This is a genomic window from Anaerolineales bacterium, from assembly GCA_037382465.1.
Classification (GTDB): Bacteria; Chloroflexota; Anaerolineae; order Anaerolineales; family E44-bin32; genus WVZH01.
In genome coordinates this window covers 57,672-113,359 of the sequence record JARRPX010000009.1, presented here as the reverse complement: position 1 = coordinate 113,359, position 55,688 = coordinate 57,672, and the positions used below count along the sequence as shown (strand labels likewise).

Sequence of the window (55,688 nt, the reverse complement as noted above, 5' to 3'; positions counted from 1 at the left end):
GATGAAGAACCTGAAACGCTGGTGTACGAGGCGCAGCCCGGAGACAGCCTGCATTCTGTGTCGGTCCGTTTTGGGGTCGTCCCGGAAGACATCACTTCAACGGAGCCTTTGCCGGACACCCGGGGATTGATCAATCCCGGCCAATGGCTGTTCATTCCGGACCGAATCGGGACCACCGGTCCGAACGAACGCCTGCTCCCCGACAGTGAAATCATCTTCTCGCCGCACGCCGTCGAATTCGACGTTGCTTCGTTTGCCGGGCAGTATGGTGGCTATCTCACGAAATACCGCGAATCGCTGGGATCTCCTTTCCGTCCGGGACCGGAGGTGTTGGCGGTCGCTGCGCGGGACAATTCGGTCAATCCGCGTCTGTTGTTGGCCCTGCTCGAATTCGAATCCGGCTGGGTGACCGATCCATCTGCGCCGATAGGGGACGAGTTCACTTACCCCATGGGTCACGTTGCCGAACAATCCCCCGGGCTCTTCCGGCAGTTGGGTTGGACGGCGAACGAGCTCGGAAACGGTTATTACGGCTGGCGGGCGGGAGCGATTACCGAGTTGGATTTCTCGGATGGAACGAGTATTCGCCTGGCGCCGGATTTGAACGCCGGGACCGTTGCCATTCAATTCTTCCTCTCGATAAATCGAACTCAGGCGGAGTGGGTAGTTGCGCTGCAGGAGTTCATGGATGTGTATCAGGATTTCTTCGGCGACCCCTGGGCGTACGAACACCCACTGTATGAGTATGGCGTCGAACAACCGGATTTGATTCTGCCTTTCCTGCGAGGGCAGGTGTGGGCTTTCACGGGTGGGCCGCACGGCGCTTGGGAACGCGACAGCGCGTGGGCTGCGCTCGACTTTGCGCCGGCCTCGATCGAATCCGGGTGCGTTAAATCCGACAGCTGGGTTTTGGCTGCAGCGCCGGGATACATCGTGCGCAGTGAAGAAGGTGTGGTCGTATTGGATATGGATGGAGACGGCCGCGAGCAGACGGGATGGGTATTGTTGTATCTGCACATCGCCACGGAGAACCGCATTCGCGCAGGGACGTACGTCGAAAGCGGAGATCTCATCGGACATCCGTCGTGTGAAGGTGGAACTGCAACGGGCACGCACATCCACATCGCCCGTAAATACAACGGTGAATGGATCCTCGCCGATGGTCCGCTGCCTTTTGAGTTGAGCGGCTGGGTTGCGGTGGCGGGGGCAGAACCTTATCAGGGGGCACTCGTCAAAGGCGATCAGATCGTGCTCGCCTGCCCCTGTGCTTCCCATGAGACGTTGATCCAAAGATGAATTTGCGATCTACATGCATATTGATGGCTTGTGCAGCGATCTTCGTTGTCACAGGCGCTTGTTCATCCGTACCGTTTTCGACGCCGGACGTTCCGGCTTCAGCGAGTCCGACCGTGCAGAGCGGCCCGACGCCGCTGCCCGTTCGTACGCGGCATGCCCCGGGCGAGGTGTTCGACTACGTGGCCCAAAATGGGGACAACCTGCCGGCGTTGGCGGCGCACTTCAACACCAGCGTGGAAGAAATCCTGGCCGAAAATCCCGATCTGCCCTCCGGCGTGACGACGCTTCCGCCGGGCTACCCGATGAGAATCCCGGCCTATTATCAACCCTTGTTGGGTTCCCCGTTTCAAATATTACCGGACAGTGAGATCGTCAACGGCCCCACCGCGGTCGGGTTCGACGTTTCCGGGGAAATACGCCAGCGTCCCGGTTTCCTCGCCGGCTTGTCTGATTACGCCTACAGCAAGCAGCGGGAGGCGTGGGACGTGGTCGAGGTGGTGGCGCGCAATTACTCCGTGAACCCCAGATTGCTGCTGGCCTTGTTGGAATATCAAACGCAAGCGATGACCCAGCCTTTTCCGAGCGGCGATGATGCCCGATTTCCACTCGGATACCAAAACCCTCGATTTCCCGGGCTGTTCGGACAGTTGATCTGGGTGGCCGAGGAAATCAACGATGGCTATTATGGTTGGCGGGAGGGAAGTCTGCGGGAGTTGGAATTGACGGACGGTTTGCTCGTGCGGCCCGATCCCTGGCTCAACGCCGGTACGGTTGCCGTGCAGTACGTCTTCGCCAGCCTGTACGGGCAGGAGGATTTCGACCGGGCCGTCAGTCCGGACGGTTTCTATCAAACGTATGTCTCCCTCTGGGGGAATCCATTCGACCTGCAAGAAGACTTCATCCCTGCCAATCTGCAGCAGCCGGAACTGACGCTTCCCTTTGCAACGGACCGCGTCTGGGATTTCACGGCGGGCCCACACTACTCGTGGGGCAGAGCCCTTCCGCTGGGCGCCCTGGACTTCGGGCCTCCTTCCGAAGAAAGCGGCTGTATCTCTTCCGCGGAATGGATCGTGGCGCCGGCTGGCGGCATGATTTCACGCAGCGCTGAGGCCGCCGTGGTGCTCGACCTGGATGGGGATGGCGACGAACGGACCGGTTGGGTGCTGTTCTTCTTTCACGTGGCGACGGACGATCGCATTGCCGCGGGCGAAGGGGTACAAAAAGGCGATGTTCTCGGACATCCATCCTGTGAAGGCGGCGAGGCCACTGGAACGCACGTGCACCTTGCCCGCCGTTACAATGGCGAGTGGATCGCCGCCGCCGGGGTGATTCCGTTTGTGCTCGACGGCTGGCTGGCTGCGTACGGCGATGCCCCGTATCAGGGAACACTCACCAAGGGCTCGAAGGTCGTCGTCGCCAGTGAGTACTCCTCCGCGGATACTCGCATCTACTACGAAGTGCCGCAATAAAGGCGGTTGCTTCCATTCCCGATCGACGAGAGGCGCGAGGCGGCCAACTCGGGTCGATCTGCCAGCGTCGGTGTATTTCGCTGCGGTTTACTTCTTTTTCTTTGCAGCATTTGATTTCTTCGGTTCGGATTTGACCTCCATATCCGGTCTTGGAAGCACCATCGTCAATAGGACGAGCCGGTTTCCCTCTTTCAAGTCCAGGATGGGTTTCCCGCTCGCCGTGCGTGCTTTGCGGGGCGCATCGGAGAAGCGCAGCGAGCGGCTTGCCCCGCGGGCGCGGTGGACGACGAGACGATCGCCGGGCGTGCCGATGGCGGCGCCGATGAGCTGGATCGATTCTGCGGACTTCCAGGCAAGCACACCCTTTCCGTAACGTCCCTGGCTGGGGAATTGGCTCAATGCGCTTCGTTTGGCTTGTCCGTCCTCGCTGATCAGGAAGAGCTCCCTCTTGGGCCGCACGACACCGAACCCCACTACGCAATCTGTGTCCCCCATCCGTATGCCCATGACTCCGGCCGCAGCGAGCCCGGTCGGGCGCACTTCGGATTCGGAGAAACGTATCGCCATGCCTGCGCTGTTGACGATGCACACATCGTCTCCGCCGCACGTCAGGCACACCCAGCCGAGGCGATCGTTCTCGGCGACGCGAATGGCCTGGAACGCGCGCGAAGAGGGTCCGGGCAGGATTTCCAGATCTGCTTTTTTAACCATACCTTGCTGCGTGCAAAGGAGCAGGAAGCAGCCCCTGTTTTCCCGTCCCACCCATTCCGGAGATAACGCCAGACCTGCGACGACCTCGTCGTCGGGTGTGAAGGGAGAAATTCCGGCGACGGCCGAACCGTCTTCGGGCTTGTCACACTCGGGAACGGTATGAACGGGAAGGGCGACGGCCTGTCCCTCCTTGTTGAAGAGGTAGAGCGTGTCGCGCACGCTGGCGCCGAGCACCAGTCCGGGAGCCTTCCGGCTGGCCAGGCGGGGCAGCCGCGCCGTCGGGGAGCGTGAGATCAAACCGTCGCGGCGGATCACGACCCACGTTTCCTTGGCGGGCGCGAGATCGCCAGCCGTGAGAACCTTGCGTTTTCCCTTTCCGCTGCCGGTCTCGACGATCTGCGTGCGCCGGCGGTCGCCGTACGTCGTTCGAATTTGCGTGACCTCCTCGGCGATCAAGCTGCGCATCTTCTTGGGCGAGCGAAGCAGCCCTTCCAATTTATTGATCGTGGCGACCACTTTCTTGTATTCATTTTCGATCTTCTTGCGCTCCAAACTGGATAAGCGTCTCAACGGCATGTCGAGGATGGCCGTCGCCTGAATGTCGCTCAGCTTGAGATTCTTCATCAGCCGGTTCTTCGCCTGTGCGGCGTCTTTCGAGCTGCGGATCATCTGGATGACTTCATCCAGGTTCTGGATTGCGATGCGCAAGCCGGCCAGAATGTGCTCGCGTTCTCGCGCACGTGCGAGATCGTACTCGCTTCGTTTGCGGATGATTTCGATGCGGTGTTCGAGATACACGCGCAGCGCCTGTTTCAGGCCGAGCAGCCGGGGCTCATCGTCCACCAGGGCGAGCATGATCACGCTGAAGGTGTATTGCATCGGCGTGCGCTTGTAGAGTTCCTGCAGCAACTTCTGCGGATCGGCGTTTTTCGTCAGCTCGAGAACGATGCGCAATCCCTGGCGGTCGGATTCATCCCTAAGGTCGGCCAGGCCCTCGAGATGACTGGTCCTGGCCAAATCGGCAATGCGTTCGATCAGGTTGGCCTTGTTGGTCTGATAAGGCAATTCCGTGACGATGATGCGGGAGCGGCCGCGGCTCATTTCCTCGATGTGGGCCCTCGCCTGTAGTTTGATCTTGCCGCGACCGCTGGCGTACGCTGCCGCAAGATCCTGTCCCTTGCCGCCGTGCAGGATGATGCCGCCGGTGGGGAAATCCGGACCCTTGATGAACTTCATGATGTCGTCCAGGCTGATCGAGTCCATGGACGACCAATTCTCGAGCATGTAGATCAAGGCGTCGCAGACTTCGCTCATGTTGTGCGGTGGAATGGAGGTGGACATGCCGACGGCGATTCCGGTCGCACCGTTCACGAGCAGGTTCGGGAATCCGGCGGGAATAACGGTGGGTTCTTCCATCGAGCCGTCGAAGTTTTCTACGAACGAGACCGTTTCTTTCTCGATGTCGGACATCATTTCCATGGACAGCGGCGTCAGTCTCGCCTCGGTGTAGCGCATGGCGGCCGGTGGGTCTCCGTCCATGGAACCGAAATTTCCCTGGCCCGCTACGAGTGGGTAGCGCATCGAAAATACCTGCGCCATGCGTGCCATGGCATCGTATACAGCCATGTCTCCGTGCGGGTGGAATTTCCCCAGTACCTCACCGACGATGCGGGCGGATTTCTTGAAATCTGAATCCGGCCGGATACCCATGGCGTGCATTGCATAAAGAATGCGGCGGTGAACGGGTTTCAATCCATCGCGCGCATCGGGAAGTGCGCGCGAGACGATCACGCTCATGGCGTAATCCAGATAGGATTGCTGCATTTCATTGTCTATGTCGATTCTCTTTACCAATCCAACTTCCATGTTTCACCTCATCGGGGGTTGCGTTCACGCAGGTATGATAAAGGGAGGCGCGGCCAGCGTCAATTCAAACGTTCGTCGAAGGAAGAATCCGGTCGTTATAGATGTCTGTCGTGAAAGCCGTGACTTGTCGAGATCCTCGGGCAAACACCGCGCAGAAGAGTGCTGAGACCGCACGGCAATGAATAAATTCCAATTACTTGCAGTGTATATATCTCTATGCTACAATCTTAAACGCAGGGTTCCAAATCGAGAAGTTACGTGTAAAAGTGGGTGGAGCCCACTTTTTCTGCGTAATAGGGTACCTGGTGAGGAAAAGCGATCGATGAAAAGTGAATTTTCGCTTGCATTTAACGAAATAACCGAACGCTTCAGTCTACCGGCAGAGACGGTGATGGAGACACTGGAAGCGGCGATGGCCTCCGCATACCGCAGGTCGGTAAACGCCTCCAGCGCGCAGAACGTGGAAGTACGTATTGATCCGGGTTCGGGCGACATCGTTGTCTATGCCGAGAAAGAAGTCGTGGATGAAGTGGAAAATCCTGCCACCGAGGTTTTGATCGACGAGGCTCGAAAAATCGATCCTGAGGTGGAGTTGGGCGGCGTCATCATGGTCGAGTCGACGCCCGAGGATTTTGGTCGCGTGGCGGCCCAGACCGCGAAACAGGTGATGCTGCAGCGCTTGCGTGAAGCAGAGCGTGAAGCGCAGTACTCCGAGTTCATCGAGCGCGAGGGGGACATGGTGCACGGCACGGTGCATTCGATCACCCCGCAAGCCGTGATGGTCGGCTTGCTCGGGCGTGCGGAAGCGATACTGCCGCGCAATCAACAGATCCCTGGAGAACGCTTCCGGGTACGCGATCGAATCCGCGTGTACGTGCTCGAAGTGCGCAAGTCTTCTCGCGGACCGGTGATCGTGGTTTCTCGTACCCATCCTGCCATGCTGCGCCGGTTGCTCGAGATGGAGGTCCCGGAAATCAACCAGGGCCTGGTCGAGATCAAAGCCATCGCCCGAGAAGCAGGCAAGCGCGCCAAGGTGGCCGTCGCCGCCATGCGGGACGGCGTCGATCCGGTGGGCGCCTGTGTCGGTTTGCGCGGCGTTCGCATCCAGTCGGTCGTGCGTGATCTGAACGATGAAAAGATCGACGTGATCGAATGGAATCCGGATGCGGCCACGTTCATCGCAAAAGCATTGAGCCCCGCGCGCGTCTCCGGCGTCTATCTGGATGACAATCTGGAAAGCGGCAAAACGGCTATGGTCGTGGTTCCGGAGGATCAATTGAGTCTGGCTATCGGACGAGCGGGCGTAAACGCCCGTCTCGCGGCGCGGCTGACGGGCTGGCGCATCGATATTAAAAGCCTTCCCGAGGCCGTGGCGGATTCGGTTAACTTGCTGCAAACCGACAGCGAATATGCAGATTTAGCCAAACGGGAGAAAGAAGGAATCGAAGCGGTTGACGTCATTCTGGCCAAGAAGGCGGAAAATCGCCCGATCACCCCCGAAGAGTATCAGGAGATGCGGCAGTTCGTCGATCGTGTCCAATCCGAAGTCGTTTCCCGTCGTGCTGCCGTTCGTCAGGTCATGCAGGAGCGCCTCGATGAAGTGCGGTCGGCGATTCCGGAAACGGCGTATGACGTCGATCTTGAAGCACTCGATCTCTCGACTCGCGTTTACAATCTCCTCGACGAAGCGGGCTACAAAACAGCCGGCCAGTTGATGGAAAAGTTGAAACTCGATGAAGATGCGATCTTGAACATCCCCGGAATCGGACCGAAAGCCGTCGAGGAAATCCGCGAGAAACACGAAGCCTTCGAGTATCCAGAACCTGCCGCCGAGCCAGAAGTCGAGGAGGCAGTCGAAGCCGCTGCGCCTGAGGGCGTGGAAGCTGAAGCTGAAATCGAAACAGAAGCGGCCGAAGAGCCCGAACTCGTCGAAGCGGAAGCCGCCGCTGCGCCGGAGGGCGTGGAAGCTGAAGCCGTGGAACCTGCCGAGGCGGAAGAAGTCGCGCAGGAGCCCGAACAGGTGGCCGTGCCCGAAACCGAACCGGGCGAACCGATGACGGCTTTTGAAGCTGCGTTCAAAGCAGCCATCGATGAACTCAAGACGCCGGTTCAATTCGAAGCGCCGAAAGAGCTGGAAGAACTCGTGGAAGAAGAAGACGACGAAGATGATCTTGACGACGATAAGCAACGCAGGAAACGGAAAAAGCGTATCGTGGAGTATGACCCGGAAAGCGGAGAGATGATCGTTACTCGTCGTCGCAAGCGCCAGCAAGAGGATTGGGAAGATCGGTACTAGCGGAATCCCTTCCACCGGGATGCGGAGGGCGTGAAATTGACGTCAAAAAAACGACATCAGCGACACGTTCCGCAGCGGACGTGTGTGGGTTGTCGAGAGGTATTGCCAAAACGTTCGCTGATCCGCATCGTACGAGGTCCGGAGGGTGTGAAGATCGACATGAGTGGTAAAGCACCGGGTCGGGGCGCGTACGTGCACGATTCCGGCGCGTGTTGGCAAGCCGCACTGAATGGTGCGTTAGCGAAAGCCCTCAATACAGAAATCACACCGGAAACCCGGCAGGAGTTGACGGCTTTCATGGATGGTTTGGTGAAAGAGCAAAATGGCTGAGGCGAGCCAGCAGCCTGGTTACGCCAAGGCGCAAATTAAACGAAGTATATTATTCCCCTAGCCTTATCGGCCGCTCGCCTTTCGCAGCCGAAGAGGCTCGTGCGGGAGGTTTATGATGAGTGAGAATGGCCATAAGGTAGTAGAAATCCCCTCCAATATTACAATTCGCGATCTTGCGACGGAGATTGAAGTCAGTCCCATTGAGGTCATCAAGCAATTGATGGCCAATGGGGTAATGGCGAACATCAACCAGCAAATCGATTTCGATACTGCAGCGATTTTATTGGAAGAATTCGGCTTCGAAGCGCAGCAGATGATCAGCGCAGATCATGAAGAAGCCGCTGATGAATCACAGGTGCCGGATTGGCGGCGCATGATCGACGACGAGGATCCCGAAGCGTTGGTCGACCGGGCGCCCGTCGTGACCATGCTCGGCCACGTGGATCACGGGAAGACGACTTTGCTGGACGCCATCCGGGAGACGAACGTCGCCGAAGGCGAGGTGGGTGGAATCACACAGCACATCGCCGCGTACCAGGTCGAACATAACGGACGCCCGATTACTTTTCTGGACACACCGGGGCATCAGGCGTTCACCGCCATGCGTGCGCGCGGCGCCCAGGGAGCGGATATCGCTGTTCTGGTGGTTGCCGCCGATGACGGGATCATGCCCCAAACCAGGGAGGCGCTGGCGCATGCACGCGCAGCGAGGGTTCCGATTTTGGTGGCGCTGAACAAGATCGATCGTGATTCAGCCAACCTCGATCGTGTCAAACAGGAATTGGCGGACGTGGGTCTGCAGCCGGACGACTGGGAAGGCGACACGATGGTTGTTCCTGTATCGGCAAAACTGCGCTCGGGGATCGAGGATTTACTCGAGGCGATCCTGCTGGTCGCCGATGCCACCGAGATCAAAGCCAATCCCAACGGGAAGACGCTGGGAACTGTGATCGAAGGCGAGCTCGATAAAAGCAAGGGCGTCGTGGCGACCCTGCTGGTGCAAAATGGCACCCTGAGGGTCGGAGATTTCATCGCTGTGGGCACTTCCTGTGGGCGCATCCGGGCCATGTTCGATTACCAGGGCAATGCGGTGGAAGAAGCGCCACCGTCCACGCCGGTTTCGATACTCGGGCTATCCGACGTCCCGATGGCGGGCGAATTGTTTACGGTCTACGAATCGGAACGCGAAGCGCGCAACGCTACGTTGGATCGAAAGATGGCCGAGGAGGAACGCAAATCGAAACCCCCGGCGATGTCCCTGGAACAGATCTTCGATGCGTTCCAGGCCGGTGAGGCGCAGGAGCTGCGCCTGGTTATCAAGGCCGACGTTCAAGGTTCGCTCGAGCCGATCACGAATTCGCTGCGCGAGCTCAGTGCGGGTGACATTCAAGTGAACGTGCTTCACGCGGACACCGGCAACATCAGCGAAAGCGATATCATGCTCGCCACCGCTTCGGATGCGATCGTGATCGGGTTCAACGTCGCTCCCGATCAGGCCGCCAAACGAGCGGCTGAAGTCGAAGGCATCGATATCCGGCTGTACGACATCATCTACCGTTTGACGGAAGATATCGAGAAGGCTTTGAAAGGCATGCTCGAGCCGGAAAAACGGGTCGTCGTCATCGGGCGCGCCGATGTCCGCCAGGTTTTTCGTATCCCCAAGCTGGGTAACATCGCGGGATGCGTGGTCTCGAAGGGCGTCATCCGCCGCAACGCCAATATACGCGTTCGTCGAGGGGACGAAGTCTTGTATGAAGGACCCGTAACCTCACTTAAGCACGGCAAAGATGATGAGCGCGAGATACGCGAAGGCTTCGAATGCGGCATTGGGGTCAAAGGCTTCGATGATTTCAAAGAGGGCGACATACTCGAGTGTTTCACGGAAGAGACCGTCGCGGTTGAATAGAGACGTGCCATGGTGAGTCAGGCAAGAGCGCGCAGGATAGGCGATCGCATCCGCGAGGAGCTGGCGGTCTTGATGCAGCGCGAAATGTCAGACCCCCGGCTTTCGATGGTGACGGTGACGGCTGCAGATGTGGATCGTGAGTTGACTTATGCGACGATTTACGTCACGGCGATCGGTTCCGATGACCGCCGCGATGAAGTGCTGCACGCGCTCGAAGGAGCGTCTGGATATATCCGTAAACAGCTTTCTGGCCGCATCCGATTACGACAGTTTCCAAAACTTCGTTTTCGATGGGATGCATCCCAAACACGCGGCGCACGAATCGATGAGCTTCTCGATATGCTGGATCATGAAAAGGGGGATGATGGGGATATGAGTGAAGTCTGAAATTCTCAAAGCGGGCAGGCTAATCGAAGCGAAGGACGACTTCGTCATTGTAGGCCACATCCGTCCGGACGGAGATGCCGTGGGGAGTTTGCTTGCGCTCTCCCGGAGCCTTCGGCAGATGGGCAAGCGAGCGACGCCGATTCTCGTCGATGGTGTGCCGCAAACGCTGAATTTCATCGCCAATACGGATGAGATCCGTACGGAATTTCCGGCGGATTACGGCGCCCTGATCGCAGTGGACGTGTCGGATCTGGGCAGGCTGGGGATCGATGAGGCTGCGCTCAAAGGCCAGCCGGACCTCAACATCGATCACCATCCGACGAACACAGACTTTGCCGCAATCAACATCGTCCAGCCAACCGCTGCTGCAACGACGCAGGTCCTCTATGATTTTCTGCTCGAGTTGGATCTTCCGCTGGATGCGCAGATCGCGACGCATCTCATGCTGGGATTGGTGACGGATACGATCGGTTTTCGAACGTCGAACGTCACGGCGAAAACCCTGCGCGTCGCGGCAGCGCTGATCGAGTACGGAGCGGAGTTGACCGAGGTCTATCAGAACTCGTTGAATCGGAGGACTTTCGCCGCGGCGCGCTACTGGGGCCAAGGTCTCTCCCGGTTGGAGCGTCACGATGGCGTCATCATTACCAGCCTGAGCCTCGAAGACCGGCACATCGCCGGTTATCCGGGCATCGATGACGCCGATTTGATCAACGTCCTTTCGACCATCGAGGGCGCGAAGATCGCCGTCCTGCTGGTGGAACAGGAGGGTGGATCGGTTAAAATCAGTTGGCGCTCCAAGGATGATGTGAACGTCGCTGAACTTGCGACCTCTTTTGGAGGGGGAGGCCATCATCAGGCCGCAGGCGCTATAATTTCGGGGGAGCTCGGAACGGTCAAGCGGAACGTCCTCTCCGCCTCATTGGGAGCGTTGAACGGCGTAATGGAGTTGGATAAATGAGTGTGTTTGGTTTGTTAATTGTGGATAAGCCCGTAGGTCCGACGTCGCACAAGATCGTGTCCCTCGTCCGTCGAGGCATGGGGATACGCAAAGTCGGTCATGCGGGAACGCTCGATCCGCGGGCGTCGGGGGTTTTGGTGCTGTGTTTGGGAGCGGCAACCCGGTTGAGTGAGTATCTCTCAACATCTTCCAAACGTTACGAGGCGGTTGTTCGTTTTGGGTCGTCGACCGAGACCTATGATTCGGAAGGTCCGGTCGTGCGCGAAACCGGGAAGGTGCCCAAACGCGCCGAGATTGAAGCGGCGCTGGATGACTTCCGGGGCGAAATCGAACAAGTACCGCCGCCGTTCAGCGCCATTAAAATACGCGGAAAAAAGGCTTACGAACTGGCACGCAAGGGGAAAGAGGTGGACCTGGAGCCACGCCAGGTCACAATTCACCACATTGATATCGTCAGTTACAAACCCCCCGACGTCGTTCTCGATGTCGAATGCACGGCCGGGACGTACATCCGTTCCCTGGCGAACGACCTCGGCGAAAAGCTTTCTTGCGGCGCCCATCTGGCGAAATTGCAGCGCACGAAGGCAGGTCCATTTACGTTGGAAGATGCGATACCGCTGCCGAAATTGGAAGTTGGATTTCTGACAGGAAAGTGGGAGCAGTATGTACGTCCGGCAGCAGATGCCCTGCCCGATGTTCCCATCGTAAACGTCGAGGGGGAGGACCTGGAAAAGATCCTTTTCGGCCATCGGATTGAGGCAAAATCCGAAGCGACGGGCATCGCACGAGCGATTGGACCGGACGGGGATCTCGTGGCGATTCTTGAAGCTGTCGAAGACGGCAAGGAGTGGCATCCCCGCAAGGTATTCCCAAGGTAAAACAGGCATGCAGCACCTGCATGACATCCATTCACTCCATTTGCCAGGTTGTGGCTTGACGATCGGCGCCTTCGATGGCGTACACGTCGGGCATCAGGCGTTGATCCGGGCCATGGTTTCAGACGCTCACGATCGCGATCTTCCTGCCGTCGTGCTTACTTTCTATCCCCATCCCTCGGTCGTGCTCCGCAGCCGCAGTCCATCGTTCTACATCACTCTGCCGGATGAAAAAGCCGATCTTATCGGGGCGTTGGGCGTCGACTACGTCGTGACGCAGCGATTCGACCGCGCCCTGTCTCGCGTTTCTGCCAGGGATTTCCTGGATCTCCTCCATCGTCAGCTTTCATTCAAACGATTGTGGATCGGTGAAGATTTCACGCTGGGCCGGGACCGCACGGGAAACCGCGCCTATCTCGAGTCGGTGAGCAGCGAGTATGCGTTCGAAGTAAAAATCTTCCCCCCCTTCACGCTCAACGGCGAAACGGTGCGATCGTCGATCGTGCGCCAGGCATTACTTTCAGGGGAGGTTGCACGCGTGGCGCATTATCTGGGACGAATCTTCGTGCTGCCGGGTGATGTCGTGCAGGGCGTGGGCAGGGGACGGGAATTGGGGATCCCGACCGCGAATCTGCAAATCCAGGAGGAACGTGCGTACCCGGGATCGGGCGTCTATGCCTGCACCGTCGAGTACGACGGCAAACGCCGGCCGGCGGTGACGAACATCGGCGTGCGGCCGACCTTCGAAAGCGAACCCGTGCCTCCTACAGTCGAAACGCATATCCTGGATTTCAACGGCGATCTCTACGGCCAGCACCTGCGTGTGGGTTTCGTCGAGCGGCTGCGGGCTGAACGACGCTTTGCGTCTCCGGATGATCTGATCCAGCAAATCAAAGACGATATCCGCAGGGCGCGGTCGATTCTGGAGCCAACTCTGGAGGGAGAAAATGCCTGAGGACCTTCAACGTCGAATTTACCTTCTCTCCCCGAAGCGTCTCAGTCCGGAGACGATCGCGGTCGCCTTCGCCAAAACCTCCCGTTCTCCGTTATCGTTCCAGGAAATCGCCGAGGAACTGAGCGACGAGCAATCGGCGGAGTTCCACGAGAAATGGGTCGTGGGGTACGGCCACGGATCGGTAGCGGAACACGCGGTGCTGCACATCGCATTCGAGAACGTTTCCCGTCTGGCTATCGAGTGCATCGAATCGAACCGCCTGGCGTCCTACACGGAAAAGTCTACGCGTTACCAGCAGTGGCAGCCCGGCGGCTATCACTGGCCCGCAGCCTTTCACAGTGGTTCGAACGCAAGTAAATATCGAGAGACGTGCGACGCGCTGTTCGAAGCCTATCGGCAATCGCTCGAACCGGCGCGCCGGATCGTTCGCGAACAGCATCCACCCAGGGAAAACGAGTCGGACGAAGCTTGGGATCGGCGCATCCGCTCGAAGTACGTCGATTCGTGTCGTTTCCTGCTGCCGAGTGCAGCGTTTGCCAACCTGGGCATGACGGTAAACGCGCGGGTGTTGGAGCACGCGCTGCGTAAGATGTTGTCGCACCCCCTGACAGAAGTGCGCGAGATCGGCGAGGCGGTGAAAGCCGTGGCGCAAGAAGAAGTGCCCACGTTGGTCAAGTACGCGAGCGAGGTTCCCTACCGTGTGGAAACCGAGCGGGATCTGACGCAGCGGGCGGTGGAATTAGAGCATTCACCGGCAGAGGAATCCGTGGTGTTGACGACCTACGACTCCGAAGGGGAGCTGCGGGTCCTGGCGGCGGCGCTGTACGAACACTCCGGCAGTTCGTTCGAGGCGGCTGAAGCGGCCGTTCGAAGCATGTCTGCGAAAGAACGCCGGGGTTTGGCGGAAGCGATCCTGGGCCGCATGGATAAATTCGACGCACCCCTGCGCGCGTTGGAGCACGCCGTTTACACGTTCGACATCGTCCTGGATCAGGGCGCCTATTTCGAACTCAAACGCCACCGCATGATGACGCAAACTCCGCAGCGCCTGACCCCCGATCTGGGATACGCCGTTCCGCGCCTGATCGCCGATGCCGGTTTCGAAGATACCTATTGCGAGAGTATGGAAAAAGCTGCAAATGCGTATCGCAGCCTGGCGGATGAGAATCTCTACGCCGCCTCCTACATCGTCCCCAACGGCTTCAACCGCCGCGTGCTGTGTACGCTGAATTTGCGCGAGGTCTTTCACCTGTGTGAATTGCGGGCCAGGCCCAACGCACATTTCTCCATGCGCCGTATCGCGCTGCTCGTGGCCGAGAAGGTGCGCCAGGTGCATCCGCTGCTCGCCGGCTTTTTGCGTATGCCGCAGAACGTAGATGGGCGATCCATCGAATCCGAATATTTCTTAAAGTCGTAAGACGACGACTCCCTATAGGCGATGGTCAGATACAGGATCGTACCGTGCCGAAGCGTCCACGGCAGGCTGCGCCTGGTTTGAATTTATTCGAGTAAAGCGCCTCGTGCGTCTGCCAGGATCAGCCGAGCGCCCCGATCGAGATCAAGATCCCGGCGGCCAACCCGATTTGCGCCAGATGGTAGGTCACGATCTCGAACAAGCGGCCGCCCCAATGCGGACCGACGAAGCGGTTCCAGGCGATGGACGCATCGGAGACGAAAAACAGGACGCCGCCGGCGGCCGCCAGCGTTCCCGCCCGCAGGGACCAATCATTCCGGAAGAGCGTGGTCGAAGCGGACCACAAGGTGAGACTCAAGACGAGGGCATAGACGCTGACCGGCACGATCATCGCCTCGTTTCCGTGTTCCTTCAGGCTGGCGATCAGACGGCGCAAGATCAGCAGCGCTGCGATGACGATCGGAACGGCGAGGAGAATTGCAGGCAGCGTCAGGATCGGTCCGGTCGAGTTGAATGCTGCGATATAGAGCAGATGCGCCAGGAGAAAGGCGATCAAGCCCTTGAGAAAATGTACCCCGGGGAAGAGCAGGAAGATATCGCCCAAAAGGGAGAACACGAGTCCGAGTAAGAACAGCACACCGACGGTCGAACTCCTCGCCGCCGGATAACTGCCGAACCAGACGCACAGCGCCAGCAGCGTGGCGGGTTTGGCGACGATCTCGAGCGTACGATTCTGGCGTGCGACGGCGATCCAATCGACGATGGCGATACAAGCGCTGGTCAGAAGCATCCACATGATGATCTATCTCCTATTGGATTTCGTTTCGGCTGCTCAAGGCCTTTCCTAAGCCTTCAGCCGCTCTTCAGCTTTTTGCACGTATTCGGCGTTGATCTCATATCCCAGGAAATGCCGTCCCGTATTCTTGGCGGCCACGCAGGTCGTCCCGGAGCCGCAGAATGGATCGAGCACGACGTCGCCCTCGAATGTATACAACTGGATCAACCGGCGGGGCAGTTCCTCCGGAAAAGGTGCGGGATGCCCGACGGCGCGTGCAGACTCGGCAGGGAAGGTCCAGACGCTCTTGGTGAAGGAGAGGAACTCGTCGCGCTCGATCGTGCTTTCCCGATCCTTCCCCGGACGGGAAAAGGTCTGCTTGGAAAACACGAGTATGTACTCGTGTACGTCGCGCAGCACGGGATTGCTGGCGGAGAGCCAGGAACCCCAGGCGGTCGAGGTGCTGGCGCTGGCCGCCTTGTCCCAGATGATTTCGCCGCGCATCAGGTATCCGAGCTCGAGCATGTCGTGAATGACGTAGACGTGCAGCGGGATGTAGGGCTTGCGGCCGAGGTTGGCAATGTTGACGCAAGCTCTCCCACCGGGCACGAGCAGGCGGTTAACCTCCCGAAAGACTCGGCGAAGCAGACCGAGGTATTCTTCCAGGGTGAGGTCCCGATCGTATTCCTTCTGCACGTTGTAGGGCGGTGAGGTCACCATCAAGTGGACGCTGTTGTCCGGCAGCGCGGACATGTCCTCGGAGGATTGCAGGTAGATTCGATCGAGTTGTTCGGGTGGAATTTCGTTTTCGACGTACTCGATCTCCTGGTTATTGTTTTGACCTTCATAAAGCCGGCTGTTGTAGAAGGGCGACGAATCGTGGCTGATGCGTCCCGGTGCACCGAAGGTGCTCGTGCGCGTGCCTTTCTTCTTTCGTTTCGCCACCGAATCTTCGCTCCACTTTACATCGTTATTTCTGATCGTTTCCGTACTGGAAGCGCTTCAACGCGTTGGGATCGTTGCGCCAGCCGCGCAGCACTTTCACGCGCAGCTTCAAAAAGACTTTGCGCCCGGTCAGCGCTTCGATCTCCTTGCGGGCGCTGCTTCCGATTACCTTGAGCATACTCCCGCCCTTGCCGATGACGATGCCCTTTTGCGATTCGCGCTCCACGAAGAGCGTCGCTTCGATGTAGGCGCCGTGATCGTTCCGGTCCTTGTATTCGTCGATGCGCACGGCGATGGCGTGCGGGACTTCGTTGCGCAGGTTCTGCAGCGCGGCGGCGCGGATCAGATCGACGGCGATCTCCCGTTCGTACAGGTCGGTAATCTGCTCCTGGGGATAATACTGCGGACCTTCAGGGAGCAGGGCGATGATGCGATCCAGCAAGCGCTCGCGGTTGTCCCCCAACGTCGCCGAGACGGGGATCATCTCCACGTCCGGCAGCAGCGCTTCGAAAGTTTTAATCCGTTCGGATAACTCATCGGCTTCGAGGAGATCCATTTTGTTCAGCGCCGACAGGACGGGTTTTTTCTTTCGATACTTCTGGATGTGCTGCGCCACGCGACGATCGTCTGCCGTTGGCGGAACGCGCAGGCTGAAGATGACCAGGATCAAATCGGAGTCCTCGAGGCTGCTCTCCGCCTCGCTGTTCATGCGTTCACCGAGTCTGTGCAGCGGCTCGTGGATGCCCGGTGTGTCGACGAAGATCACCTGCGCGTTTTCCGTGGTGAAGATGCCCAATTGGCGGCGCTGCGTGGTTTGCGGTTTGGGCGACACTGCGGCCACCATCTGGCCCAGGTAGGCGTTGATCAACGTGGATTTACCCACGTTGGGACGGCCCGCAACGGCGACGAAACCGGATTTATACCCTTCGGGTAGGTCCATGGGCATATTGTCCTGGCAAGCGCGCGCGCTGTCAAGCGATGTTGCCTGTAAACGGCCGGGGATGCTGCGCGAAACGGTGGGCAGGGAAGCGGAGATCGTAGATTTGAGGCTATAATACATCCAAAGGAAGGGGCAGATGGGAATCTTTTCCAGGAAGAAGAAACGCGATCGCTTCGTGAAATTGATCCTCAAGCAGTCCGAGTTCGCCGTCGAAGGCATCGAGACTTTGCTGGAGTATCTCAAACAACCCAACGAGGCACTCGCCGAAAAACTGACCTTGATCGAGAAGGAAGCCGACGAAGTGCGGCGTATTTTGATCGACGAACTCAACCGCACTTTCGTCACGCCCATCGACCGTGAGGACATCTTTGCGCTCTCGCTGACCGTCGACGACGTGCTGGATTACGCCGAATCGACCATCGAGGAGATGCACCTGCTCGACGTCAAGCCCAACACCTATTTGGAGCGCATCGTGTCGCTGCTATCACAAGCGGCGCGGGAACTGTGTCTGGCGGTGGAGCGCATCGAGGACCACCCCAACGTGGCCAACGACCACGCCGTGCGGGCGAAGGCCCTGGAAAATCGCGTCGAGACGGTGTACCGCGAGGCCATTGCCGACCTCTTCCGCATGCCGCGCGACATCGAACACGTGGTCGAAATGCTCAAATTGCGCGAGGTCTACCGTCACCTGTCGAACGCCGCCGACCGGGGCGACGCCGCCGCAAATGTGATCGGGGACATCGTGGTGAAGATGATGTAGGATATCAAACGAGGGGTAAATTGATTATTATATTGGATGGAAAATGCTGCCGATTTCGACAACATTTTTATATTCGTGAATTACGAAATTTATAGCTATATGATTACCCTTCTATAACCCAGCCCTCAGACTCCGCCAGGCGATGTAATTTATTGCCCACCTCGCGGAACTGAATTTTCGAAACCCCCAATTTCTGGCGGATGCGATCCTTGTCCAAACCCGATTGGTAATCGCGCAGGGCGGCGGTCCAGCGGCACATGTCGAATGAAAGATGTTTGTCCAGGCCGGCCGCCTCGCCGACGTCTTCGAGCAGGTATTCCAGGCGCCGGGGCGACCAGGGGAAGAGTTTCTCCTTGGGATCGTACTGCCGCAGGTATTCCTGATAGGTGCTGATCCATTCGTGGCTAAGTTCGAGCTTGCGCTCCTTGTAACGTTTGCGCACGTCCCCGTAGCGCACGAAGAGGATCGGCCCATCCACCGCTTTGGGATCGATGTGATTGAGATGGATGTTGAGGCATTCGCTTTTCTTGATCCCCGTCTCGAGCAGCAGCGCCAGGAGGGTGTAGGGTCGTGCGTCCGGCTTTTCGGCGTGGCGCATCGCCCCGGCGGCTTCGAGCACTTCATCCAGTTCATCCGGCGTGAGCACGTCCGGCAAGGGGCTGAGCACCGATTGCTGCGGTACGGGGGCGGCCGGATCTTCGCGGATGACGCCCGTTTCCTCGAGCCAGCGGAAGAACGACTTTATCGAGGTAATCCGGCGCGCGTAGGTTTTCGGACTGCAAGAGACGCCGCGCTTGTTGAGCATCCAATCCAGGAAGTTGAGCAAGTCGTGCGTGCCGATGTCGGCGATCGCCGTTCCCGCGCCGACGTACTTCGCCGCCAGACGCAGATCGCCGGTGAAGGCTTTGACGGTGTGGATCGAGCGTCCGGCCGCTTCCAGGGCTTCCCCCCAGGCCTTGATGGCTGCGCTCAGGCTGACGTCCGCACGTAAGCCGTACTGTTTCTCCTCTTCCGAGTCGCTCGGTTCTTGAGAGAAGAGCGGTAGTGTCTCGGGCAAATCGGTCAAACCTGCCTCCGAGTTTTCTTCGCATAGTCAACGGAAGAGAATCGTAGACTCGCTTGGCAAAAATGTCAAATGCGTTTTGGGGTAGTGATGCGTGAGTTTAGCGATCTTTAAACCAACCGAAGTGCGGAAGTCACGCCGTATCCGAAGACAAGACGGCCAGGAAGCGTTCGGTGTAATAGGTCGCCGTCTGTGCGGAGGGCGAGATCTGGGGAAATACGAGGTCGAAGCCGTGATCGCAGTCCGGGATTTCGATGTACACGGAAGGAACGCCTACGGCGATTAGCGCTTGATGCAGATGCAGGATGCTTTGCTGTACACCGGCCATGTCGTCTGCGCCAAAAATTTGCAGCGTGGGCGGACAATGCGGTCCAACGTGGTTGATCGGGGATGCCGCACGATATTTTTCCGGTATCTTGGCGTAGCTGCCGCCCAGCAGGTTGGGCAGCATGTCTCTGGGATTGACGATCATGCCGTTTCCCAGGTTGTCGATATAGCGCATTATCAGCCGATCGATGGGATGATTGATGTTCGAATCGTAAAGTCCTTCCAGGTAGCGATTCAGCGCCACCAGATCGGTGAGCCCGTAGTAGGAGACGACGCCGCAAATGGACCTATCGCCTGCCGGCGGTTCCGATTGGGTGTAGGCAGACTGCAGCGCCAGATGTCCGCCGGCGGATCCGCCCATGAGTACGATTCGATCGGGGCGGACACCGTGCCGCGGTCCATTGGTCTGCATCCAATCCTTTGCGTGGGCGACATCGGAGAGCATGTCTTTGAGCCGCGCCTTGGGTGCAAGGGCGTAGGCCAGGTCGAGAATGACGTGGCCCTGTGCAACCAGGTGATGGAAGAAAGGTCGCGTGCCCAGGTCTTTATCGCCGTAATGCCAACCGCTGCCGTGCAGGTAGATGATGCCCAGCCCGGATGGATGGGTATCTTCTGCAGGCCACCAGAGATCGGCCAACAATGGTTCGCCGGTCGATGGGCGGCTGGTGACGACCAGGTCGTCCTGCCGGTGAACCTCCGCTTCTGCGGGAGTCGCGAGCGACCAGCGGGATGACTGCAGGCGGGGAAGAATGTCCACAGGAATGCGGCTTTCGAAATCGGCGCCGAACGCCATGGCGAGGCTGGACGATTCGCGCGTGACTTTAAGGATGTGTGTCGTGTTCAACAAACTGCCGATCAATCCACTCAGGGCGATCCCCGGCTTTCTCTTGCCGACACCGGCCAGAAAGCCAACGATCCCTGCGAACGCCAGAATGGGTGACAGCGCACTGCCCAGCAATTTCGGAATCCACAGCAGCAGCTTGCCGAAGCCGGTCCGGGGATGAAGCCGCGTGGCAATCCCAAAAAACAAAGACAGTTCGCTGGCGATTTTACGCATATCGGATCATCGGTTTCTACGAGTAGAATTCGGGAAGGTAGATGCAAGAGACCGCTTCGATTACAGGAACCATCGAAGCGGTCACGTTTTTTTAGCGTGATTAACGAACTTCTATGGGGTGATAGCGGCCAGCAGTGCGGCTTGAATCGCATCCCGGTCCGGAATCAACACCGCTGCACCGCTGTAGGGAACACGGAATGGCGTCACCAAATCGTAACCGATCGTGAGGCGGTGGATTCGAGATGTGTCGGATGCAAGGGAAGTCCCCAACGGCACCAGCGGCAGGATGTCCTCGAGGGTTATGTTGGTCTGAACGAGGTAGTTGAATTTGTTATACAGATCGGGCACCCGCGACAATCCATCCAGGCTGAGGACGCGGCTGAACATCGCCTGGACCACTTCCTGCTGCCGGCTCAAACGATCGAAGTCGCTGGTTCTCTTACGCATCCGCACGTAACAGAGGGCGGTAAAGCCGTCCATGTGATACGTTCCAGGGTTGTACTCGTAGTTGAAGTCACCACAGCGATCGTAGACGTACTTGGTCACCTGAACGTCGATTCCCCCCAACGTGTCGATGGCGGTGGTGAAACCGTTGAAGTTCACCCGGGCCCAGTAATCGAGTTTAATCCCGAAATTGTACTCGACCGTGTCGAAAACCCATTCGGCGCCGCCGCGCACGTCCGCGGTGTTGATGCGATCCACACGCCAACCGGGAATGTAGACGTAGAGATCGCGCGGCATCGAGAACATGGTCACCATCTTGTTGTCCGGATCCAGCATCAGGATCACCATCGTGTCGGTGCGGAAACCGCCGTCATCGGGGCGTTGGTCGGAACCGAGCAGGATGATGTTGACGGCGTTTTCGGATTGGGGAATGGCGGCCACGGGCGGTGGAATCTCGATCGCCGATGGCTCTGCCGGCGGGTTAAAAGGACCCCATGCGTAAGGGTACGTCGGTGAGGGAAGCGCCGTCGGGATGTCCACCGGGTTCTCTTGTGTGGCTTCGGTGGGTTGAATGGGTAAAAAAGGCGTTGCGGTGGTCGTAGCCAGCGGGTCCGCAGTCACGAGCACGCCCGGATAGGAAACGGCACTCGAAAACAGCCCGCTGAGGAAATTACAGCCAAGTCCAACGAATACGACGAGCAAGAGAATCGGCAGCAGCAGATTTCGTCTCGGTCGCGGTTGAGGATTGCTCGAAGGTTGTTTCATTGCCCTTTTCACGTTGCTCCCGGATAGCGAGTTCCCCAATTTTCCTTTGCCTCGTTTCTTATCGTGTTATTTCACACTCGTAGGTCAGGTTGCACTTTCCATGCCGGAGTTGATTCTATTACCGCTTTGTCGTTTGCGGTAGTGCGCTGCGGGGCGATCGGGGGATTGCGTGGAGTCTTGCGCAGCTCGCTCAAGAGGAAAGTGCGGATCGAGATCGTTCTCGTCAGGAGCTGGGAGCTCCTTCTGCGCCATCGTCAACTGTTTGAAGCGTTCCGGCGGGGTTGGACGTCTGTAAAGGGGAGGCCTTGATCTGGCTGGATCGAATGGATGGATTTTTCCGTTCGTCGGTGGAGTGAGTCTCGTGAGTATCGGCTTTCAACTTACGGGGTTTGTACCCAACCCAACGGATAGCGATCAATCCATACAACAGGGTCAGCCAGAGTGTGAAGCCTCGATAGGCGAGTGAGATTACGGCGGCCGTCGCCAGGGGAACGTTCATCTCGGATATGTACACCGTCATGGCGCCTTCCACGAATCCCACGCCGGAGGGTGTGATCGAGGCGATGGTGAAGAGGTAGCTGGTTGTAAATCCTGCAAAAAGGGTTTGGAAATTGAACGGATGTTTAAATGCCATCGATGACATCCACAGGATCAGCATCATCGAGGCTTTTCTGGCCAGCGCCAGGATTGCGGGCACCAGAAGGTTGCCGGGAGAATGGCGGATGTGCTGCAAACCATCCGAGACGTCACGTGTGAAGGATTCGGCTTCGGCATCTTCGATCAGTTTGCGTCGCAAGATCGGTTTTAAGATCCTGTTCAAAGTCCTGATCAGCCAGATGATCGCTTTCCCCAATTTCTTGTTGGATTGTATGCCGAGGATCGCCAGGATGATGAGGGTCACGCCGATGGTCGCTGCGAATATGGACGCTGCGATGATCACCGTATTCAAAACGCCGTTTCGATACAGTATCACCAATCCGATCGGCAGAACGATCATGAATCCCAGGTAATCATAAACCAGGTAGAGGATGGCTGCGGTGGAGACTTTCGCTGCGGGCTTTTTTCGTTGTCGGCCATCTGCGATCAAAACGGCCATGGCGCCTGCACCGTAGCTGGGGGCGATAACGTTGATTAAATTCGCCGCGGTCGTAAGCGGTACAAGACGAGTCAGATTCTCGCGGATCCCAACCAGGCGGTACGTGGATTGGAACGCGGCTGCTATCACGATGAGCCAAAGTAGATGCGCTCCGAGAGCTGCGAGCATCCAGCGCCAATCCGCCTGTTTAAAAACATCCAGCACCGATCGAAGTTCCACCCGGTGAGTGAAGATGTAGTAAACTGCCAGAGTAATGATGATCGTATAGAAAGCTTTACGCATGGGATCCGACCACATTCATCTCGTGGGCGTACGGCGAGATTATACCCGATTCTATCGGAAGGCCGGCAGAGATCGACATTCGCATGATTTCCTCAATACCGCTCATTTAAGAATTTCTGCCAGGGCGGCGAAACTCTCCGGACTGTTGAGGCTCAGACCTTTCGCATCACGGTCGATCCGGCGTAAAAGTCCCGTAAGGACGCTTTTCGAGCCCATTTCGAAGAAATGTGTGATGCCGTTGTCCAGCATGTACTGCACGGATTCTGTCCAGCGTACACGCGAGATGAGCTGGGCGTGTAATTCTTCTTTCACTTCGCTGGCCGATTGAAGTGGTTTTGCGCTGACGTTACCGACAATGGTGATTTTTGGATCCTGAATTGGAGTCATTTGGAGGACGCGTTCGAAGGACGTTGCTGCTTGATGCATTATCGGGGAATGTCCGGCGATGCTTACGGCGAGATGAACAACTTTTTTAGCGCCGTTTTCGAGCAGCATCTCACTCGCCAGGTTCAGGGGATCTTCAAATCCGGAAATGACGATCTGGCCGGGACAGTTGTCATTGGCGATCCACACACCGGCGCCGCTTTCTTCCGAAGCGCGTTCACAAATCTGCTCCACGAAATCGGCTTCGAGGCCCAGGACGGCAGCCATGCTGCCAGGATTTTCGATCGAGGCCTGACTCATGCAGCGGGCGCGTTCTTCGACGAGCTTCAGCGCTTCCGGAAAACTCAGCGCATCGGCTTTTACGAGCGCCGTGAATTCACCCAGCGAATGGCCCGCGGTAATGGCCGGGATAAAGTCCGGATAACGCGATTCGAAAACCCGCAGCACCGCGATGGAGTCGGTGAGCAGCGCAGGTTGCGTGTAAAGCGTATCGTTGAGTGTTTCCTGTGGTCCATCCCAACAAACCTGAGAGAGTGAATAACCGAGGATTTTATCTGCAGTCTTAAACACTTCTGCAGCGATGGGGTCTTCTTGGGCAAGGAGACTTCCCATGCCAATGGCTTGAGATCCTTGGCCTGGGAAAATAAATGCGCTTTGCTTGGGGTCTAGGGACATAGGAATCAAAAGGCCGCGCTTGAAAACACGGCCTTCATAAGTTGTAACCTTGTTCGATCTCGATCACTTCGCGCCCGGCATAATGGCCGCAGCTAGGGCAAACATGATGCGGTAGACGCTTCTCTCCGCAGTTCGCGCAAACCAACAAGTGGCGTGCCTGCAGAGCGTCATGTGCGCGCCGGCGGTCTCGCCGACCCTTTGACGTTTTCCTCTTCGGAAGCGGTGGCATAATCCTTTTCTCCTTGGTACACACAATACCGCCTGCCCATTGGGCAGGCGGTATCATTATAGCAGGCCGTATGGAGGTGTCAAGTCAGCCGGTTTTCGAATGGGATGCCGGTGCAATCTCGAAAATTTCGAGGTGGGTAGATGTGGGGCAGCGGCTTTATCTGTTGTTCGCTTTCGTCACTGGGTATAATGATCCGGATCCGAATCAAGTAGGATTACCGGCGGCAGGGTTTCTTTTTTCTCAATGGATGGAAAATGATGATTTGTGGATTTCGAGACAGGCGTTGATGCGGCTGTCGGTGCTCTACTTCGCAACGCTGCGCCAGCGAGTGGGCATTCGCCAGGAAAAATTGGAGCTGGCGATGGGCTCACGCGTCTCGGATTTGCTCACTATGCTTCAGAAGCGTCATACAAGCCTGGAAGATGCGCTTCCTACGACACTGGTTTCCATCAACCGTGAATATGCATCCCGAGATGAACTCCTGCACGACGGTGATGAAGTAGCCCTGTTCCCGCCCGTCAGCGGCGGGGCGACTTCCCCAAAGTCGACGCTCTTTCGTTTGACGAACGACGCGCTGGATATAGAGCAGATTCTGGCAGATTTGGACGCTTCCCAAATTAAAGCGGCGTGTGTTTGCTCTGGAAGGGCGATTGGCGACACGATCTCGGATACGGAAGTGGATCGAGTTGCGGATGAAATCCGGGAGCGTTGGCCGGCGGTGCGAGGCGTCGCCGTCGTTCGACGTGCCGGCGGAGAAATCGAAACACCCAATGTGTTGATCGCATGTACGTCGGATCAAGGCAGCGTCGAGGTACTTTATGCGGCGCAGTTTGGCATCGAACGCCTGATCCGATCGATCCTTACGGATGGGAACGAAGACATCCATATGGTATGACCGAGCCTGAAAATCCCCAACATTCCGGGAATTCCCCGTCCACACGCAACCTGTTGAACGCTATTGGGTTGTATCTAGAGTACAGATAATTAATAGTACGGACAATTTCTTGTGGCATTGAGTTTGAGTTCCAAACCTGTACCGCAGAATTGACGAATATCGCAGGAAAATTCATTTCATTGTTTCTTGAGTTTGGAAACCTCATTTGGCTTGGGAGGAGAGCATGGAATACGATACGCGAGTGGTTGTGACCGGAATGGGAACGGTCAATCCGCTGGGATTGGACGTACCGGAAACCTGGCAAAATTTATTGGCCGGAAAATCGGGCATCGGCCCGATCACGCGCATTGATACTTCTCCTTACAACGTTCACATCGCAGGTGAAATTAAGAATTTCGATTTCGAGCCGTACATCACCGCCCGTGAAGCGAGGCGTATGGATCTCTTCGAACAATTTGCCATCGCTGCCACTCGCCAGGCGATCGATCAGGCTGGTCTCGATATCGCCGCAGAAGATCCGACCCGCATAGCGGCCGTCATTTCCGCTGCGGTCGGAGGGCTGCAATCGATGCAAGAGGGCATTCTCATCATGGATCAACAAGGGTCTCGTCGCGTGAGTCCCTTCCTCATTCCCATGTTCATGTCCAACGGCGCAGCGGGGTTGATCGCCATTCACTTCGGTGTGATGGGGCCATGTTTTTCCGTCGCTTCAGCCTGCGCTTCCGCTGCTGACGGGATCGGTCAGGCGGCGATGATGATCCGCTCCGGATACATCGATGCCGCCATCGCCGGGGGTTCGGAGGCCCCGATCAGCGGCATCGGACTGGGTTGTTTCGATCGCTTGGGTGCGTTGTCGCACAATCAAGAAAAACCATATGTCACACCGAGACCGTTCGATAAGGACCGCGACGGCCTGGTTATGGCAGAAGGCGCTGCCGTGTTGGTGCTGGAAAGCCTGGAACATGCGCAGGCCAGGGGTGCGGAGATCGTCGGAGAATTCGTCGGGTATGGATCGACGGCTGACGCTTTCCATATCACCGCCCCTGCGGAAGACGGCGCGGGCGGCAGTGCGGCGATTCGAAAAGCGCTGGAAGACGGGAACCTTACGCCGCAGGATGTGGATTACGTCAATGCGCACGGCACGGGGACGATATTGAACGACGTGGCCGAAACGAAAGCCATAAAGTCGGCGTTGGGGGAACACGCAGGCAGCGTTGCGGTGTCCTCCACGAAATCCATGACCGGGCATATGATGGGCGCCACGGGCGCTCTCGAGTCCATATTCTGCATTCTGGCCATTCGGGACAATCAAATCCCGCCGACGATCAACCTGGCGGAGCCCGATGCGGGCTGCGATCTGGATTACGTTCCCAACCAGGCACGAGAAGCGCAAGTGAATGTGACGCTGAGCAATGCGTTCGGCTTCGGCGGACACAACGCGGTTCTGGCATTCCGCGCTTTCTCGGGTTAGAATAACGATAATTGATCACGTGGTTTGAACGAGTGGTACGCCGATAACTCAAGTACTCTTGAGTTCCCGGCGTTCCCCAAGTTCACGGAGAAACCTGTGCAACCGAATGAGTTTGCCCATCAGGCTGGGCTGACGTTTGTCGATTCACATTTACTGCGCCGTGCGTTGACTCATCGTTCCTTCGTCAACGAGCATCCGGAAGCGCTCGAAGATAACGAACGATTGGAATTTCTGGGCGATGCCGCGCTCGATTTCCTCACCGCGGCCTGGCTCTATCGTCATTTCCCGGAGATGAATGAAGGGCAACTGACACGCTTGCGCTCGGCGTTGGTGCGTACGGAGCAACTGGCGGCTTTTGCGGGGGCGAGGTGAAGAATCGACCGGGGGACGCGAGCGTCCTGCATTGCTCTGTGCTGCGTTCGAAGCGTTGATCGGCGCCATATACCACGATGCCGGATTCCCGGCGGTGATCGAATTCATGGAAGAACGGCTCAAATCCGCTTCCGAGACCGTCCTGGAGGACCAGTCCTTGTTCGACGCACGCAGTTTGCTGCAGATCTGGGCGCAGGCCGAACTTGGGCAGACACCGCGCTACAAAACGGTCGGCTCGATCGGCCCCGATCATTCGCGCGAGTTCATCGTCGAGGTGGATGTCGGCAACGGAATGCTCGGTCGAGGGTGCGGTCACAGCAAACAGGAAGCCGCGCAGGCAGCATAACGGTGGAACTGCGCGGCTGCAGTCGTTGGACTTGCAGGGCTACAAGACGTTCGCGTTGAAGACGGAGATTGCGCTTGCGCCGACCATCACCGTGGTGGTCGGTCCGAACGGATCGGGGAAGTCCAACATCGCCGATGCCATCCGCTGGGTTCTGGGCGAGCAGTCCTATTCGCTGCTGCGCGGCAAAAAGACTGAAGACATGATCTTTTCCGGATCGGAGAACAAGCCGCGCGCCAGCATGGCGGCGGCGACGATTGGTTTTAACAACAGCGACGGCTGGCTGCCCATCGATTTTTCGGAAGTCAATATCACCCGCCGGGCTTATCGCGACGGCCAGAACGAATATCTCATCAACGGCCAACGCGTTCGACTGCGGGACGTGACCGAGCTGCTGGCGAGCAGCGGCCTCGGACAACGGACGTATACGATCATCGGCCAGGGTCTGGTCGACGCAGCGCTCTCACTGCGGGCAGAAGAGCGGCGGCGCCTTTTCGAAGAAGCGGCGGGGATCGGTTTGTACCGCAGCCGGCGGGAGGAGGCGCTCCGGCGCCTGGATAATACCCGCAGGAATCTCGAACGAGTGCAGGACATCTTGTCCGAGCTACAGCCGCGCCTGCGCAGCCTGAAACGGCAGGCCAAGCGCGCCGGCGAGTATGAACAAGTGCAGCGCGATCTCAACTCCGCCCTGCGCATCTGGTACGGCTATCACTGGTATCACTTGCTGGATCGTGTGAGCGAGGTTGCGCTGGAAGCCGAAGAGAAGTCACGCGATCGAGACGGGCTGCGCAACAAACAGGAAAGTGGGGAACGGGACCTGGCGACGACGCGGAGTCAGATCGATAGCTTCCGGGCTCAAATCCGCACGTGGAGCCAGCGCATTTCCGATTTATACAGCGAACGCGAGGTCATGGGGCGTAACTTCGCCGTCACGCAGGAGCGGCTGCGCTGGTTGGCGGAACAAGACGGCCTCATTCAGGCCGAAATCGGCAGCCTCGAGCAAATGCGCGCGCGTTTGATGGATCGCTTCACCCGCGCCACGGAGGATGAGCAGGTCAGGCAGCAGGCGCTCGCAGCGGCGCTGGAAGAACTGCAGGATTTGGAGCAGGGCACAGCAGAAAGCGTTTCGCTGCACGCGCACCTCGGCCGAGCAGATACGGTGCGTAAGTCGTTGGAAAAACTGGCCGCGGCGCAGGCAGCGTGGCTTACGCGCTGCACGCAGATCGAAGAGCAGTTGAGTGAATTGTCAGCTCAGCGAAACGAATTGGAAAAAGCCTTACAATCGCAGGAAGCGAACCTGGAGGCGAAAACGCAGCGTGATAAGTTGTCGCTCCAGCAGCTACATGAAGCGGAGGAAAATCATCAACGGGCCTCAACAGCTTATGCTGATGCGCAGCGGGATTTGCGCGAAGTCGAAGAAGCGCACGGTCAGCTGCGCGAACGCATTTCGAGCCTCGAGACAGAGCAAGCGAAGTTCGATGCGCTGCGGGAGGTCAAACGCACGGCGCTGGATGCGTACGACGCACTGGCAGATCTACTCCAGCGCGGGAAACGAGACGGCGATTCGCCCGGTTTTGCAGGCGAAATAGCGAAGCAGTTGAAAATACCCGCCGAATATCTGCGAGCGATTCGAGCCGCCCTGGGCGAATTCCACCGGTCGTTTGCATTTGATACGGTGGACGATCTTCTCGCGACTCTTCCTTGGCTGGACGAGCAAGGAAAGGGGGATGGCGCAGCGCTCATCTCACTGAACCCGGGATCATCGCAGGACCCGTTGGAAGCGCCGGAGGATTCGGGATGCGTGGGGAACGCCGCCTCGTTGGTGGACGTAGATCAAGCTATACGCCCGGCGATCGAAGTCTTGCTCGGGCAAACCATCGTCGTACGCGACATCGCCGCGGCGAAGCGTGTTCTCCCTGAATTGCCGCCCCAGGGGCGCGTGGTGACTCTGGCAGGCGATCTCATCCTCGGAAGCGGGGCCGTGTTGTTGGCGCAGGACTCGGAAGAAGAATCTCCCGATGCGTTGAGCCGCCTGGAGGCCAAGAGCGCGGATGTGCGTGAACGCCTGGATTTGGTTCACACCGAGGAAACGCAGCTCGCCGAAAAATCGGAAGCAGCCAGGCAAGCGCTCGAGTCCGCGCAAACCGATACGGAACGAACCCGAGATGATTTACTCCAGGCAAGGCTCGCTCGAGAGCAGTCACAAATGCTACTGGCGGACGCCGGGGAAAGGCGTTCCAACCTGCAGGAACAAATTGAGGCGCTGGATCGTACGCTTTCCGCGGTCGAAGTTGAAAAACATGAGATCGGGACACAGGGTGAATCTTTCGATGCGCGGTACGCAGAACTCGAAAAAGAACTGAACGATGCAGTCGGGGCAGCCGAGAGCGCAGACCCGAACGTAGGTTTGGCGAAAGCGCAGGCACGGCTCGACCTCGCCCGCAGCAGTCTGGCGGAAGGCCAAAGTCGACGAGCGGAGGTCGAAACACGGCTTGCAGACCTCGACAGGCAGCTGCAAGAATGGCGAACCCGGCTTGCCAGCAACGAGAACGAACGCGGCGCGGCGAACGAGGAAGCGGCGGAGATCGAACGCGGCATGGAAGAACTCGAAACGCAGTTGGCTGAACTGCAGCAGAAGTTAGCGCCCATCGAGCAATCTCTGCAGGATGCCGAGCGGAAACGCAACGAGATGGAGGCGGAGGGGAACCGCTTTCGTAACGCGCTGCAAACTGCCGAACGAGCCAACTCTCAAGCGCAGATCGACCTCGCCCGCCGTCAGGAAGAGTTGACCAGTTTGCGCCGCCGGATCGAAGATGACTTTGGGTTGGTTTCCTTCGATTATGCCCCCGGCGAGTTGGGCCAGGAACCGCTGCCCCTGGGTGGGTTGGTCGAACGATTCATGACCTCGCAGCTCAAGGATCTAAATCAAGCGCAAGAACGCATCCACGATGTGATCGCCGAGTTGAATCTGCTGATGGAGCGGGAATTCCGCAAGACCTTCGACGCCGTGAGCAAGGCGTTCAAGGAGACGTACAAACGGCTTTTCGGCGGCGGAAGTGCGCGTCTGGTGCTGACCGATGCGGAAGACCTGACAGAAACTGGTATCGACATCGAGGCGCGCTTGCCCGGACGGCGCGAGCAGGGCCTGGCGGTTTTATCCGGCGGGGAGCGAAGCCTCGTGGCTACCTCACTGATCTTCGCGTTGTTGAAAGTCTCTCCGACGCCGTTCTGCGTGCTGGACGAAGTCGACGCGATGTTGGACGAGTCGAACGTGGTGCGTTTCAACGATATGTTGCGTGAACTCAGCGAAGAGACGCAGTTTGTGGTGATCACCCACAACCGCCTGACGGCGCAGTCGGGGGAAGTGATCTACGGGGTCAGCATGGGCGCCGATTCCGTCAGTCGGGTACTCAGTCTCAAACTCGAGGACGTCGAAAAAGAATTGGCGATCTGAGCGGGCGGAAAAGACCTTAGAGACAACCGCCATGCGAGATCGATCGATTTGACCTCGTTGACAATCCGTTGACATCGGGTAGAATAGCGACGCACGCCGAAGTGGCGGAACTGGCAGACGCGCTACGTTCAGGGCGTAGTGAGCTTTACGCTCATGCGGGTTCGACTCCCGCCTTCGGCACCTGCAGCCCTCGACGGGGCTGTTTCATTTAATCACTACTTGCGAGACGATAATCCCTCAGGTAAGATGACGTTTGAGATGCGCGAAACCGAGCCGGAGAAGTCACGGCCTCCGATGATCTGGATCTTGATCATCCTGGCAGCGGCCATCCTCATCCTGGGGGATTTGAACAGCCGGATGGCGGAGACGCGCCGTCTGGAACGCGACGCCGAAGCGCTGCAGACCGATGTCATTGTAATGAAGACGCAAAACGCCGACCTGGCGACTCAGGTCGCGGGCGCGACGAGCGAAGCCAGCATACAGGAATGGGCGCACGCGCAGGGCGGAATGGCGCTTCCGGGAGAAGTGCTCGTCGTCCCGGTAGCTCCGGAGGAAGAGCAAGGCGGCGCAGCCGCCACACCCGTACCGCCTTTCGAGCCGCCAAGCAACTGGGAAGTCTGGTGGGCGCTGCTTTTCGGAAGCTGATTGCTTGACGCTCGCGAGTCGGACTGTTATAATCCCCAACGCACTTAGAAAAGTGTAATACGCTGCGGGGTGGAGCAGTGGTAGCTCGTCAGGCTCATAACCTGAAGGTCCTTGGTTCGAATCCAAGCCCCGCTACCTTAGTTACAACGAGGCACTCGAGAGGGTGCCTTTTTATTTGCCAACTCCTTTTTCGAACTGGTACCACGGATCTGACGGGCATGAGTCTGTCTTCGATCTCCAAGACGTCATCTCTCTGATATCTTCACCTCGAAACAACGATTGTTAATAAGTATTCCTCACTTCATGCCGTATCCTGACGGGCCTTCAGGGTATGGAAAGGGTCGATTTCGTCCTGACACGACCCCCGGATGTTGGCAATATTCATACGCTCGTTATGACGGCATATAAGGTGGGATTAACGATGGGATAAGTGAGACATAAGGACACAGGACCAGTTAAGGGATTACTCTCATTGTTGACGATGTCCGTATCGCCATCGGCATGGCTGCGCCATGCCCTTATGAGACCTTACGGAGGAGTTAGATGATCGGAAAGGTGGAATCTATAAAAGGCAAAAAAAGAAAAATCGCTTGGTTGCGGGTGTTTCTGAGTGGATTGGTTCTCTATTTTATCGGAATAGCCGTCCTGGTGGTAACCGGCAATCCCAACTTGTTCCCGACTGCAGTCATGATCGGGAACTTTCTTATGCCTGTTACCTTCGTGGCCTTTCTCTATGAACGGCGGCATTGGAGCAGACTTTCACTGCCAACGACGGCGCTGAGTTTCATCTATGGGGGGGTAGGCGGCGTGCTGGCCGCGTCGATCCTGGAGCCCATCTTCATCCGTCAATTGGATTTGACCAACATGTTTGTGGTGGGATTGATTGAGGAATTCGTCAAGATTATTGGGGTGCTCCTCATTGCTCGTCATTATAAGCACAATGCTGAAATGGACGGTCTGATCCTTGGCGCCGCGGCCGGGATGGGATTTGCGGCATTGGAAAGCACTGGTTATGCATTCACCGCATTCCTTGAAAGCGGTGGCAGCCTGACTGCGACGGTGGTCGTGACTTTGCTGCGAGGGATACTATCACCGGTCGGCCACGGCACCTGGACGGCAATTCTAGCCAGCGTGCTTTTCCGAGAAAGCGGTGAAAGACATTTCCATATCAATCTTAAGGTTTTAGGAGCATACCTGACCGTTGTGGTCCTGCATGGGTTGTGGGATGCCGTACCAGCGTTGATCTCCGCAGCGTTGTACACCGGATTGGATGTTTTGATCGGTCAATCGGTCGTCGGCGCTCTGGGGCTGTTCATACTCTGGCGGCGCTGGCATGAAGCACGGCGGCTGCAGATCGAACACGGGCTTCCTTCAGCCGAATACACGCAAGCAGAAGAAAGCGCTCTGGGGAACTTACAGTAACCTGCCATGCGGGTTGGTCAATTCCCGGGACGAGAGAAGGAGTATTAGAATGTTACGAATCTCTATCGCAGCTTGCCTTGGGCCTGGAAGGTGGGACCAATGAGCACCTCTCGACGGACTTTCATCCTGGCTGCATTCATTATTCCTGCGCTTGCGCTGGCGTTCATTTTTGGCGCATGGGCAGAAAGTAGAACGCAGGTCCTGAGTTCGAGGATCCCTTCGAATGCCCGCGGCGAGTTCGATTTGATGGCCGAAGCCTGGAATCTCATTCAAGAGAACTACGTTGATCGGTCGGCAATCCAGCCTCAACGAATGACATACAGCGCGATCAGCGGGATGGTCGACTCGCTCGGCGACACGGGTCACAGCATTTTCCTCAGCCCGGATATGGTGAAGGAGGAGCAAGTCTTCATGCAGGGTCACTTTGATGGGGTGGGGTTGGAAGTCCAGATGAAAAACGGCCAGGTCGTAATCGTTGCACCCATCGATGCTTCTCCAGCTCAAAAAGCCGGCCTGAGGCCGGGCGAAATCATCACCAAGGTCGACGGTCAGGATATAAAAGGGCTGACGCTTATCCAAGTAGGGCAGAAGATCATGGGGCCGTTGGGAACGAGTGTGACGTTGACCATTCAGAACCCTCAAACCGGCCTGCTGCGCGAGTATACGTTACAGAGAGCTGAGATCGAAATCCATAACGTGATCTGGCATGTTGTGCCGGGTACCAACATCGTCCATCTTCGAATCGCCGGTTTCAGCCAGGGAGTGACCCAGGACCTGCAGCAAGCCCTTCAAGACATCCAGGGCCAGGGTTATACCAGGCTCATCCTCGACCTACGCAACAACCCCGGGGGTTTGTTGGGGGAGGCGGTTGAAGTCTCCAGCCAATTCCTGTCTTCAGGAAACGTGCTGGAACAGCGCAACGCACAGGGGGAGATCACCCCGGTGGCCGTTCTACCCGGTGGCGTTGCAACCGAGATGAAGATGGTCGTACTCGTCAACGCTGGGACTGCCAGCGGGGCGGAGATCGTTTCCGGCGCTCTCCAGGATGCCCATCGCGCCGAGCTCATCGGGGAAACCACCTTTGGCACGGGAACAGTACTCAATCAATTCTCCTTGTCAGATGGGTCGGCCTTGATGCTGGCTACGGAGGAATGGCTTACACCGGACGGACAATCAATATGGCACAACGGAATCACGCCTGACATCCAGGTGATGCTTCCGGATTCGGCGCTTCCGCTGTTCCCGGAGGCAGAGGGAGACATGACCACGTCGCAATTTGCGGCTTCCGAAGATGCGCAACTGCTTCGGGCGGTCCAGTCGTTCAGCGCCATGCAGGACCAATGACGAAGACCACAAGCAGTTGCCCAGGCCATCCTGCATCGTCACACGGTGCTGTGCTGTAGGATTGGGTTGGAAAGTGAACCGACTTGCGGTCCAGTTACGAGATCGGACGTTTGAACATTTCAATCGCGTTTGCGGGGCTGCGGAGATCGGCCGCGCAATGTTTGGCAATTTGGACACCCGACTCCACCGGAATCTGACCTTGCAGCTGGATGGCGATGTGCATATCATACGTGCGGCCAACGCAATCCGCTTTGACGTGGACTTACGCAGCCGTTAATCCGTTACGCAAATAGGATTTCTGCCCGAAAAATCCTTTGTTAATGTTCCTTTAATATTGGGATAATGCTGTTTTAAAGTCCGGCCGGATCGTTCCTTGTTAAACTCTATTCGATTTCTCTTTCAGACAGAGAACTATTTCCATATAGATAGATTCGATTTTTGAACCGCAGTCTTTTTTCGCGCTGAATCATACATATGTGATTCATGCAGAATCCAAGTAGAATACCTCGATTTAGTGGGGATTTATCTCTCATGAAATCGGGTTCCTTTCATCAAGAATTCGCGTTCGCCAGTGATCTTGTCGAAAGCAAGCACTCGGGTAAAGATAGATTTTAGGCACGGAACCCGGTTCTGTTCGATCATATCCAGTTTGTGCGGGGCCTGACGGTCAAGGAAACTGAATGAGAACGACTGGTTATCTTCACATTGAGAATGTACGAAGTTTCTGCGCTGTTAGGATCGAAACAGCGCAGAAGTATTTAAAGACAATATTCATCATAATACACCTAAATGCTATCGCTTTGGAAAAGAGGTTTGGTAGAACATCTTACGACCGTTTGAAATTAAGCTGGTTTCGAAATCCGTCCGTGCAGCAAACATAGATATAAGGAGGTGGATGATGCTATCGAAGGACAACAGTGCCTCGAGGAATTTCATCCTGAGCGCCGCCGCCTGGCTGGTGCTGGGTGTAACGATGGGATTCATCCTGGCCCTGCAGTTTGTTTTTCCGGACCTGTTCCGGGGAATTCCGGAATTGGTGTTCGGACGGCTGCGCCAGGCGCACACGAATACCGTGATGTTTGCCTGGCTTTCGGGAGGCATGATGGGTATCTGGCTTTATATGGTGCCCAGACTCACCGGCCGCAAATTATACAGCGAGGCGCTTGGAAACGTCACCATGATCCTGTGGAACATCGCTGTCCTGGTCGGCATCGTCGGTATCTTGCTTGCTTATACCCAAAGCCGTGAATACGCCGAATTCATCTGGGCCGTGGACGTGGGTGTAATGGTTACCCTGATTCTGAACCTGATCAACATCTGGGCCACCGTTGCCAAAAGGGTCGAGAAAAAGTTGTATGTCTCATTATGGTATATCTGCGGTACGGTGATCTGGATGCCGATGCTGTACCTCATCGGCAACGTGATGTGGAACCCTGCCACCGGCGCACTGACAGGGATCGATGACGCCATCTTTAACTGGTTCTATGGTCACAATGTACTCGGACTCTGGTTCACGACCGGCCTGCTGGCAGTGATTTACTACATCGTGCCCCGGGAAACCCATACTCCTTTATACAGTCACTTCCTGTCGTTGATCGCTTTCTGGGGTATTGCCCTGTTCTATACAGGCGTAGGAGGGCATCACCTGGAGTGGGCGCCTATCCCATACTGGTTGAAAACCATCGCCGTGGCGGAAAGCATCGGCATGGTACTGGTGGTGGTGGCTTTCATGATGAACATATATCTCACCATGCGGGGAAATTGGAATCGGGCCATCACCAGCATACCACTGCGCTTCGTCCTGGTGGGCTGGGCGGCATACATCCTGGTTTCCTACCAGGGATCGCATCAAGCCCTTCGCAGCATCAATTTGATCACACACTTCACCCAGTATGTCCCTGGACACGCACACCTCTCACTCCTGTTTTTCGCAGCCTCGGTCATCATGGGCGCGGCCTATTACATCATCCCCCGCATCGCGGACTGCCAGATTTACAGCCTGAAACTGGCCAAAATCCAATTCATGCTGTATGTCATCGGTTTTCCCTTCTTCTTCGCCGGTTTCCTGCTGACCGGGCTGGTGCAGGGGACGGCCTGGCTTCACCAAGGTCTCCCGGTTTGGGCGGTTCTGCCCGGATTGCGGCCTTACATGGCATTGCGAGCTGCGGGTGGTTCCGTCCTTTGGATCAGCTTCATACTCTTCGCCTTCAACATCTTTGCAACAGCATTGGTACGTAAACCCGTCGCAGCGCCTCAACCTCCTGTGAGGTTGAGCGCGGAAATCGTACCGGAGGTGACATCATGAGGATGTCGTTCACGACCGTTACCGTAGGAGCGATCTTGGTTTTCCTGGCCGTGGTGGTAACCGTGGTTTTCATCCCTGGATGGATCTGGGCGCCGGAGCAAACCTGGATCGCACATGAGTATACCGAGCAAGAAGAACGCGGACGGGAAATATTTTTCTCCAACGGGTGCAATTACTGTCACACCCAGTACGTGCGTTACTTCGATACCGCCGCCGGCCCCGTATCCATGGGCGGCAACTACGTCTTCGACAACCCCATGATTCTGGGTTCTGAACGCACGGGGCCCGATCTTTCCTACATCGGGCGCAAACGCAGCGAAGCCTGGGAGATCCGCCACTGGAAGGATCCCCGGGAGATGTCGCCTCTGTCCATCATGTCCAACTTCAGTTTCTTATCGGATCAAGAACTGGAAGACCTGGCGGCCTATATCAACGCGCTCGGCGATCGAACGGCGGCGGAATACATGATTCAGCCACCCTTTCCGTATGTCGGTCAAACCGATCCTCGCCTGGTTCCATTGTCCACACCGGCTGCCGATGGCACACCCCAGGGATGGGATTTGTGGACGGCAGCCGGGCTGCAAGCCGGGAAGGAAATCTTCATCACACACTGCCAGACCTGCCATGGGGACGCGGGTAACGGCCTGGGAACCTACGCCGGCACCATGACGATCACCCCGGCGGACTTCAAGCAGGAACCCTACCGCAGTATGCCGGCCGAGCAGTGGTTCTGGCACGTATCGGAGGGCATTCAGGGAAGCTTGATGCCGACCTGGAAGGAGAGCCTGACGGAGGAGGAGCGTTGGCAGGTGATCGATTATATCCGCACCATTTTCGCTCACCCGGTCGAACGTGATCCCGAGGAGGGCGATCCGAGTGGTGATTACGCCAACCTGACAAATCCGGTGGTACTCAATGTCGCTGCGCTGGAAGAGGGCAAGGCTATCTTCACCCGGCAGTGCTCCGTCTGCCATGGTGACTCCGGCCATGGAGAGGGTCCCTATGGATCGGGCTTGCTCCCCATACCGCCCGATTTCAGCGCCCTGCAGGATTATGCCGATTGGACTGATTCGGATTACTACTGGCGAATCAGCGAAGGCATCCCCTTTACCGCAATGCCCACCTGGAAACTGGAGTACTCTGAGGAGGACCGTTGGAAGCTCGTGCACTACATCCGGGTGAACTTCACCCAGACCGAGGCGCGGCCTCAGACAACCGATACTCAAGATTTCCCGGGGATTTACACCGCCCAAACGATGCCGGAAACGGTTGCCATCGAAGAGCTTCTCAACCAAAATCTGGATCAACCCCAGCCCGTCACCCCTTCCTTTGCAAGCGGGAAAGCATTCTACCTGACGCACTGCGCCCATTGTCACGGGCTCACCGGAATCGGGGACGGCTGGGACGGAGAATACCTGGATGTGAAACCGGCCAATTTTACCGGGGAAATGGTGCGCGGCCTCACCGACGGAGATTGGTTCGCTCGGGTCAGCCTGGGCCTCCAGAACTCGGCGATGCCCACCTGGGGAGAGCTTGTGTCGGCGCGCGATCGTTGGAACGTGATCAAATACATCAGCGAAGCGTCAACCTTGAACCAACCCGGAGGAACTTCGCAGAAGGCTGAAACCATCCCGAGTGTCTTTGATGGCACGATTTCAGCTCAATTCCTGACAATAAGCAAGGAACTCTGGTTGGACGAAGTTGGGGCCATCGATCCGCAGCACGGTGGGGAACTCTACAACCGCTACTGTGCGGAATGCCATGGTATGACCGGCGAAGGTAATGGCCCAGGTACAATTGATTATGGAATTCCTGGACCGGCGGCTTTCCCGCAGGATCTGCCTGACAATTACATCTATTGGCGCATCTGGGAAGGAGTGCGGGACACCAATATGTTCCCCTTCCACTGGTCGCTCACGCCCGCGGAAGTCTGGGATATCACCGAATATATCCTGGGGGGTTATACAGGAAGTGGACCAGGAGGTTGATGATGACACTCGGATTGTTGGGATTTATCGGCTGGGGCATCTTCTTGACCTTGACCGCCATCGGATTGTTTATCTGGGGGTACAAACGAGGTCAGTTCAAGGACATCGAGGAGGCCAAATACCGGATGCTCGAAGACCGGGAACCGGAACCCTGGCCTGGGCGTGAAACAAACTCAAAGAAGAATAAGCTTCAGATCAACGAAGCCAAACATGAAGGAGGCAAAGGATAATGACCGCAAACTCGCTCGTTATCGGTGGTGAGGTCCTGGGGATTGTCATCGGAGGGGTCATCTTCCTGCTCTTCGGCATCGCCTTGGGCATACCCCATCGACCCATGAAACCGTCCGGAGGCGCAGGTCATCGCGAGGAAACTGACGAAGAGACCGTATCACCGGATGGCTATATCGACAGTTTTGCAGGCGTGATCGAGGAAGCGGGTGGAAGCCTGACTGCCGTGGTGAGCCTGGCCCTTCCCGGTGTCCTGCTTTGGTGGCTCATCTACATGATCATCAACTGGATGCCCAGGATATTTCAGGGCCTTGCGCATTCCTACGGCCCCCTGCCTCCAGGAGGTTAGCCATGGCCTACATATATCAAGTCGGTTTCGACGTCCGTCCGGATCAGATGAGCGATCTTGAAATCGGCGCTTCCATCGAACGCGTGCTGGGATTTCTGCTTACCTTGCTTCCCAATGAGGAGGGATACATTACTGCCCGTGCGATGCACTCCATTGACAACGGTGAGGCGGTTACATTGGTTGTGGAAAGTGTGTGGGACAACTGGGAGGAATTCGAAAGGCATGCGAAATCGGCCATGGTCGAAGATAAGGTACTTCTTGAATTCGACCCACACATCGATCGAGGATCTCTCAGGAGGCGAATCTACGAAGAAATCTTTTGATTGTCTCCTTCACAATGGATCCCGGCCGCAGGATACATGGCCGGGGTCCACATCCTTTATCCCGTGGAATCGAGTTTCATCTACACGATGATGAAGATCTAGGGCTTGTACTGCTCGCGTCACCGTTCACGTTGATCGGAATTTGCTGGAGAGCGCTCCGGTCTTTGTGTTGATCCAGGAAGCCAGCGATATTGGTCCTCATTCATCAAGCCTCTCAATTCCTGAACCGGAAAAGATCGAACTGCTACGTCGAACTGTATGCGTTGGATCAATAAGTCGGAGTAATGTGGAGATAAAGATAAACATGAGTGATATTCGATGCAGCCTGAATTGATAATAGGTTCCCTGCTGGTCACAGGGCTGTTGGGCAGCCTGGGACATTGCTCGGGGATGTGCGGTCCGCTGGTGATCATGGTTGGTACACGCCTGGGCGACGCTCGCTGGCCGGCAAGACTGGGCTTGTAAATGCTTTACCATTCCGGGCGAGTGCTCATTTACATGCTTCTGGCTGCGCTCCTGGGTGCATTTGGAAATCTGCTTGGGGCGGGATCGAAAATGAGTCCCCTTGGCGGATGGGTCAGTTTGGTTTTAGGCATAGGGGTTATCATTTTTAGTCTGGGATACCTGGGAATTCTCCCCATTGAACGCTTCATGGATTCGGGAGTCTGGCTCTCCCGGCAAATGAAACAAACGTTGAAGCGCGGCCGGACATCGGGAATGTTGTTGATGGGGATCTTGAACGGTCTTCTCCCCTGTGGGCTGGTATACAGCGCGCTCTTGACCGCCGCTTCTCTCGGAAGTCCGGCTAAGGCCGCCCTGGGAATGGGGGCATTCGGATTGGGAACCTGGCCGGTGCTCCTGATGATCGGGCTGGGTGCAACCAGCCTCAGCCTCAGCTTTAGATACCGTCTTGCACGTCTCGCTGGTCTCTTCATCTTACTGGTTGGGGTGCAGTTGTGCTTGCGCGGCATGGCATCCCTGGGTTGGATTCACCACTTGCATTTGGCAGGATGGATGCTTTGGTAGATCAAAAAGAACGCTGCGAGTTATGCAGTTTGCCCATTGAGGGCAAACCTGTTGAACGGGACATTGGTGGTGAAGAACATCGCTTTTGCTGTTCGGGCTGTGCACGGGTATACGGGCTGGCCTATGAGAGTGGTATGCTCGAGGAAGTAATCCCCAAGAAAATAACGAAACCGAAAATTCAAAATCCCTTTAGATCCGGTGAAACCGCTCATTTTCACGTTGGAGGAATGTGGTGTGCGGGTTGTGCGGCCGCAGCCGAAGAAGTGATGCGCAGGAAGCCGGGGGTGATGTCCGCAGACGTCAGCTTTGCCGCCGAGCGAGGGCGCATCGAGTACGATCCGGATCAAGTCGATGTGGATGCCCTGCTTCGATCCTTGGATGGACTGGGTTACAAAGCACGCCGGTTCAGCAAGGAGGCCCAGATCGTTGGTCAGAAGCAGCAAGACCGGATGCAGCTCCAACTCATCAGCGCGGTCGTCTTCAGTATGCAGGTGATGGTCCTCTACCTGGTCCAACTCTACCCGTTGTACAGCCGAGGCGATTTCTCTTCACCGGTCGTGCGCAACATCCAGTATGTCACCTGGGCCCTGGCAACCCCGGTGCTCTTTTTTGGGGGAAATTCCATCCTGAAGGGCGCCTGGCGAGCCTTACGCGCACGCACCGCCACAATGGACACTCTTGTAGCTCTCGGTACACTCTCGGCTTATTTTTACTCGGTTTACATTTCGCTCTCCGGAAGGGGAGAAGCCTATTTCGATTCCGTGGCTATGATCATCACCTTCATCATGATCGGGCGATACCTTGAGTTGTTGGGAGGCAGCCAGGCTCGCAAAGACATCCGCACTCTTCTGACGATGCAGCCGGATACGGCGCTGCGGAAATCGGAGGACGGTTGGATCGAAGTGGCGGCTTCAAAACTACAAAAGGGGGATTTCATCCGCATCAAGCCCGGCCAACGCGTCCCGGCCGATGGCGAGATCACACAAGGCGCCGCGACTTTGGACGAGTCGATGTTGTCCGGAGAATCAGCACCCGTGGAAAAATCCGAAGGCGAGCAGGTATTTGCAGGCACCATATTAACGGATTCAACACTGACCGTGAGTGTGGTTAACCCGCCAGGCGCCTCGCGTTTGGCTCAAATCACCCGCATGGTGGAAGAGACTCTGTCTTCCAAACCTCCCATCCAGCGCCTGGCTGATCGGGCTTCCACCATCTTTGCCTACGCCATCATCACCATTGCGCTGCTTACCGGGATCGGCTGGCATTTAAACGGCCGTGCCGGCTCAGAAGCCATCCTGGCTGCGGTGGCCGTCCTCGTGGTTGCCTGTCCCTGCGCCCTGGGCCTGGCGACTCCACTGGCCATCACGGTTACGCTTGGACATACCACCCGACAGGGAATCATCGTCCGTAAAGCTGCGGCCCTGGAAACCGCAGCCCAAATCGACAGGATCGTGTTCGATAAAACCGGTACACTGACCCAGGGCAAGATGGAGGTGGTATCGGTGCACGTGGGAGAGGATCATCGGGTCGATCGGGAGGAATTACTCCGGTGCGCGGCCGCGGTGGAGCAGTTTTCGGAACATCCGCTGGCGCGAGCGATCGTTTCCGCCAACAAACTCGCAGTTCCGACCGCACAGGGATTCCAGATATCGCGCGGACTTGGGGTAAGTGCGACCGTGTTGAACGGTTCCCCAAAAAGGGTAATGGCGGGTTCCCAAAGGATGTTTGATGCGGAAATAAATGCAGCGTTGGTGGATGAGGCGAACCGCAGGGCGGAACGCGGCGAAATCGTAATCTGGGTGGGATGGGGCGATGATGTATCCGGTTTCATTTCCCTGCGCGATGAGCCTCGTCCAACGGCCAAGGAGATGCTGCGAGTCCTGCGCGACGAAGGGATCAAGACGAGCATGCTCTCCGGCGACCATCCCAAAACAACCGCCGCCATTTCGGAAGAGTTGGGTGTGGAAACCTACGAAGGCAATTGCCCGCCCGAAGAAAAGGCTGCTCGGATCAGGGATTGGCAAGAAAAGGGTGAGTGGGTCGCCATGGCCGGCGATGGCGTCAACGACGCTCCGGCTTTAGCACAAGCCGATTTGAGCATCACCGCATCCGGTGGAACCGATGTCGCCGGTGAAACCTCGGACATCGTGATGACCCGGGACGATCTGACCCTGATCCCATGGTTCATCGGGGTTTCTCGGCGGACCAGACGCATCATTAAAGAGAATCTCGGTTGGGCTTTCGCCTACAACTTGCTGGCAGTACCGCTCGCCGTAACTGGCATCATCAGCCCCGTGATCGCAGCGGCAGCCATGGCCACCAGCAGTCTGTTGGTCGTGAGTAACTCACTGCGGCTGCGACGCTAATAGGATGAACGTGCAATCCGAAACGAAGAGAGTGAGTAGTATTCGACGAAAGTAAAAATTCAGGAGGTAAGGACGATGGAAGCATTACACGAACGCATTCAGAGTGCAGATTGGAAAAAGGAGAAGCACGCGCCGGTCATCGAGGCGCCCGATCAGGTGAAGGCCGGAGAGCTTTTCCAGGTAAAGGTCACGTTGGGGAAGGAGATCTCCCATCCCAACACGACCGAACATCACATCAGCTGGATCAGTCTCTTTTTTCACCCTGAAGGAAAGCCTTTCAGCCATCAGGTTGGCCATTTTGAATTCCTGGCACACGGCGAATCTACTGCCGGGCCGAATGAAGGTCCCGTGTACACCCACCACGAGGCATCCACGTCGATGAAGGTCAGTGTCCCTGGGACGCTTTATGCGCTGGCCATGTGCAATATCCACGGACTGTGGGAGAGCAGCAAGTCGTTGGATGTAAGCTAGAATCCACATTACCTCGCTCGCGGTTCAATCTCATACAGGTTGGTCTACGACGACATCGCGGCGGATCCAAGGGCGAGATGATCGCATTCCCGCTGCGATGATTCCGGCTCGATTGCGGCCAATCCTAACGGTCCGTTGGTTTCGTCTGGCATGTCCTTTGTCGTTGCGATCGTGAGGTGCCACCCGTCCTGGCGGCGGAAGAACGACGCAGCTGCCTGAGAAAAACCTTTGGCGACGTTTCCCGTTGAAAATCAATGAGGCGATCATGCGCAGATTCAACTCCCGGGTTGAACGGGTCCGGATCAAGGTACGAGTTGTGAGGGTCCCGGATTGTTTATCAAGCGAGTTTGCCGTATTGACACGCTGAGCGTAGGACGGTCGGAACAAGTGCTTGCTGAGGATGACACAATCAAATCTCAGGAAAAATACCTCTGGAATCCCGGCCTTACGATGCTGGATCAATATCTTCGGATTCGAACTCACAACCTGAAGGTTCTTGCTTCCCTGTAAGAACACCAGGACGGGCGAACCCAGGTCCAGTTACCTGAGAGAGCCTCCGGCGTGGAGGCCCTTTTTTGTTTAACAACACCCTAACACCCCGCAGGTTCAGGGGAAGTCCCGGCCCTGCTGTCTTTTTTTCATTTTTCTTTCAACTTACGAAAATACTTGCCCATGGGATTATGGATAAATTCAATAAACTATGTCCAAGGTTAAAAGCGACTTAAGGCAGACATAATTGCTCATTAAAGCCCCAGCATGAGGTGAGGATATATATTGTGAACATCGGAACAATGAAGCAGGGAATTGAGACTAATTTCCAGGTCAATTCGCCATCCCGATAGCCGGATTGGAGGGTAATTCTATGAATGAAAAGCATAGTCCTGAAGCGGAACATGATTCAAATCCATTAGACCGGCGTGCGTTCCTGAAATGGAGTGCGGCGGTCGGCGGCACGGCTGCCTTGGCCAGCCAGCTTACCTTCGGCTTCGACCCCATCGACTCGGCCGAAGCCGCGGCTGAGTCGGGCAAGTGGGTTTTTGCAGCCTGCTGGCACAACTGCGGCGGCCGGTGCGCCAATTACGCGCTGGTGCAGGATGGCGTGGTCGTCCGCCAGAAAACCGACGACACACATCCGGATTCGCCTGACTACCCACAGCAGCGGGGATGTGCACGCGGCCGGTCCCAGCGGCATCAAGTGCTGGGGGTCGATCGATTGAAGTACCCGATGAAGCGCGCGCATTGGTCGCCCGGTGGGGGGAATAAAGAATTGCGCGGGGTGGATGACTGGGTGCGCATCTCATGGGATGAAGCCCTGGACATCATCGCCAGCGAAACCAAGCGGATCATCGATACCTATGGGAACAAATCGATACTCACTCCCCGTCTGGCACCATCCCGAGTCCTGAATGCTCTTGGTGGGGCGATGCAGAGTTGGGGGGTAAGCTCGGCGGGAGCCTGGCCTCAACCCAGCGCGCTGATGGCCGGAAATCTGAATTTATCAGCACCTGATCGGATGACTTATCGCAAGGCAAGTTTGATTGTCTTGTGGGGTTCCGATCCAGCCTGGAGCAGCGCCGGTGATCCGACCTACAACTACCTGCAAGCGCGAAACGCGGGTGCGAAATTCGTCTTCGTCGGTCCGCTGCACAGCAACAGCGTGCAGGTCCTTGCCGATGAATGGATCCCGGTCCGGCCGGGCACCGATGCAGCCCTGCTGCTCGGGATGGCCTACCACATGATTGATAACAATCTCCAGGATCAGGATTTCCTCGACAAATACGCGGTTGGGTTTGATGCCCAACACATGCCCGAGGGGGCGGATCCGAAAGAGAACTTCAAGGATTACGTCCTCGGCACCTACGACGGTGTACCGAAAACGCCGGAGTGGGCTTCGGAAATCAGCGGCACGCATCCGCGCACCATCCGCCAGTTCGCTGAGGAGTTCGCACGGACGAAACCAGCGATCTTTATCGGGGGCGCCGCTCCCGCTAGAACCCAAAAAGGACAGCAATTTGTTCAGGCTTTCCTAACGGTTGGCTGGATGACCGGAAATGTCGGTCTTGACGGTGCCGCAGTATGTAACAACTATCACAGCTCGGCCAGTTACGGGGGTTCATCATTGGTCAAGCCCGGAGGATCGGGTTTGAAATCGCTCGGTAATCCTCTCTTTCCACGCGGTGGAAGCGGTTACGCCTTCGGTTACCCCGAAGATACGGATTTCTATGCGTGTGCTTACGAAGAGATGTGGGATGCGATTTTGAATAAGGAATTCACGGCTACCGTGCGCGGGAAGATTCCATGCGATGTCCGTATGATATGGACCGTGACACCCAGCAGCGGCGGAAATGCGTTGAACCAGGTGGCTGGCATTAATAAAGGCATCGAAGCCTATCGAAGCGTAGAGTTCGTTGTCTCATCTGATATCGTGCTGTCGACTCGCTCCAAGTATGCCGATGTCGTTCTGCCCGATACGACTCCCTGGGAAGATGAAGCCGGGGGCTTCCTGACGGGAAACCCCGAGATACTTTTCTTCTATAGTCAGGTCATTCCTCCCTTGTATGAGGCAAAGGATTGCGGCTACTGGTTTGAGCGTGAGCTTGCCAAGCGAATGGGATTGGATCCGGATGAAATCTACTCGATCACACCCCAACAGCAGACGTTCAATCAGTTGGCAGGTGCCAGTGTCATCAAAAAGGATGGTTCGGGTTATGAACCGCTCGTGACGATCACGGCTGAGGATATCCAAGCCATGGGTGTCGAAGGAGACCCTCAACAGGGTCGTATCACCCTGAGTGAGTTCAAGGAAAAGGGTCTCTATCAGGTTGAACGCAGCCCCGGTGACAGCTATACCTTCACCCCCGGAATTGCCTTCCGCGAGGATCCTGAGGCCAATCCGTTGTCCACGGCAAGCGGTAAGCTTGAAATCTACTGTCAGGCATTGTCGGACAAGATTGCGGCCTACGGCTTCAGCACCCTTCCGCCCATCGCTCAATACAACCCCCCGATCGAGGGCTATCAGGCGACGTTCGAAGACTGGGATAAAAGAGTCAAAGGCGAATATCCGTTCCAGATGGTGACGCTGCACTACATGCGCCGCAGCCACTCGGTCTTCGATAACATCACCCAATTGAGAAAGGCGTTTCCGCAGGGCCTGTGGATGAACCCGATCGACGCCGAGGAGCTGGGTATCGCACATGGCGATACGGTTCAGATCTCCAGCCCGCACGGCACGGTCATCCGCCCGCTCATCGTAACCACACGGACGACCCCAGGCGTTGTGATCCTGGGTGAAGGTGCATGGGTCGAGTATGACGATGCACTGGGTGTGGATAAGGCGGGAGCGACCAATTCTCTTTGCGGTACGCATCCGACCGGGCAGGGTGAAGAACCATGGAATACAACCATAGTGCGGGTGGAGAAGTGGCACGGACCAGCATTGGAAGCGGATTACACCTGGCCGCACCGGGTGCCGATCAAGGAGGCATGATCAATGGCCAAGCAATATGCTTTTTACTTTGATGCCAACAGTTGTATCGACTGCAAAGCCTGCCAGATAGCCTGTCAGGACAAGAACGACCTGCCGGGAAACGTTATCTGGCGCAGGGTGATCGAATACGGCGGCGGGGACTGGGTCATGCAGGATAACGTCATGGTCCCGAACGGGATCTTCACTTATGCATTGTCCACCTCATGCATGCACTGCCAGAATCCGATCTGTGTGGATGTCTGTCCTTCAGGAGCGATGACCAAGCGTGATGATGGCATCGTACTGGTCAACGATGACATCTGCCTGGGGTGCCGCTATTGTGAATGGGCTTGTCCGTATGCTGCCCCGGCTTACCGGTCGGATCTGGGCGTGATGACGAAGTGTACGTTCTGTGAAGATCTGCTTGCGGTAGGCGAAAATCCGGCTTGCGTTGACGCGTGTGTCACGCGGGCGCTGGATTTCGGCGAGTTGAGCGATCTCCGGGCGAAATACGGCAATCTGGACGAAATGGCGCCTCTGCCGGACGCGAAGTTTACCAGCCCTTCTTTCGTACTCACTCCGTACCGGGCATCCCAAGAAACCGGAAGCAAGGTCGGAAAGATTATAGATCTAGCGGAGGAGTTTTAAGATGAATCCACGTGAATGGGCATTGATAAGTTTTACACTGCTGGCGCAGATGGCGGCAGGCGGGTTCGTCGTGCTTCAGATTACCCGGGCGTTCCTCGTCCGCCGGATGAAAGACGAAACGAGCCGTCTTACGGATTTGCTCGGAGTCGCCATCATGGGGATTCTCGGCTTGGGGATGCTGATTTCATTCCTCCACCTGGGGTCACCACTACGTGCCTATCGTGCAGTTTCCAATTTCGGTTCTTCATGGCTCAGCAGGGAGATCACCTTCACCTCGGCGTTCTTCGTGTTCGGTTCCATCTACAGTCTGTTGCAATGGGCGCGCAAGGGTTCCTCCGGCCTGCGAAATGTGCTGGCTGTGATTGCCGGCCTGCTCGGCCTATCGATGATCTACTCGATGTCGCGTGTCTACATGATTCCCACGGAACCTGCATGGGATCACGTTGAAACGATGATCTCGTTCTTCACGGCTGCCTTCCTGCTTGGCATCTTCCTCGCAGGAACGGGTTTGGTCATACGCCACCGCGTACTCCAGCGTGGCGCAGATGTTGAAGAGGGAGAACGTGGAACAATGCTGAGTGAAGTCCTCGGCGTGTATGGAATCCTGGCAGTTGTCCTGGTCGGGGTGGAATTTGTAGCCCTACCGGTGTACCTGGCGGAGATCGGGAATGCAGCGGCGGCGTCCGGAAGCAGTTTGAAAGAACTTCTCACCAGCTACGGCGTGATTCTGCTGCTGCGTTTGCTGTTGGTTTTCGTCGGCGCAGGTGTCCTGGGAACGTTGCTCTACCGCTCCGCCGGAAGGCGTGTCTGGCAGACGCGTTTAGCGACACTGACGATTGGCGGTTTTTCGATCGTGCTGCTCTCGGAAATCTTGAGCCGGTTTCTGTTCTATGCAACCAGGGTTCGCATCGGTCTGCCTTAACTCGGAGCAGGAGCGGACAAAATGGCAGCTTTTTAATCGAGCAGCCTCTGTACTGCTCCGAGTTCGCCGCCCGGATTATGAATGAGATGAGATCATTCTTTTATCCAGGCGGCGCAATTTAAAAACCGGCGTTGGATTGCAGTCTTCCAGACCTGAAGAGGTGAAAAAATGAGTCAACCGGATTATCGGCAAACCGAATGGGAAACGAACCTGACGGGTGAAATTCTCATTCTCCGATTGATCAGCAAAATCCTCTACACAGAACCGGAACCTGACTGGATAGCAGAACTAAGCGAACCAGGACTCTTCAACGAAGCACCATTCGCTATGAATCAGCCTGATGTCGTCACCGGGCTGCAGCAGCTCGCACGCTGGTCGGATGAAATGCGATCGGCGGAAAACGAAGATCGGTTGCTGGATCTTCGAATTGACTACACTCAGCTGCTAGTTGGGGGAAATGAATTTACGACGCCGCCATGGGAATCGGTGTATTTCAACGAAGACCGGATGCTGTTTCAAAAAGAAACCTTGGAAGTAAGAGCCTGGTATCGCAGGTTCGGACTGGCAGCAGAGAAACAAGGTCGGGAGCCGGATGATCACATCGCCCTGGAACTCTCTTTTCTTGCGCATCTTGCCTCCTTGGCTCTGGAGGCCTGTCACGCTGAAGATTGGGAGCGATATGAGGAGCTCATGACAGCCCAGCGCGATTTCCTTTCGGCTCACGTACTCCGCTGGGCCCCAGATTGGTGCGACCTCATGGTGCTCCACGCCCGTACGGACTTCTATCACGGGACGGCGTTCTTGCTGCGGGGTGTTTTGACCGAGTTGGAACTGCTTTACGGTGCCCAACCTACAGGAACGGGATTCGATGGAATTACTATCGGAACTTGTTAAGCTAGACACGTTCGGAAGTTCTCCGATTGCAATTGATCCGGCGCGCTGCCTCCGCGGTCTAAATCAATTATCGCACTGTCAGGCTTGCCGCGATGTTTGCCCGGCGCGCGCAATCGGAAATCAGAACCCGCCGGGAATCGAGTTAGAAGCGTGTCTGATGTGCCGAGCCTGCTTGCCGGTCTGTCCAACGGGCGCAATCCAAGCTCACGACGTCGTCACCCCGTTGATGAAGTGCGCTGCTCGCGCATCAGGTCATTCTATCGACGTCCTTTGCGAGCATCATCCCAAACCCGAAACGGGTCCGCAAGGGAGCGAAGTCGGCATTTCCATCCGGGGCTGCCTGGCAGCATTTGGGGTTGGGGGGCTGCTGCAGCTCGGCACCTCGGGTTTGAAAGCAGTCATCCTGCGGCTCGACCACTGCAAGGATTGTGAACTCCGCGCGCTTCAGCCCGTGATCGAAGAGCGCCTGGAATCGATAAAATCGATTCTGGATCAGTGGAATCAAGCTGACGTGCTCTCAGCGCTGTACGATCCCGAAGGGAGAGTGGGGCCGACGAGAGCAGTATGGGACGCGGAGAATCCTCCTCTCACCCGCCGTGAAATCTTCCGGCTTTCCACACTACTTGGCAGACTGCCGGGGAACGGCGAGGTGGGAAAGGAAACCGCATCAGGGCGGCACCTGAACCCTGACCGGAAGAGAATCGTGGATGCCCTCGGCCGTCTCTATAGATCGAATTCGACCGATAACCCGTCAACGATCAAGGCCCGGGGTTTCTTCCGGCTTTCGATTTCAGAAGAATGCACCGCTTGTGGCAACTGTTCACGTACTTGCCCGACGGAGGCGCTCATTTATCGGGAGCGAAATGAAAAGGAGTTCCGCTTCATATTCAAGCCTCAAATGTGTATCGGGTGTGAACTCTGCGCACGAATTTGTCCGGTTAATGCCATAGATATTGCGCTTGATCCTGACCTGTCTTACGTCTTTTTCAACGATTCCGGAAATGTGATATGCCAGGAGTACATTAGACGCTGTGTGAGATGCGGGACGCCGATTGTCGCGGAGACTCGGGATAACCTGTGCATGCTTTGTAAATCGCACCGGGAGAATCCTTACGGGATGCGGCAGTCTCCTTTTCCTTACAATAAACCTTGAGCGGGCTGAATTCGGAAAAAAACGATGCTGATACCTGTCAATCGAAAGACTGTCCAAAACATCAAGAACCCGGCCTTCACGGCGTATGCAGGCATTTACCTCGATATTTTCGATGACTTCAAAAACCAGGTCGAAAAGGCCGGTGTCGAGATGGAGGACGCGCAGGATCCACGGGCTCAGATGTTGACCCGCGAGTATCTTGCTGCGAGCGGCGCGACAGTTCGCAATGATGGCAAGAGCATCTACCTGAACCGAATCTCGCCGGCATGTGTCGCTTGCCGGACGGGTGTCGGCACAGCGACGTTCTTCCTCTCGCTGCAGTGCAGTCGTAACTGCTTCTACTGCTTCAACCCGAATCAGGAGCAGTACGACTACTACACCGCCAACACGCGGGATTGCATTCAGGAACTGGATGCCATTTCGGAACGAGACCAGAGGCTCGATTGCATCGCTTTAACGGGTGGCGAGCCGCTGCTTCATGCAGAGCAGGCGATAGCGTTTTTCCAAAGTGCCCGGAAGCGATTCCCGGAAGCTCATATCAGGCTTTATACGGCGGGAGATCTCACGAACGATGAGACTTTATGCGCGCTGCGTGATGCCGGTTTGGATGAGATCCGCTACAGCATCCGGCTGCACGAGAGGCTCGAGGATCAAAATCACACGCTCCATCAGATCGCGCAGGCGATGGAATATATTCCCTCCGTGATGGTCGAGATGCCGGTGCTTCCCGGCACGCTGGAGCGCATGAAGGAGATTCTGCTGGAACTGGAACGGATTGGGATTTCGAGCATCAACCTGTTGGAATTCTGCTTTCCCTTCAATAATGCCAGGACCTTCCATGAGAAGGGATACCGTATCAAGAACCCTCCCTACCGTGTGTTGTACAACTACTGGTATGCAGGGGGGCTTCCGATCGCCGGGAGTGAAGAAGAATGCCTGCAGCTGCTCGAATTTGCACTTAAGCAAAATTTGACCATTGGTATTCATTACTGCTCGCTTGAGAACAAACATACCGGGCAGGTGTACCAGCAGGATTTCCATGCCCCTACACCCGCTCTTGCTGAATTCTCGGGAAAGGATTTCTTCTTTAAAACAGCAAAAGTGTTCGGAGATGATATTTCTGGCGTGCTCGATCGGCTTCATGATGGAGGTGTACATGATCACCATCTCGATACCGATCTCTCGTATCTGGAGTTCCACGTTCGCGATATTCCTTTGTTGGATGGCCTGGCTGTCGAACTTGCAATTTGCACATCGGTCATGGAACCGCGGGAAGACGGGGAATATCTGCGAGAGTTGCGCGTGGACCTTACCTATCCCGACCAGTTTGATTCAGAAAAGGATCTCTGATTGTCCCGAATTATTTCTCGTCACGGTGATCCACTCGCGGGGTGAGAGGATCGGAATCGACAACACGAGTAATTTCACAAATTGACGAATGTGATCCGCTGTTGGAGGTTTGAAAACACACGAAATAGCGCATAGATATCCAATTGAATCTCCGATCCGCAGCCTCTAAACCAATTCGGCATGAAGCTGCGGGCGAACCTCGATCAAGACGAGGTCCCTGAAACCGGGCGTTGATCGCCCAGGCCTTGGGGAAAAGGTCAGCCTTGGAAACAGGCAGGCCTCCCGAAGCCCTGCGAGGCAGGGTGGACTTGGAAAGGAGAGACTGGACAGGAACGAAGAACTCGCCAGGCTCTCATCTGGTGAGTTTGTTTTATACGGACGGATAGACCGAGGGTGGGTTGGCGCCGGCCCATCGTAGAAGCAAGTGATGAATGTTGATGATCGAAATCGAAAACCTGACCGTAGAGTATGACAAAAGCCCGGCCCTGGAGGATGTCAGCTTGAAGATACCCGGCGGACAGTGTTTGCTGGTCACCGGGCCGACCGGCTGTGGGAAGAGCACGCTGGCGCATGTACTCACCGGCCTCATTCCGCATGCTCTCCCGGCCAGAATGAGCGGAGTGGTTCGGGTGGAGGGCGTTGAAGTCGCTTCCAGCTCAATTGCGGAACTCGCATGTAAAATCGGGATCGTCTTCCAAAATCCGAGCAGCCAGCTCTTACACCTGCGGGTCGATGACGAGGTGGCGTTCGGACCGCGCAACCTCGGGCTGCCTGAATCTGAGGTGCGGAAGCGCGTGGACTGGGCGCTTGAAACCGTCGGATTAGATGGGATGCACGCCTTCAAACCAGCCCATCTCTCAGGCGGCCAGAAGCAGCGTCTGGCAATAGCCTGTGCGCTGGCGATGCGTCCTTCCGTTCTGATCCTCGACGAGCCCACTGCTTCGCTCGACGTGCCCGGGACAAAAATGCTGATCGCCACGTTGGAGAGGATCCGACAGGAATGGGGGCTGACCATCGTGCTTATTGAGCACAGACTGGCCGAAGCGTTGCGTATTGCCGATCGCGCCGTCATTCTTGATCGCGGGCACATCATCGCTGACGGAATACCGTCGCAGGTCTTATCCGACCGCCGCATGCTGCGCCTGCTTGGCTTGCGGCGACCGACCAGGGAGCCGCCTGTCGGATGGGAGAAGCTTCTCGAGCCAAATGGTCCAATTCCCAATGGACGTGCTCCTCTGCTCGCCATGCATAAGGTTCACGCCGGATACGATACGGGCGAGATCCTGCAGGATATCGACATCAAGCTCTATCCGGGTGAGTTTGTCGCGCTGGTCGGCGATAACGGCGCCGGCAAGTCGACGCTCGGGCTCGTCGCATCAGGTTTACTTAAACCCAGAGCCGGCAGCGTTATCTTCCAGGATGGCCGCTCGCCTCGAGGCGGGCTCGATGTGGCGCTGCTTTTCCAGAATCCGAGCGACCAGTTGCTGACGGACCGCGTCGAGGACGAGGTCGCATTAGGTCCCCTGAACTTCGGCAAATTCCGGGCCGATATTCACTTGCAAACTCTGGAGGAGATGGATCTGCTCGAACTGCGCGAGCGGCAGCCCTGCAAACTCTCGGCCGGGCAGCAGCAGCGCACGGCGTTGGCGGCATGCCTTGCGCTTCGCCCGAAGCTGGTCATCCTGGATGAGCCAACGCTCGGCCAGGATTGGGCTCACATGGAACAACTCATGGATTTTATGAAGTCTCTCAATTCTCTGGGAACGACGGTTCTGCTGATTACCCACGACTACAAGGTGGTCTATCGATACGCACGGCGGGTCATCTTTCTGGAGCAAGGCCGGATCCGGCTTGATGGCCGCCTGAGACGGAGGCAGCATGACTAGGTACGGCGTCGAGGAAGAGGTCAAATACTGGAGGCAACATTTCTTTTCCCGCAAAGGGAGCGTGCGGCGGACTTATCAATCCCTTGCGCGGACGCCTATCGATGCAATCCGGCTAAAGAAAGGAATATGAAAATGCGCTTCACAACCCGCGAACTGGTATTACTTGGAATTTTCGGTGCGCTTTGGGGGGGCGTCGAGATCAGCCTGGGATCCCTCTTTCACACACTAAATCTGCCGATGACGGGCATGCTGCTGAGCGCGATTGGACTGATGGTCGTGCTGGTGGGACGTTACTACGTGCCGCGTGTCGGGTCGACGTTCTTTCTGGGCGTGATTGCAGCACTGTTGAAGATGCTGAGCCTGGGAGGAATTGTGATCTGGCCGATGATCGCCATTCTGATGGAAGCCCTCATGGCCGAGCTCGTGCTTACGCTGTTTGGACGGCCCAGCCGCGTAAGCTTCCTCGCAGCAGGATCGCTAAGCGTTCTCTACACTCTGGTCCATCCATTTTTCTCACAGGGGTTGATGGCCGGGCAGGGGATGGTTTTCGTCTGGGAGCTGCTCGTGGAGCGCAGCCTGCAGATCTTTGGTTTATCCATGACGGCTGCCTGGGTGGTTGTCGGACTTTATGCTCTACTACATCTGGTGACGGGATTTCTGGCAGGTTGGACGGCGTGGGAGATCGCCCGAGCCCTCCAGGGCCGCCTCCGCCGCAGCATACCAGAAGTTAATAACGTTAGATAACAAAATAGGAGGTGCTTCAATGTCAGTCGGCAAGCGTTTCGTCCCCGTATTTCTACTGGTCTTTCTTCTCGCTGCATGCAGCAGTACTTCGGTTCCGGCCGCGACAGAGCTGACCATTAGCGGTGATCAGCCGCAAAAGAGTTACACGGTGGAACAGCTGCAGGCCATGCCTGCTGCCACGGCTTCGTTCAATGGGGTGGAATACACCGGAGTTACACTCAAGACTCTGCTCGAGCAGGCTGGGTATGATCCGTCTGCGGTGAGTGCCGTCCAGGCGGTTGCGTCGGATGGCTACAGCATTAATTACGATCGCGATCTGGCGATGCTTGAGAATACCCTGGTGGCGTACGGACAGGCAGGTGGTCCGCTCACGGCCGACGATGGAACCTTCCGCATGGTGCTGCCCGATCAGGAAGGCAAGATGAACGTTCGCATGCTTTCCGAGCTGCACGTCAATCCGTGAGTACATACGAGGACGGAAAAACGTGGTCTGAGGCGATGCCTCAACCGCTAATCGGAACCTTCGGCCGTCTGGCCGTGTTCATCAGCCTGGTTCTCGCTTCGATCAAGCTAACGAGCGTGGGCCTGGCGGTTGTTCTGGTCATCCTGCTGATGGTGGGCCTGGCCGAATTCAAACCCGCCATGAAGCGGCTACTGCGTTGGCGTTGGTTGATCTTCCTCGCAGTCCTGATCCTGCCGAATACGCTCTGGAATGGGGAGGTGGACGCCACACTGGCCGGAATCGCGTACTCCAATGAGGGCCTGCAAACTGGCCTGGCCATGGCCATGCGGGCTGGAATCATGCTGGCAGCCGTGATGTGGTTCACCGCCTCGGTCGAGATAAGCGAGGTTGCCGGGTTGCTGGAGCGGATAGGGTTGAAAGGGTTAGGTTTCTCGATGGGTGTGGCCGTCAATTTGCTGCCTTCCCTGATGCAGTCGTTTCGTAATGCCTGGCACACGCTGCAGATGCGCGGCGGAATCCGCCGGTTGAGGCTGCGTGCGATACGGCTCTTGATGGTGACGGTTTTCGCCAATGCGCTGCGGCGGGCGGACGAAATCACACTGGTGGCCGAAGCGCGCGCGTTCTCGCCAGAGCGGACGCGTAGTCTGCCGGTCAGGAAAGGACGATTCGACCTGCCCATGGTCGTGACAAGTCTCGTGACGATCGTCATGCTTGTGTTGTTTAAATGAGAATGAAGCGATGAAAACGGATCTAAAAGATAATCCGGAATGGCCGCAAGTGATTTGTTTTGTGGGTAGTTCACGATCTGGCAAGACGACGTTGATTGAAGAGACGATTCCACGGCTGCAGGGACGCGGATATCGTGTCGGAACGATCAAGCATCACGCTCACTCCGACTTCGAGTTTGATATCCCTGGGAAAGATTCCTGGCGTTATGCCCAAGCGGGAAGTG

47 protein-coding genes, 2 tRNA genes, 1 pseudogene and 1 riboswitch (1 of these 51 only partly in view) are annotated in these 55,688 nt (G+C 56.7%); of the genes and pseudogenes, 40 read left to right on the top strand and 10 right to left on the bottom strand.

Annotated features, from left to right (window positions below):
- Positions 1–1,296, top strand: a 1,296-nt coding sequence (locus P8Z34_04435; GenBank protein ID MEJ2549911.1) for a hypothetical protein, incomplete at its 5' end; no start/stop codon positions are given.
- On the top strand, positions 1,293–2,765 hold the full coding sequence (locus tag P8Z34_04430; GenBank protein ID MEJ2549910.1) for a LysM domain-containing protein: 1,473 nt from the start codon (positions 1,293–1,295) through the stop codon (positions 2,763–2,765). The genes P8Z34_04435 and P8Z34_04430, both read left to right, overlap by 4 nt.
- A gap of 87 nt (positions 2,766–2,852) precedes the next feature.
- Here the strand turns inward: P8Z34_04430 and P8Z34_04425 are convergent, their stop codons facing one another.
- Positions 2,853–5,342 (bottom strand): DNA topoisomerase 4 subunit A, encoded by a 2,490-nt coding sequence (locus P8Z34_04425; GenBank protein ID MEJ2549909.1) that lies wholly within the window; start codon positions 5,340–5,342, stop codon positions 2,853–2,855.
- 322 nt (positions 5,343–5,664) lie between these two features.
- On the opposite strand from P8Z34_04425, the gene nusA reads away from it, so the two are divergent.
- From nusA to P8Z34_04385, 8 genes are all read left to right on the top strand, one after another.
- On the top strand, positions 5,665–7,638 hold the full coding sequence (gene nusA, locus P8Z34_04420) for a transcription termination factor NusA (protein MEJ2549908.1): 1,974 nt from the start codon (positions 5,665–5,667) through the stop codon (positions 7,636–7,638).
- 84 nt (positions 7,639–7,722) lie between these two features.
- Positions 7,723–7,968, top strand: a complete 246-nt coding sequence (locus tag P8Z34_04415; protein ID MEJ2549907.1) for a YlxR family protein — start codon at positions 7,723–7,725, stop codon at positions 7,966–7,968.
- Positions 7,969–8,083: 115 nt separating this feature from the next.
- Positions 8,084–9,874: a translation initiation factor IF-2 gene (gene infB, locus P8Z34_04410; GenBank protein MEJ2549906.1), complete on the top strand. Its 1,791-nt coding sequence runs from the start codon at positions 8,084–8,086 to the stop codon at positions 9,872–9,874.
- Positions 9,875–9,883: 9 nt separating this feature from the next.
- On the top strand, positions 9,884–10,261 hold the full coding sequence (rbfA, locus tag P8Z34_04405; protein MEJ2549905.1) for a 30S ribosome-binding factor RbfA: 378 nt from the start codon (positions 9,884–9,886) through the stop codon (positions 10,259–10,261).
- The gene (locus P8Z34_04400) at positions 10,251–11,222 is read left to right on the top strand and encodes a bifunctional oligoribonuclease/PAP phosphatase NrnA (protein MEJ2549904.1); all 972 of its coding nucleotides are present in this window, start codon (positions 10,251–10,253) and stop codon (positions 11,220–11,222) included. Before rbfA ends, P8Z34_04400 begins: the two co-directional genes overlap by 11 nt.
- Positions 11,219–12,100: a tRNA pseudouridine(55) synthase TruB gene (gene truB, locus P8Z34_04395; GenBank protein ID MEJ2549903.1), complete on the top strand. Its 882-nt coding sequence runs from the start codon at positions 11,219–11,221 to the stop codon at positions 12,098–12,100. The genes P8Z34_04400 and truB overlap by 4 nt, the downstream gene beginning before the upstream one ends.
- A 7-nt stretch (positions 12,101–12,107) precedes the next feature.
- Positions 12,108–13,052, top strand: a complete 945-nt coding sequence (locus tag P8Z34_04390) for a bifunctional riboflavin kinase/FAD synthetase (GenBank protein ID MEJ2549902.1) — start codon at positions 12,108–12,110, stop codon at positions 13,050–13,052.
- Positions 13,045–14,469 (top strand): FAD-dependent thymidylate synthase, encoded by a 1,425-nt coding sequence (locus P8Z34_04385; protein ID MEJ2549901.1) that lies wholly within the window; start codon positions 13,045–13,047, stop codon positions 14,467–14,469. Before P8Z34_04390 ends, P8Z34_04385 begins: the two co-directional genes overlap by 8 nt.
- A 118-nt stretch (positions 14,470–14,587) precedes the next feature.
- On the opposite strand, the gene P8Z34_04380 is transcribed toward P8Z34_04385, so the two are convergent.
- Genes P8Z34_04380 through era form a run of 3 tightly spaced genes read right to left on the bottom strand, consistent with a single transcriptional unit; the run spans position 14,588 to position 17,126 of the window.
- Complete coding sequence (locus P8Z34_04380) at positions 14,588–15,262, bottom strand: lysoplasmalogenase (GenBank protein ID MEJ2549900.1); 675 nt, start codon at positions 15,260–15,262, stop codon at positions 14,588–14,590.
- Between the two features lie 48 nt (positions 15,263–15,310).
- On the bottom strand, positions 15,311–16,186 hold the full coding sequence (locus P8Z34_04375; GenBank protein ID MEJ2549899.1) for a site-specific DNA-methyltransferase: 876 nt from the start codon (positions 16,184–16,186) through the stop codon (positions 15,311–15,313).
- Positions 16,187–16,211: 25 nt separating this feature from the next.
- Entirely contained in the window at positions 16,212–17,126 is a 915-nt protein-coding gene (gene era, locus P8Z34_04370) for a GTPase Era (GenBank protein MEJ2549898.1), read from the bottom strand.
- A gap of 136 nt (positions 17,127–17,262) precedes the next feature.
- Between era and P8Z34_04365 the strand changes: the two genes are divergently transcribed.
- Complete coding sequence (locus tag P8Z34_04365) at positions 17,263–17,886, top strand: DUF47 family protein (protein MEJ2549897.1); 624 nt, start codon at positions 17,263–17,265, stop codon at positions 17,884–17,886.
- Between the two features lie 103 nt (positions 17,887–17,989).
- Here P8Z34_04365 and P8Z34_04360 read toward each other — a convergent pair whose 3' ends face one another.
- From P8Z34_04360 to rpmF, 6 genes are all read right to left on the bottom strand, one after another.
- A complete protein-coding gene (locus P8Z34_04360; GenBank protein MEJ2549896.1) occupies positions 17,990–18,952 on the bottom strand; it encodes a tyrosine-type recombinase/integrase in 963 nt (320 codons plus the stop codon).
- Between the two features lie 130 nt (positions 18,953–19,082).
- Positions 19,083–20,333, bottom strand: a complete 1,251-nt coding sequence (locus P8Z34_04355) for an alpha/beta hydrolase (GenBank protein MEJ2549895.1) — start codon at positions 20,331–20,333, stop codon at positions 19,083–19,085.
- A 111-nt stretch (positions 20,334–20,444) separates the two neighbouring features.
- On the bottom strand, positions 20,445–21,542 hold the full coding sequence (locus P8Z34_04350; protein ID MEJ2549894.1) for an LCP family protein: 1,098 nt from the start codon (positions 21,540–21,542) through the stop codon (positions 20,445–20,447).
- 223 nt (positions 21,543–21,765) lie between these two features.
- Positions 21,766–22,935 carry a lysylphosphatidylglycerol synthase transmembrane domain-containing protein gene (locus tag P8Z34_04345; protein MEJ2549893.1) on the bottom strand — a complete coding sequence of 390 codons (1,170 nt, stop codon included), beginning with the start codon at positions 22,933–22,935 and terminating at the stop codon, positions 21,766–21,768.
- 87 nt (positions 22,936–23,022) lie between these two features.
- Positions 23,023–23,979, bottom strand: coding sequence for an ACP S-malonyltransferase (gene fabD, locus P8Z34_04340; protein MEJ2549892.1), 957 nt, complete (start codon positions 23,977–23,979; stop codon positions 23,023–23,025).
- 34 nt (positions 23,980–24,013) lie between these two features.
- Positions 24,014–24,208 carry a 50S ribosomal protein L32 gene (gene rpmF / locus P8Z34_04335; protein ID MEJ2549891.1) on the bottom strand — a complete coding sequence of 65 codons (195 nt, stop codon included), beginning with the start codon at positions 24,206–24,208 and terminating at the stop codon, positions 24,014–24,016.
- 70 nt (positions 24,209–24,278) lie between these two features.
- Between rpmF and P8Z34_04330 the strand changes: the two genes are divergently transcribed.
- The 29 genes and pseudogenes from P8Z34_04330 to mobB form a co-directional block, all read left to right on the top strand.
- Positions 24,279–25,103, top strand: coding sequence for a MoaD/ThiS family protein (locus P8Z34_04330; GenBank protein ID MEJ2549890.1), 825 nt, complete (start codon positions 24,279–24,281; stop codon positions 25,101–25,103).
- 223 nt (positions 25,104–25,326) lie between these two features.
- Positions 25,327–26,574 carry a beta-ketoacyl-ACP synthase II gene (gene fabF, locus P8Z34_04325; protein MEJ2549889.1) on the top strand — a complete coding sequence of 416 codons (1,248 nt, stop codon included), beginning with the start codon at positions 25,327–25,329 and terminating at the stop codon, positions 26,572–26,574.
- Positions 26,575–26,670: 96 nt separating this feature from the next.
- Positions 26,671–26,946, top strand: coding sequence for a ribonuclease III domain-containing protein (locus P8Z34_04320; GenBank protein ID MEJ2549888.1), 276 nt, complete (start codon positions 26,671–26,673; stop codon positions 26,944–26,946).
- A complete protein-coding gene (locus tag P8Z34_04315; GenBank protein ID MEJ2549887.1) occupies positions 26,930–27,292 on the top strand; it encodes a putative dsRNA-binding protein in 363 nt (120 codons plus the stop codon). The genes P8Z34_04320 and P8Z34_04315 overlap by 17 nt, the downstream gene beginning before the upstream one ends.
- Positions 27,225–30,743 (top strand): AAA family ATPase, encoded by a 3,519-nt coding sequence (locus P8Z34_04310; GenBank protein MEJ2549886.1) that lies wholly within the window; start codon positions 27,225–27,227, stop codon positions 30,741–30,743. Before P8Z34_04315 ends, P8Z34_04310 begins: the two co-directional genes overlap by 68 nt.
- A gap of 95 nt (positions 30,744–30,838) precedes the next feature.
- Positions 30,839–30,923: transfer RNA gene (locus tag P8Z34_04305), tRNA-Leu, on the top strand.
- A gap of 78 nt (positions 30,924–31,001) precedes the next feature.
- Positions 31,002–31,388: a hypothetical protein gene (locus tag P8Z34_04300; GenBank protein MEJ2549885.1), complete on the top strand. Its 387-nt coding sequence runs from the start codon at positions 31,002–31,004 to the stop codon at positions 31,386–31,388.
- Between the two features lie 63 nt (positions 31,389–31,451).
- Positions 31,452–31,523, top strand: a tRNA-Met gene (locus P8Z34_04295).
- 408 nt (positions 31,524–31,931) lie between these two features.
- A complete protein-coding gene (locus tag P8Z34_04290) occupies positions 31,932–32,810 on the top strand; it encodes a PrsW family glutamic-type intramembrane protease (GenBank protein MEJ2549884.1) in 879 nt (292 codons plus the stop codon).
- 99 nt (positions 32,811–32,909) lie between these two features.
- Complete coding sequence (locus tag P8Z34_04285) at positions 32,910–34,154, top strand: S41 family peptidase (protein ID MEJ2549883.1); 1,245 nt, start codon at positions 32,910–32,912, stop codon at positions 34,152–34,154.
- 898 nt (positions 34,155–35,052) lie between these two features.
- Complete coding sequence (locus P8Z34_04280; GenBank protein ID MEJ2549882.1) at positions 35,053–36,459, top strand: cbb3-type cytochrome c oxidase subunit I; 1,407 nt, start codon at positions 35,053–35,055, stop codon at positions 36,457–36,459.
- Entirely contained in the window at positions 36,456–38,447 is a 1,992-nt protein-coding gene (locus tag P8Z34_04275; GenBank protein ID MEJ2549881.1) for a c-type cytochrome, read from the top strand. The genes P8Z34_04280 and P8Z34_04275 overlap by 4 nt, the downstream gene beginning before the upstream one ends.
- Before the next feature lie 2 nt (positions 38,448–38,449).
- Positions 38,450–38,677 carry a cbb3-type cytochrome oxidase assembly protein gene (locus tag P8Z34_04270; protein MEJ2549880.1) on the top strand — a complete coding sequence of 76 codons (228 nt, stop codon included), beginning with the start codon at positions 38,450–38,452 and terminating at the stop codon, positions 38,675–38,677.
- On the top strand, positions 38,677–39,024 hold the full coding sequence (locus P8Z34_04265; protein MEJ2549879.1) for a hypothetical protein: 348 nt from the start codon (positions 38,677–38,679) through the stop codon (positions 39,022–39,024). The genes P8Z34_04270 and P8Z34_04265 overlap by 1 nt, the downstream gene beginning before the upstream one ends.
- A gap of 2 nt (positions 39,025–39,026) precedes the next feature.
- Positions 39,027–39,347 carry a hypothetical protein gene (locus tag P8Z34_04260; GenBank protein MEJ2549878.1) on the top strand — a complete coding sequence of 107 codons (321 nt, stop codon included), beginning with the start codon at positions 39,027–39,029 and terminating at the stop codon, positions 39,345–39,347.
- A gap of 318 nt (positions 39,348–39,665) precedes the next feature.
- Positions 39,666–40,373 (top strand): annotated as a pseudogene (locus P8Z34_04255) (sulfite exporter TauE/SafE family protein).
- 134 nt (positions 40,374–40,507) lie between these two features.
- Positions 40,508–42,739, top strand: a complete 2,232-nt coding sequence (locus tag P8Z34_04250) for a cation-translocating P-type ATPase (protein ID MEJ2549877.1) — start codon at positions 40,508–40,510, stop codon at positions 42,737–42,739.
- 75 nt (positions 42,740–42,814) lie between these two features.
- Entirely contained in the window at positions 42,815–43,210 is a 396-nt protein-coding gene (locus P8Z34_04245; GenBank protein ID MEJ2549876.1) for a class II SORL domain-containing protein, read from the top strand.
- Positions 43,211–44,072: 862 nt separating this feature from the next.
- Positions 44,073–46,697: a molybdopterin-dependent oxidoreductase gene (locus tag P8Z34_04240; GenBank protein ID MEJ2549875.1), complete on the top strand. Its 2,625-nt coding sequence runs from the start codon at positions 44,073–44,075 to the stop codon at positions 46,695–46,697.
- A 3-nt stretch (positions 46,698–46,700) separates the two neighbouring features.
- Positions 46,701–47,324, top strand: coding sequence for a dimethylsulfoxide reductase subunit B (gene dmsB / locus P8Z34_04235; protein ID MEJ2549874.1), 624 nt, complete (start codon positions 46,701–46,703; stop codon positions 47,322–47,324).
- A 1-nt stretch (position 47,325) separates the two neighbouring features.
- Entirely contained in the window at positions 47,326–48,246 is a 921-nt protein-coding gene (locus P8Z34_04230; protein MEJ2549873.1) for a dimethyl sulfoxide reductase anchor subunit, read from the top strand.
- 168 nt (positions 48,247–48,414) lie between these two features.
- A complete protein-coding gene (locus tag P8Z34_04225; GenBank protein MEJ2549872.1) occupies positions 48,415–49,140 on the top strand; it encodes a molecular chaperone TorD family protein in 726 nt (241 codons plus the stop codon).
- Positions 49,115–50,293: a 4Fe-4S binding protein gene (locus tag P8Z34_04220; protein ID MEJ2549871.1), complete on the top strand. Its 1,179-nt coding sequence runs from the start codon at positions 49,115–49,117 to the stop codon at positions 50,291–50,293. The genes P8Z34_04225 and P8Z34_04220 overlap by 26 nt, the downstream gene beginning before the upstream one ends.
- A 180-nt stretch (positions 50,294–50,473) precedes the next feature.
- The gene (locus tag P8Z34_04215) at positions 50,474–51,643 is read left to right on the top strand and encodes a radical SAM protein (GenBank protein MEJ2549870.1); all 1,170 of its coding nucleotides are present in this window, start codon (positions 50,474–50,476) and stop codon (positions 51,641–51,643) included.
- Positions 51,644–51,780: 137 nt separating this feature from the next.
- Positions 51,781–51,980, top strand: a riboswitch (molybdenum cofactor riboswitch).
- A gap of 100 nt (positions 51,981–52,080) precedes the next feature.
- A complete protein-coding gene (locus P8Z34_04210; GenBank protein ID MEJ2549869.1) occupies positions 52,081–53,529 on the top strand; it encodes an energy-coupling factor transporter ATPase in 1,449 nt (482 codons plus the stop codon).
- A 132-nt stretch (positions 53,530–53,661) separates the two neighbouring features.
- Positions 53,662–54,273, top strand: coding sequence for a hypothetical protein (locus P8Z34_04205; GenBank protein MEJ2549868.1), 612 nt, complete (start codon positions 53,662–53,664; stop codon positions 54,271–54,273).
- 19 nt (positions 54,274–54,292) lie between these two features.
- On the top strand, positions 54,293–54,736 hold the full coding sequence (locus P8Z34_04200) for a molybdopterin-dependent oxidoreductase (protein MEJ2549867.1): 444 nt from the start codon (positions 54,293–54,295) through the stop codon (positions 54,734–54,736).
- 35 nt (positions 54,737–54,771) lie between these two features.
- Positions 54,772–55,464, top strand: coding sequence for an energy-coupling factor transporter transmembrane component T (locus tag P8Z34_04195; protein MEJ2549866.1), 693 nt, complete (start codon positions 54,772–54,774; stop codon positions 55,462–55,464).
- Between the two features lie 10 nt (positions 55,465–55,474).
- Positions 55,475–55,688: the 5' portion of a molybdopterin-guanine dinucleotide biosynthesis protein B gene (gene mobB / locus P8Z34_04190; GenBank protein MEJ2549865.1), read on the top strand. Its footprint extends 335 nt past the window's final position; 214 of the gene's 549 nt are visible here — the first part of the coding sequence; the start codon lies at positions 55,475–55,477; its stop codon lies beyond the right edge, outside the window.

What these genes read in the sequence shown, in the direction of transcription:
- P8Z34_04430 (MEJ2549910.1), top strand. Translation starts at nt 1,293, where the DNA reads ATGAATTTGCGATCTACATGCATATTGATGGCTTGTGCAGCGATCTTC.
- P8Z34_04425 (MEJ2549909.1), bottom strand. Translation starts at nt 5,342, where the DNA reads ATGGAAGTTGGATTGGTAAAGAGAATCGACATAGACAATGAAATGCAG.
- nusA (MEJ2549908.1), top strand. Translation starts at nt 5,665, where the DNA reads ATGAAAAGTGAATTTTCGCTTGCATTTAACGAAATAACCGAACGCTTC.
- infB (MEJ2549906.1), top strand. Translation starts at nt 8,084, where the DNA reads ATGAGTGAGAATGGCCATAAGGTAGTAGAAATCCCCTCCAATATTACA.
- rbfA (MEJ2549905.1), top strand. Translation starts at nt 9,884, where the DNA reads ATGGTGAGTCAGGCAAGAGCGCGCAGGATAGGCGATCGCATCCGCGAG.
- truB (MEJ2549903.1), top strand. Translation starts at nt 11,219, where the DNA reads ATGAGTGTGTTTGGTTTGTTAATTGTGGATAAGCCCGTAGGTCCGACG.
- P8Z34_04390 (MEJ2549902.1), top strand. Translation starts at nt 12,108, where the DNA reads ATGCAGCACCTGCATGACATCCATTCACTCCATTTGCCAGGTTGTGGC.
- P8Z34_04385 (MEJ2549901.1), top strand. Translation starts at nt 13,045, where the DNA reads ATGCCTGAGGACCTTCAACGTCGAATTTACCTTCTCTCCCCGAAGCGT.
- P8Z34_04380 (MEJ2549900.1), bottom strand. Translation starts at nt 15,262, where the DNA reads ATGTGGATGCTTCTGACCAGCGCTTGTATCGCCATCGTCGATTGGATC.
- era (MEJ2549898.1), bottom strand. Translation starts at nt 17,126, where the DNA reads ATGGACCTACCCGAAGGGTATAAATCCGGTTTCGTCGCCGTTGCGGGC.
- P8Z34_04365 (MEJ2549897.1), top strand. Translation starts at nt 17,263, where the DNA reads ATGGGAATCTTTTCCAGGAAGAAGAAACGCGATCGCTTCGTGAAATTG.
- P8Z34_04355 (MEJ2549895.1), bottom strand. Translation starts at nt 20,333, where the DNA reads ATGCGTAAAATCGCCAGCGAACTGTCTTTGTTTTTTGGGATTGCCACG.
- P8Z34_04350 (MEJ2549894.1), bottom strand. Translation starts at nt 21,542, where the DNA reads ATGAAACAACCTTCGAGCAATCCTCAACCGCGACCGAGACGAAATCTG.
- P8Z34_04345 (MEJ2549893.1), bottom strand. Translation starts at nt 22,935, where the DNA reads ATGTGGTCGGATCCCATGCGTAAAGCTTTCTATACGATCATCATTACT.
- fabD (MEJ2549892.1), bottom strand. Translation starts at nt 23,979, where the DNA reads ATGTCCCTAGACCCCAAGCAAAGCGCATTTATTTTCCCAGGCCAAGGA.
- rpmF (MEJ2549891.1), bottom strand. Translation starts at nt 24,208, where the DNA reads ATGCCACCGCTTCCGAAGAGGAAAACGTCAAAGGGTCGGCGAGACCGC.
- P8Z34_04330 (MEJ2549890.1), top strand. Translation starts at nt 24,279, where the DNA reads ATGGAGGTGTCAAGTCAGCCGGTTTTCGAATGGGATGCCGGTGCAATC.
- fabF (MEJ2549889.1), top strand. Translation starts at nt 25,327, where the DNA reads ATGGAATACGATACGCGAGTGGTTGTGACCGGAATGGGAACGGTCAAT.
- P8Z34_04310 (MEJ2549886.1), top strand. Translation starts at nt 27,225, where the DNA reads ATGTCGGCAACGGAATGCTCGGTCGAGGGTGCGGTCACAGCAAACAGG.
- P8Z34_04300 (MEJ2549885.1), top strand. Translation starts at nt 31,002, where the DNA reads ATGCGCGAAACCGAGCCGGAGAAGTCACGGCCTCCGATGATCTGGATC.
- P8Z34_04290 (MEJ2549884.1), top strand. Translation starts at nt 31,932, where the DNA reads ATGATCGGAAAGGTGGAATCTATAAAAGGCAAAAAAAGAAAAATCGCT.
- P8Z34_04285 (MEJ2549883.1), top strand. Translation starts at nt 32,910, where the DNA reads ATGAGCACCTCTCGACGGACTTTCATCCTGGCTGCATTCATTATTCCT.
- P8Z34_04280 (MEJ2549882.1), top strand. Translation starts at nt 35,053, where the DNA reads ATGCTATCGAAGGACAACAGTGCCTCGAGGAATTTCATCCTGAGCGCC.
- P8Z34_04275 (MEJ2549881.1), top strand. Translation starts at nt 36,456, where the DNA reads ATGAGGATGTCGTTCACGACCGTTACCGTAGGAGCGATCTTGGTTTTC.
- P8Z34_04270 (MEJ2549880.1), top strand. Translation starts at nt 38,450, where the DNA reads ATGACACTCGGATTGTTGGGATTTATCGGCTGGGGCATCTTCTTGACC.
- P8Z34_04265 (MEJ2549879.1), top strand. Translation starts at nt 38,677, where the DNA reads ATGACCGCAAACTCGCTCGTTATCGGTGGTGAGGTCCTGGGGATTGTC.
- P8Z34_04260 (MEJ2549878.1), top strand. Translation starts at nt 39,027, where the DNA reads ATGGCCTACATATATCAAGTCGGTTTCGACGTCCGTCCGGATCAGATG.
- P8Z34_04250 (MEJ2549877.1), top strand. Translation starts at nt 40,508, where the DNA reads ATGCTCGAGGAAGTAATCCCCAAGAAAATAACGAAACCGAAAATTCAA.
- P8Z34_04245 (MEJ2549876.1), top strand. Translation starts at nt 42,815, where the DNA reads ATGGAAGCATTACACGAACGCATTCAGAGTGCAGATTGGAAAAAGGAG.
- P8Z34_04240 (MEJ2549875.1), top strand. Translation starts at nt 44,073, where the DNA reads ATGAATGAAAAGCATAGTCCTGAAGCGGAACATGATTCAAATCCATTA.
- dmsB (MEJ2549874.1), top strand. Translation starts at nt 46,701, where the DNA reads ATGGCCAAGCAATATGCTTTTTACTTTGATGCCAACAGTTGTATCGAC.
- P8Z34_04230 (MEJ2549873.1), top strand. Translation starts at nt 47,326, where the DNA reads ATGAATCCACGTGAATGGGCATTGATAAGTTTTACACTGCTGGCGCAG.
- P8Z34_04225 (MEJ2549872.1), top strand. Translation starts at nt 48,415, where the DNA reads ATGAGTCAACCGGATTATCGGCAAACCGAATGGGAAACGAACCTGACG.
- P8Z34_04220 (MEJ2549871.1), top strand. Translation starts at nt 49,115, where the DNA reads ATGGAATTACTATCGGAACTTGTTAAGCTAGACACGTTCGGAAGTTCT.
- P8Z34_04215 (MEJ2549870.1), top strand. Translation starts at nt 50,474, where the DNA reads ATGTTGACCCGCGAGTATCTTGCTGCGAGCGGCGCGACAGTTCGCAAT.
- P8Z34_04210 (MEJ2549869.1), top strand. Translation starts at nt 52,081, where the DNA reads ATGATCGAAATCGAAAACCTGACCGTAGAGTATGACAAAAGCCCGGCC.
- P8Z34_04205 (MEJ2549868.1), top strand. Translation starts at nt 53,662, where the DNA reads ATGCGCTTCACAACCCGCGAACTGGTATTACTTGGAATTTTCGGTGCG.
- P8Z34_04200 (MEJ2549867.1), top strand. Translation starts at nt 54,293, where the DNA reads ATGTCAGTCGGCAAGCGTTTCGTCCCCGTATTTCTACTGGTCTTTCTT.
- P8Z34_04195 (MEJ2549866.1), top strand. Translation starts at nt 54,772, where the DNA reads ATGCCTCAACCGCTAATCGGAACCTTCGGCCGTCTGGCCGTGTTCATC.